The sequence below is a fragment of the Pseudomonas vranovensis DSM 16006 genome (assembly GCF_000425805.1).
In the GTDB taxonomy this organism is placed as follows: Bacteria; Pseudomonadota; Gammaproteobacteria; order Pseudomonadales; family Pseudomonadaceae; genus Aquipseudomonas; species Aquipseudomonas vranovensis.
Genome location: NZ_KE384456.1, coordinates 201,423 through 257,346 on the forward strand (window position 1 = coordinate 201,423; position 55,924 = coordinate 257,346).

General features: G+C 63.3%; 52 protein-coding genes and 1 pseudogene (1 of these 53 running past the window's edge). 13 read left to right on the forward strand and 40 right to left on the reverse strand.

What is annotated here, in order from left to right; all coding sequences use genetic code 11:
• Positions 1–218 (reverse strand): annotated as a pseudogene (locus H621_RS29050) (hypothetical protein); the annotation flags it as partial.
• A 295-nt stretch (positions 219–513) separates the two neighbouring features.
• Here H621_RS29050 and H621_RS0123420 point away from each other — a divergent pair.
• A complete protein-coding gene (locus H621_RS0123420; RefSeq protein WP_028945707.1) occupies positions 514–2,574 on the forward strand; it encodes an AsmA family protein in 2,061 nt (686 codons plus the stop codon).
• A 37-nt stretch (positions 2,575–2,611) separates the two neighbouring features.
• On the opposite strand, the gene H621_RS0123425 is transcribed toward H621_RS0123420, so the two are convergent.
• Together H621_RS0123425 and osmE are read right to left on the reverse strand one after the other, a co-directional pair.
• Complete coding sequence (locus H621_RS0123425) at positions 2,612–3,142, reverse strand: ferritin-like domain-containing protein (RefSeq protein WP_028945708.1); 531 nt, start codon at positions 3,140–3,142, stop codon at positions 2,612–2,614.
• A gap of 36 nt (positions 3,143–3,178) precedes the next feature.
• Positions 3,179–3,538: an osmotically-inducible lipoprotein OsmE gene (gene osmE, locus H621_RS0123430; RefSeq protein ID WP_028945709.1), complete on the reverse strand. Its 360-nt coding sequence runs from the start codon at positions 3,536–3,538 to the stop codon at positions 3,179–3,181.
• A 124-nt stretch (positions 3,539–3,662) separates the two neighbouring features.
• Between osmE and H621_RS0123435 the strand changes: the two genes are divergently transcribed.
• The gene (locus H621_RS0123435) at positions 3,663–4,553 is read left to right on the forward strand and encodes a lipase family alpha/beta hydrolase (RefSeq protein ID WP_028945710.1); all 891 of its coding nucleotides are present in this window, start codon (positions 3,663–3,665) and stop codon (positions 4,551–4,553) included.
• Here the strand turns inward: H621_RS0123435 and H621_RS0123440 are convergent.
• Positions 4,534–5,430, reverse strand: coding sequence for a DMT family transporter (locus tag H621_RS0123440; protein WP_028945711.1), 897 nt, complete (start codon positions 5,428–5,430; stop codon positions 4,534–4,536). The genes H621_RS0123435 and H621_RS0123440 overlap by 20 nt on opposite strands.
• A 98-nt stretch (positions 5,431–5,528) precedes the next feature.
• Between H621_RS0123440 and H621_RS0123445 the strand changes: the two genes are divergently transcribed.
• From H621_RS0123445 to H621_RS0123455, 3 genes are all read left to right on the forward strand, one after another.
• On the forward strand, positions 5,529–6,320 hold the full coding sequence (locus H621_RS0123445) for an AraC family transcriptional regulator (protein ID WP_028945712.1): 792 nt from the start codon (positions 5,529–5,531) through the stop codon (positions 6,318–6,320).
• A 61-nt stretch (positions 6,321–6,381) separates the two neighbouring features.
• Complete coding sequence (locus H621_RS0123450; RefSeq protein WP_028945713.1) at positions 6,382–6,663, forward strand: PsiF family protein; 282 nt, start codon at positions 6,382–6,384, stop codon at positions 6,661–6,663.
• A gap of 114 nt (positions 6,664–6,777) precedes the next feature.
• Positions 6,778–7,785 (forward strand): AI-2E family transporter, encoded by a 1,008-nt coding sequence (locus H621_RS0123455; protein WP_028945714.1) that lies wholly within the window; start codon positions 6,778–6,780, stop codon positions 7,783–7,785.
• Between the two features lie 43 nt (positions 7,786–7,828).
• Here the strand turns inward: H621_RS0123455 and H621_RS0123460 are convergent, their stop codons facing one another.
• The gene (locus H621_RS0123460; RefSeq protein ID WP_028945715.1) at positions 7,829–9,094 is read right to left on the reverse strand and encodes an Hsp70 family protein; all 1,266 of its coding nucleotides are present in this window, start codon (positions 9,092–9,094) and stop codon (positions 7,829–7,831) included.
• Between the two features lie 162 nt (positions 9,095–9,256).
• Here H621_RS0123460 and cbpA point away from each other — a divergent pair, with 162 nt between their 5' ends.
• Together cbpA and H621_RS0123470 are read left to right on the forward strand one after the other, a co-directional pair.
• On the forward strand, positions 9,257–10,210 hold the full coding sequence (gene cbpA, locus H621_RS0123465; protein ID WP_028945716.1) for a curved DNA-binding protein: 954 nt from the start codon (positions 9,257–9,259) through the stop codon (positions 10,208–10,210).
• Between the two features lie 2 nt (positions 10,211–10,212).
• Positions 10,213–10,518, forward strand: a complete 306-nt coding sequence (locus tag H621_RS0123470; protein ID WP_028945717.1) for a chaperone modulator CbpM — start codon at positions 10,213–10,215, stop codon at positions 10,516–10,518.
• Positions 10,519–10,624: 106 nt separating this feature from the next.
• On the opposite strand, the gene H621_RS0123475 is transcribed toward H621_RS0123470, so the two are convergent.
• The 21 genes from H621_RS0123475 to H621_RS0123580 all read right to left on the reverse strand — a co-directional run bounded on the left by H621_RS0123475 (position 10,625) and on the right by H621_RS0123580 (position 32,070).
• Complete coding sequence (locus tag H621_RS0123475; protein WP_028945718.1) at positions 10,625–11,146, reverse strand: GNAT family N-acetyltransferase; 522 nt, start codon at positions 11,144–11,146, stop codon at positions 10,625–10,627.
• A gap of 6 nt (positions 11,147–11,152) precedes the next feature.
• Positions 11,153–11,680, reverse strand: coding sequence for a GNAT family N-acetyltransferase (locus H621_RS0123480; protein WP_028945719.1), 528 nt, complete (start codon positions 11,678–11,680; stop codon positions 11,153–11,155).
• Between the two features lie 36 nt (positions 11,681–11,716).
• The gene (gene urtE, locus H621_RS0123485; RefSeq protein WP_028945720.1) at positions 11,717–12,415 is read right to left on the reverse strand and encodes an urea ABC transporter ATP-binding subunit UrtE; all 699 of its coding nucleotides are present in this window, start codon (positions 12,413–12,415) and stop codon (positions 11,717–11,719) included.
• 49 nt (positions 12,416–12,464) lie between these two features.
• Entirely contained in the window at positions 12,465–13,325 is an 861-nt protein-coding gene (urtD, locus tag H621_RS0123490) for an urea ABC transporter ATP-binding protein UrtD (RefSeq protein ID WP_371919758.1), read from the reverse strand.
• Complete coding sequence (gene urtC, locus H621_RS0123495) at positions 13,322–14,401, reverse strand: urea ABC transporter permease subunit UrtC (RefSeq protein ID WP_028945722.1); 1,080 nt, start codon at positions 14,399–14,401, stop codon at positions 13,322–13,324. The genes urtD and urtC overlap by 4 nt, the downstream gene beginning before the upstream one ends.
• Positions 14,401–15,900, reverse strand: coding sequence for an urea ABC transporter permease subunit UrtB (urtB, locus tag H621_RS0123500; protein WP_028945723.1), 1,500 nt, complete (start codon positions 15,898–15,900; stop codon positions 14,401–14,403). The genes urtC and urtB overlap by 1 nt, the downstream gene beginning before the upstream one ends.
• A 91-nt stretch (positions 15,901–15,991) precedes the next feature.
• Entirely contained in the window at positions 15,992–17,257 is a 1,266-nt protein-coding gene (gene urtA / locus H621_RS0123505) for an urea ABC transporter substrate-binding protein (protein WP_028945724.1), read from the reverse strand.
• 855 nt (positions 17,258–18,112) lie between these two features.
• Entirely contained in the window at positions 18,113–19,516 is a 1,404-nt protein-coding gene (gene cycA, locus H621_RS0123515; RefSeq protein ID WP_028945726.1) for a D-serine/D-alanine/glycine transporter, read from the reverse strand.
• Positions 19,517–19,626: 110 nt separating this feature from the next.
• Complete coding sequence (locus tag H621_RS0123520; protein WP_028945727.1) at positions 19,627–20,637, reverse strand: FecCD family ABC transporter permease; 1,011 nt, start codon at positions 20,635–20,637, stop codon at positions 19,627–19,629.
• Positions 20,634–21,581, reverse strand: a complete 948-nt coding sequence (locus H621_RS0123525; protein ID WP_028945728.1) for an ABC transporter substrate-binding protein — start codon at positions 21,579–21,581, stop codon at positions 20,634–20,636. The genes H621_RS0123520 and H621_RS0123525 overlap by 4 nt, the downstream gene beginning before the upstream one ends.
• On the reverse strand, positions 21,578–22,366 hold the full coding sequence (locus H621_RS0123530; RefSeq protein ID WP_028945729.1) for an ABC transporter ATP-binding protein: 789 nt from the start codon (positions 22,364–22,366) through the stop codon (positions 21,578–21,580). The genes H621_RS0123525 and H621_RS0123530 overlap by 4 nt, the downstream gene beginning before the upstream one ends.
• 143 nt (positions 22,367–22,509) lie before the next feature.
• Entirely contained in the window at positions 22,510–23,883 is a 1,374-nt protein-coding gene (locus H621_RS0123535; RefSeq protein WP_028945730.1) for a PepSY-associated TM helix domain-containing protein, read from the reverse strand.
• Positions 23,884–23,944: 61 nt separating this feature from the next.
• Positions 23,945–26,011, reverse strand: a complete 2,067-nt coding sequence (locus tag H621_RS0123540; RefSeq protein ID WP_028945731.1) for a TonB-dependent copper receptor — start codon at positions 26,009–26,011, stop codon at positions 23,945–23,947.
• Positions 26,012–26,090: 79 nt separating this feature from the next.
• Positions 26,091–26,519: a DUF2946 domain-containing protein gene (locus H621_RS0123545; protein ID WP_028945732.1), complete on the reverse strand. Its 429-nt coding sequence runs from the start codon at positions 26,517–26,519 to the stop codon at positions 26,091–26,093.
• Positions 26,520–26,538: 19 nt separating this feature from the next.
• Positions 26,539–27,009 (reverse strand): copper chaperone PCu(A)C, encoded by a 471-nt coding sequence (locus H621_RS0123550; RefSeq protein WP_028945733.1) that lies wholly within the window; start codon positions 27,007–27,009, stop codon positions 26,539–26,541.
• A gap of 47 nt (positions 27,010–27,056) precedes the next feature.
• A complete protein-coding gene (locus tag H621_RS0123555) occupies positions 27,057–27,449 on the reverse strand; it encodes a DUF2946 domain-containing protein (RefSeq protein WP_028945734.1) in 393 nt (130 codons plus the stop codon).
• A 101-nt stretch (positions 27,450–27,550) separates the two neighbouring features.
• A complete protein-coding gene (locus H621_RS0123560) occupies positions 27,551–28,408 on the reverse strand; it encodes an SPFH domain-containing protein (protein ID WP_028945735.1) in 858 nt (285 codons plus the stop codon).
• A 20-nt stretch (positions 28,409–28,428) separates the two neighbouring features.
• Entirely contained in the window at positions 28,429–28,863 is a 435-nt protein-coding gene (locus H621_RS0123565) for an NfeD family protein (RefSeq protein ID WP_028945736.1), read from the reverse strand.
• Between the two features lie 162 nt (positions 28,864–29,025).
• On the reverse strand, positions 29,026–29,772 hold the full coding sequence (locus tag H621_RS0123570; protein WP_028945737.1) for a cobalt-precorrin-6A reductase: 747 nt from the start codon (positions 29,770–29,772) through the stop codon (positions 29,026–29,028).
• A complete protein-coding gene (locus H621_RS0123575) occupies positions 29,769–30,866 on the reverse strand; it encodes a cobalt-precorrin-5B (C(1))-methyltransferase (RefSeq protein WP_028945738.1) in 1,098 nt (365 codons plus the stop codon). Before H621_RS0123575 ends, H621_RS0123570 begins: the two co-directional genes overlap by 4 nt.
• Positions 30,859–32,070 carry a bifunctional cobalt-precorrin-7 (C(5))-methyltransferase/cobalt-precorrin-6B (C(15))-methyltransferase gene (locus H621_RS0123580; RefSeq protein ID WP_028945739.1) on the reverse strand — a complete coding sequence of 404 codons (1,212 nt, stop codon included), beginning with the start codon at positions 32,068–32,070 and terminating at the stop codon, positions 30,859–30,861. Before H621_RS0123580 ends, H621_RS0123575 begins: the two co-directional genes overlap by 8 nt.
• 116 nt (positions 32,071–32,186) lie before the next feature.
• Here H621_RS0123580 and cobG point away from each other — a divergent pair, with 116 nt between their 5' ends.
• From cobG to H621_RS0123610, 6 genes are all read left to right on the forward strand, one after another.
• Positions 32,187–33,521 (forward strand): precorrin-3B synthase, encoded by a 1,335-nt coding sequence (gene cobG, locus H621_RS0123585; protein WP_084168031.1) that lies wholly within the window; start codon positions 32,187–32,189, stop codon positions 33,519–33,521.
• Entirely contained in the window at positions 33,514–34,140 is a 627-nt protein-coding gene (locus H621_RS0123590; protein WP_028945741.1) for a precorrin-8X methylmutase, read from the forward strand. The genes cobG and H621_RS0123590 overlap by 8 nt, the downstream gene beginning before the upstream one ends.
• Positions 34,140–34,871: a precorrin-2 C(20)-methyltransferase gene (locus tag H621_RS0123595; protein WP_028945742.1), complete on the forward strand. Its 732-nt coding sequence runs from the start codon at positions 34,140–34,142 to the stop codon at positions 34,869–34,871. Before H621_RS0123590 ends, H621_RS0123595 begins: the two co-directional genes overlap by 1 nt.
• Entirely contained in the window at positions 34,871–36,571 is a 1,701-nt protein-coding gene (gene cobJ / locus H621_RS0123600; RefSeq protein ID WP_028945743.1) for a precorrin-3B C(17)-methyltransferase, read from the forward strand. The genes H621_RS0123595 and cobJ overlap by 1 nt, the downstream gene beginning before the upstream one ends.
• 103 nt (positions 36,572–36,674) lie before the next feature.
• The gene (locus tag H621_RS0123605; protein ID WP_028945744.1) at positions 36,675–37,364 is read left to right on the forward strand and encodes a hypothetical protein; all 690 of its coding nucleotides are present in this window, start codon (positions 36,675–36,677) and stop codon (positions 37,362–37,364) included.
• Between the two features lie 85 nt (positions 37,365–37,449).
• Entirely contained in the window at positions 37,450–38,073 is a 624-nt protein-coding gene (locus tag H621_RS0123610; RefSeq protein ID WP_028945745.1) for a hypothetical protein, read from the forward strand.
• Here H621_RS0123610 and H621_RS0123615 read toward each other — a convergent pair.
• From H621_RS0123615 to H621_RS0123680, 14 genes are all read right to left on the reverse strand, one after another.
• Positions 38,070–38,666, reverse strand: coding sequence for a MarC family protein (locus H621_RS0123615; RefSeq protein WP_028945746.1), 597 nt, complete (start codon positions 38,664–38,666; stop codon positions 38,070–38,072). The genes H621_RS0123610 and H621_RS0123615 overlap by 4 nt on opposite strands.
• Before the next feature lie 57 nt (positions 38,667–38,723).
• A complete protein-coding gene (locus tag H621_RS0123620) occupies positions 38,724–41,495 on the reverse strand; it encodes a hybrid sensor histidine kinase/response regulator (RefSeq protein ID WP_028945747.1) in 2,772 nt (923 codons plus the stop codon).
• A 135-nt stretch (positions 41,496–41,630) separates the two neighbouring features.
• Positions 41,631–42,926 (reverse strand): phosphoribosylamine--glycine ligase, encoded by a 1,296-nt coding sequence (gene purD, locus H621_RS0123625; protein WP_028945748.1) that lies wholly within the window; start codon positions 42,924–42,926, stop codon positions 41,631–41,633.
• Between the two features lie 128 nt (positions 42,927–43,054).
• Positions 43,055–44,662 carry a bifunctional phosphoribosylaminoimidazolecarboxamide formyltransferase/IMP cyclohydrolase gene (gene purH / locus H621_RS0123630; protein WP_028945749.1) on the reverse strand — a complete coding sequence of 536 codons (1,608 nt, stop codon included), beginning with the start codon at positions 44,660–44,662 and terminating at the stop codon, positions 43,055–43,057.
• Positions 44,663–44,744: 82 nt separating this feature from the next.
• Positions 44,745–45,065: a DNA-binding transcriptional regulator Fis gene (fis, locus tag H621_RS0123635; RefSeq protein WP_003186237.1), complete on the reverse strand. Its 321-nt coding sequence runs from the start codon at positions 45,063–45,065 to the stop codon at positions 44,745–44,747.
• The gene (gene dusB, locus H621_RS0123640) at positions 45,062–46,075 is read right to left on the reverse strand and encodes a tRNA dihydrouridine synthase DusB (RefSeq protein ID WP_028945750.1); all 1,014 of its coding nucleotides are present in this window, start codon (positions 46,073–46,075) and stop codon (positions 45,062–45,064) included. Before dusB ends, fis begins: the two co-directional genes overlap by 4 nt.
• Positions 46,076–46,231: 156 nt before the next feature.
• Entirely contained in the window at positions 46,232–47,497 is a 1,266-nt protein-coding gene (locus tag H621_RS0123645) for a DUF3426 domain-containing protein (protein WP_028945751.1), read from the reverse strand.
• A gap of 40 nt (positions 47,498–47,537) precedes the next feature.
• On the reverse strand, positions 47,538–48,416 hold the full coding sequence (gene prmA, locus H621_RS0123650) for a 50S ribosomal protein L11 methyltransferase (protein ID WP_028945752.1): 879 nt from the start codon (positions 48,414–48,416) through the stop codon (positions 47,538–47,540).
• Between the two features lie 192 nt (positions 48,417–48,608).
• A complete protein-coding gene (accC, locus tag H621_RS0123655; RefSeq protein ID WP_028945753.1) occupies positions 48,609–49,964 on the reverse strand; it encodes an acetyl-CoA carboxylase biotin carboxylase subunit in 1,356 nt (451 codons plus the stop codon).
• Positions 49,965–49,981: 17 nt separating this feature from the next.
• Positions 49,982–50,440: an acetyl-CoA carboxylase biotin carboxyl carrier protein gene (gene accB, locus H621_RS0123660; protein WP_028945754.1), complete on the reverse strand. Its 459-nt coding sequence runs from the start codon at positions 50,438–50,440 to the stop codon at positions 49,982–49,984.
• Positions 50,441–50,538: 98 nt separating this feature from the next.
• Positions 50,539–50,991 carry a type II 3-dehydroquinate dehydratase gene (aroQ, locus tag H621_RS0123665; protein WP_028945755.1) on the reverse strand — a complete coding sequence of 151 codons (453 nt, stop codon included), beginning with the start codon at positions 50,989–50,991 and terminating at the stop codon, positions 50,539–50,541.
• A gap of 173 nt (positions 50,992–51,164) precedes the next feature.
• Complete coding sequence (locus H621_RS0123670; RefSeq protein ID WP_028945756.1) at positions 51,165–52,943, reverse strand: protein-disulfide reductase DsbD; 1,779 nt, start codon at positions 52,941–52,943, stop codon at positions 51,165–51,167.
• A gap of 186 nt (positions 52,944–53,129) precedes the next feature.
• On the reverse strand, positions 53,130–55,091 hold the full coding sequence (locus H621_RS0123675) for a methyl-accepting chemotaxis protein (RefSeq protein WP_028945757.1): 1,962 nt from the start codon (positions 55,089–55,091) through the stop codon (positions 53,130–53,132).
• 111 nt (positions 55,092–55,202) lie between these two features.
• On the reverse strand, positions 55,203–55,924 hold the 3' portion of the coding sequence (locus H621_RS0123680; RefSeq protein WP_028945758.1) for a response regulator. The gene runs 892 nt beyond the window's last position; the window shows 722 of its 1,614 coding nt (coding positions 893–1,614); the start codon falls outside the window, past its right edge; it ends in the stop codon at positions 55,203–55,205.

Below are 55,924 nucleotides of genomic sequence, written 5' to 3' on the forward strand. Positions count from 1 at the left end.
CGGTTGCGTTCCAGCAGGCGGTCAGAACCACCTTCGGCTACGCGGTTGCGTTCCAGCAGGCGATCCGAGCCACCTTCGGCCAGAGGGTTCAGGGGCTGTGAAATCTCCGTGGAGCTGGAGCGCGACTCAGCGGTCAGGCTTTGTTCGCTGGCTGGAATGGCGAAGGCATTGGCGGCCAGGATGGACAGGGACAGGCTCAGCAGTAATTGGCGTTTCATGGTTCGGTGCTCCTCGGCGGGGCTGGAAAGTGAGTACGGAGCCAATGCTACGCTTGGGAGCGGGAGATAAAAGTTCATAAGGCTAATGGTGACAATCGATGGGATTGATGCTTTGCCGCGAGGGCTCTAGCACAATGGTTGCAGCGGCTATCAGGGAGCATTGTCGGGAGGAAGGAGCCAACAAAACCCCGCTATCATGCATCCGCGGTTAAACCCCTGAGGCTTTCATCAGTCCGATGATTAAGTGCCATCAATACGCCCACTCTTGCCGTGTGGTCGTCAGGAGAATCATGCAATGACGCGCCCCGCCAGAATCCTCACCTGGACCCTCGCCAGCCTGCTGCTGGTTCTGACGCTACTGATCATCCTCATCGCCACCTTCGACTGGAACCGGGTCAAGCCGACCCTCAACGCCAAAGTCTCCGAAGCCCTGCACAGGCCTTTCGCCATCAATGGCAACCTCGCTGTGCAGTGGCGCCGCGAGCCGGAGCAGGGCGGCTGGCGTGCCTGGGTACCGTGGCCGCATTTCATCGCCGAAGACCTCACCCTGGGTAACCCGGACTGGCTCAAGGCGCCGCAGATGGTCGGCCTCAAGCGCGTGGAATTTCGCCTTGCACCCCTGCCGTTGCTGTTCCAGCAGATCGTCATTCCCCGCATCGACCTCAACCAGCCCACCGCCAGCCTCAAGCGTCTGGCCGATGGCCGGGCCAACTGGACATTCGATTTCGGTCCCAAGGATGAGCAGAGCGAGCCGTCGAACTGGACGCTCGACATCGGCGCCATCGGCTTTGACAAAGGCCAGGTCAGCGTCGACGACCAGGCTCTGAAAACCACGCTGGATGTGCAGATCGACCCGCTGGGCAAACCGATCCCCTTCGGAGACATCGTCGGCAAGGCCTCGGCGCAGAAGGCCGGAGGGGCGCAGGACTATGCCTTCGGGCTCAAGGTGAAAGGCCGCTACAAGGGCCAGGCGCTGTCTGGCGACGGCAAGATCGGCGGCCTGCTGGCGCTGCAGGATGCTACCCAGCCGTTTCCCTTGCAGGCCGACGTGAAGATTGCCGATACCCGGATCGCATTGGCCGGCACCCTGACCGACCCGCGCAACCTCGGCGCGCTGGATCTGCGCCTGCGCTTGTCGGGCGCGAGCCTGAGCAACCTGTATCCGCTGACCGGCGTGACCTTGCCGGACTCACCGCCTTACGCCACGGACGGCCACCTGGTGGCCAAGCTGCATAAGCCGGGTGGTGCGCTGTTTCGCTACGAAGGCTTCAACGGCAAGATCGGCAACAGCGATATTCATGGCGACCTGACCTTCGTTTCCACTCAGCCGCGCCCCAAGCTCAGCGGTAACCTGGTGTCCAATCAGTTGCTGTTCAAGGACCTTGCGCCACTGATTGGCGCCGACTCCAATGCCGAACAGAAGGCCCGGGGCGGCGCCAGTAAACAACCCGCCGGCAAGGTGCTGCCGGTGGAGGAGTTTCGCACCGAGCGCTGGCGCACCATGGATGCCGACGTGACCTTCAGCGGCAAGCGCATCGTTCACAGCGAGGCGTTGCCGTTCAACGACCTTTCCGCCCACTTCGTCCTCGACGACGGTGTGCTGCGCCTGGAACCGCTGCGCTTTGGTGTAGCAGGCGGCAAGCTCGATGCCCAGATCCGCCTGGATGGTCGCACGGTGCCGTTGCAAGGCCGTGCCCAGCTCAGTGCGCGGGGGTTCAAGCTCAAGCAGTTGTTTCCGACATTCGAGCCGATGAAAACCAGTTTCGGCCAGCTCAATGGCGATGCGGACCTAAGTGGTCGTGGCAACTCGGTGGCCGCCTTGCTGGCAACGGCCAACGGCGACCTGAAGATGCTGATCAACGATGGCGCGATCAGCCGCGGACTGATGGAAATCGCCGGGCTCAATGTGGGTAACTACGTGGTGGGCCAGCTGTTTGGCGACAAGGAAGTGAAGATCAACTGCGCCGCTGCCGACTTCGGCATCAAGGACGGGTTGGCGACGACCCGGTTGTTCGTGTTCGATACCGAGAACGCGATCATCTACATCAATGGCACTGCCAACTTTGCCACCGAGCAACTGGATTTGAAGATCAACCCTGAATCCAAGGGGCTGCGACTGTTCTCGCTGCGTTCACCGCTGTATGTACGTGGCCCCTTCGCCAAGCCAAGCGCCGGTGTGCAAGCCGTGCCGTTGGCGTTGCGTGGGGCGGGGATGGTGGCGCTGGGGGTAGTGATCGGCCCGGCGGCGGGCTTGCTGGCGCTGGTGGCGCCGGGTGGGGATGTGCCTAATCAATGCACGCCGTTGTTGGAGCAGATGAAATCAGGCAAGGCGCCGCGCACGGTCAAGGCGGGTTGAACGCGGGGCAAGGCCAGACTTGCCCCGCGATCCGGTCCTAAAGCCCCTTCAACAGGTCCGCCATATCATCGGCGTGCTCTTCTTCCTGTGCCAGGATGTCTTCGAAGATGCGCCGGGTGGTCGGGTCGCTCTCACCGATGTACTGGATGATCTCGCGGTAGCTGTCGATGGCGATCCGCTCGGCCACCAGGTCTTCGAGCACCATGTCCTTGAGGTTCTTGCCGGCCACGTACTGGGCATGGGAGTTCTTGCTCAGGTTGTCCGGATTGAGGTCCGGTTCGCCACCCAACTGCACGATGCGCTCGGCCAGTTTGTCGGCATGCTCTAGCTCCTGGGTGGCATGTTCGAGAAACTCCTCGGCCGCAACGCTGGCCTTGATACCGCTGGCCATGTAGTAGTGGCGCTTGTAGCGCAGGGCGCACACCCACTCGGTGGCCAACGACTCATTGAGCAGGCGCAGGATAGTCTCCCGGTCGGCGTTGTAGCCTTCGGTCACGGCGCCTTGCTCCACATGCTGGCGGGCACGTGCGCGCAGGGTTTTCACATCGGTCAGTTCAACGGTGCTCATTGTCATCTCCAGGCTGCTAACGGGATGTCTTCGGGGCTAGACGCCGGCCTTGGCCTTGGCTTTCTCGACGGCAGCGTCGTCTTCCTGGCGTTGCTCACAGGTCTTGAAGCCCTTGTCGTCGACATGGCCGGTGGCGTCGAAGCGCACGTAGTAGGGCTGCTGGTGACCGTCGCGGTTGAGGATGTAGTTGTTGCAGGTACCACCATGAGGCAGGTCGATGGCCGTGGACGGGTTGCCGCCGATGGCGATGACTCGCTGCATGGTCATGCCGTTCTCTACTTGCTTGACCAGCGGTTCGTCGCGATAGGTGACGTAATCCACCGGGTTCTCTGGACGGCTGCCGCAGGCGGCCAGGGCGGTGGTGGCCAGGAGGATTGCCAGGGTCTGCTTGTACATGGTCCAGCTCCTTGCTGAGGGTCTACAGGGTTGGAACCGCAGCGCGCGCCGGGAGTTCGATTGCGATTGCAATCGAAGTGCCTGTAGGGTTGGCCGACTGTCCACGGAACGGGGGAATGCAGCCATGGCGCAAGCGCTTGCCACACGTTATCCACTGGTGCTGGTGCCGGGCATGCTCGGCTTTGTCCGCCTGCTGCTCTATCCCTACTGGTTCGGCATCGTGTCGGCCCTGCGCCGGGGCGGGGCCCAGGTGTTTGCCATTCAGGTATCGCCGATCAACTCCACCGAGGTGCGTGGCGAGCAGTTGCTGCGGATCATCGAAGACCTCCGCGCCCACCACGGCATCGACAAGGTCAACCTGCTCGGCCACAGCCAGGGCGCCCTGACGGCCCGTTATGCCGCTGCCCGGCGTCCGGAATGGGTGGCCTCGGTGACGTCCGTCGCCGGCCCCAACCACGGCTCGGAACTGGCCGATTACCTGCACGAGAAATACCCCGCCGACTCTGCCCGCGGACGCGTGCTCAAGGCGGTTTTGCATGGCCTGGGGGTGTTGATGGGGTGGTTGGAAACCGGCTGGCGGGGGCCGAAACTGCCCATCGATGTACACGCCTCGCACCATTCGCTGACCCGTGCCGGTGTTGCCCTGTTCAATCAGGCTTATCCACAGGGCCTGCCTACCACCTGGGGCGGGGAAGGGCCGGCCGAGGTCAATGGCGTACGCTACTACTCTTGGTCGGGCACCTTGCAGCCGGGGCTGACCGACACCGGCCTGAACCGCCTGGACGGCAGCAACCGCTTTTGCCGCTTGTTTGCCCGCACCTTCGTCCATGAGGTCGGGCAGTGCGACGGCATGGTCGGGCGCTACAGCTCGCACTTGGGCCAGGTGATTGGTGATGACTACCCGCTCGACCACCTGGATATCGTCAATCAGTCACTCGGCGCGGTCGGCAAGGGCGCTGATCCAGTGCGCCTGTTCACCGAGCACGCCGAGCGACTCAAGGCTGCGGGGCTGTAGCGTGGGCAGGACGCACCGGGGTTTTCCAGCGTTCGGCAAGGATCACCCCGGCCAGCGTCAGCAGGCCGCCGAACAGGTGATACAGGGCCAGTTGCTCATCGAGTGCAACCGCAGCGATCACCGCGGTAACCGCAGGCAGCAAGTTGAAGAACAGCGTGGTGCGGCTGGGGCCCAGGCGGCTGACGGCCTGCATCCACACCAGCGGCGCGACCATCGAGGCGAGCACGCAGGCGTACAGCACCAGGCCGATGTTGCCCGTGCCAAGGCCGGTCTTGTCCGAGAACAGAAACAGTGGAAACAGCACGATGATCGCCACCAGTACCTGCAGGTAAAGCAGCAGCAAGGGCGGCAGGCGCAGTTGCCATTTCTTCAGCAAGGTGCTGTATAGCGCATAGGCCAGGGTGGCAATCAGCATCAGCGCATCGCCGCCATTGAGGCCGTGTTGCACCAGCACGCCCAGGTCACCCGCCGATACCACCACCAGCACGCCGACCAACGAGACCAGCGCGCCGATCAGCGCACCGTAGGTCAGGCGCTGGCCCAGGCTGATGATGGCCATGGCCAGCGACATCAACGGCATCAGCGAGAGGATGATGCCCATGTTGGTGGCGCTGGTGATCGCCGCCGCGAAGTACGCCAGGCTTTGATACACCGCCATGCCCAGCACGCCGAGAATGAAGATCTTGCCGAGGTTGGGGCGGATCTGGGCCCAGTTTCGCAGCATCGGCCGCAGCAGGAACGGGGTGAACAGCAGCCCGGCCAGCAGCCAGCGATAGAAGCCGATCTCGGCGGGAAAGATCGCGCCGGCCGACATCTTGGTGACCACGGTATTGCCGGCCCAGATCAGAATGGCCAGCAGGGGAAACGCATAATTCATGAAGCAGGAACTCTTGAGGGTACAGGGAGCTATTATCCGCCTGTCTGTCTTGTTGCTTATACTTGCATCCAGACAACCGGCCCATCGATCCAGACACCATGGCACGTAAATACGTCAACATCCCGCAATTCGACGCCTTGCCGGCGCCGGTGTACTTCCGCTACGACGAGTTCGGCGCCGATACCCACAGCGCCGCGCACCGGCACGGCTGGGGCCAGCTCAACTATGCGGCCCACGGCATCATGCACCTGGAGATCGGTGGGCAGCGCTTCGTCTCGCCGCCCCACTACGCGGTGTGGGTGCCACCCGACACCGAGCACAGTTGCTACAACCCCCAGGCCATTGTTTACCGTTCGGTGTATCTGGACCGCGCCTTGTGCCAAACGCTCCCGGCGCAGCCCTGCACCCTGGTGATCAGTGAAATCCTCAAGGCAATCCTGGGCGACTTTGCCCGGCGCGACGTGAAAGTCCCGGTAGACGAGGCCGACCGGCGGCTGGCCCAGGTATTGGTAGACCAGCTGCGCCTCGCCCCGACTCAGACGTGTTTCTTGCCCTATGCCCGCAGCGCCGGCCTGCACGCCGTACTGCAGGCCCTGCACGACGAACCTGGGGACAATCGGCCGCTGGCCGACTGGGCAGCTTCGGTGCATGTCAGTGAACGGACCCTGGCCCGCCAGTTCGCGCGCGAATTGGGCATGAGCTTTGGCGAGTGGCGCCTGCGCCTGCGGTTTTTGCGTGCTATCGAGGGGCTGGAGCAGAACCTGCCGATCCAGCAGATCGCCTTCGAGCTGGGCTACAGCAGCCCATCGGCTTTTATCGCCATGTTCCAGCGTCATGCCCACTGCACGCCCGAGCAATATCGGCGCCAGGCCCGGGCCGGGGGGGTGTAAGGATTGTTGTCTACACTCAGGGCGATGCTGCGCGACGGGCGCTGCGACAAGGAGAGACACTATGAAGTGGGTGCGTGTACCGCTGCTGTTGCTGGGCGTATTGATGTGTTCACAGGGCTTCGCCGCCACCGCTCAACAGGAAAAAATGAAAACCTGCAACGCTGACGCCACCGCCAAGGCCCTCAAGGGCGATGAGCGCCAGGCCTTCATGAGCGGGTGCCTCAAGGCCAAGCCCGCCACCCAGCAGGAAAAAATGAAAACCTGTAATGCCGATGCCACCACCAAGGCGCTCAAGGGCGACGAACGCAAGGCGTTCATGAGCGACTGCCTGAAGAAAAAATGAGCCGCTGGGCCTGACCCGGGTCAGCCGCTGCCAACGCAGCGGCCGCGGCACTATGCCTGCCCGGCGAAGGCTGGCAGACTGCGCCTTTTCCTGCAGTTGCCCCCTTGAGGTTGTATGACCTTCACTCCGCGCCAGATCAAACTGGCCAGTTGGATCATTGTGTTCGCCGGCCTGTTGCTGGCGCTGCCGCTCAAGCTGTTGCCGAGCCTGTTGGCAGGCTTGCTGGTGTTCGAGCTGGTCAACATGCTTACCCCCAAGCTGCAGCACCTGATTGCCGGGGAGCGGGCGCGCTGGCTGGCGGTGGCCCTGCTCGGTACGCTGGTGGTCAGCACGCTGACCTTGCTGTTTGCCGGTGCCATCAGTTTCCTGTTGCACGAGGCCGAGAACCCCGGCGCCTCGCTGGACAAGTTCATGCTTCTGGTGGATCAGGCCCGCGGCCAGCTGCCGCCCTTCGTCGACGCCTACCTGCCGGCCAGCGCTGCCGAGTTCAAGGTGGCCATCGGCGAATGGCTCAAGACCCACCTGGGCGAGCTGCAACTGGTGGGCAAGGGCGCGGCGCACATGTTCGTCACCCTGCTGATCGGCATGATCCTGGGGGCCATCGTTGCCCTGCAGCGCATCCCCGACATTTCCCGGCGCAAGCCGTTGGCGGCAGCGCTGTTCAACCGCCTGGCGCTGTTGGTGCAGGCATTTCGCAACATCGTCTTCGCCCAGATCAAGATTTCGCTGCTCAATACCTTTTTCACCGGGATTTTCCTGGCGGTGGTACTGCCGATGTTCGGCGTCCACCTGCCGCTGACCAAGACCCTGATCGTGCTGACCTTCCTGCTGGGGTTGTTGCCGGTCATTGGCAATTTGATGTCCAACACCCTGATCACCATCGTCGGCCTGTCACTGTCGATCTGGGTGGCCATGGCGGCGCTGGGCTATTTGATTGTTATCCACAAGGTCGAGTACTTCCTCAACGCGCGGATTGTCGGCGGGCAGATCAGTGCCAAGTCGTGGGAACTGCTGTTGGCAATGTTGGTGTGCGAGGCGGCATTTGGCTTGCCGGGGGTGGTGGCAGGGCCGATCTACTATGCGTACCTGAAGAGTGAGCTGAGGCAGGCTGAGCTGGTTTGACAGCATCGCGGGGCAACGTCTCGACTTGCCCCGCGATCGGTGTTCAGCCGTACCGCTTGCGCGCTTCGATCGCCAACCCGCTACCAATACTGCCAAAGATGTTGCCCTCGACGTGCCGGGCCTTGGGCAGCATCGCCGCCACGCTCTGGCGCAACGCCGGAATACCGCTCGAACCACCGGTGAAGAACACCGTATCCACCTGCTCGACACCCACCCCGGCCTTGGCCAGCAGTTCGCTGACGCTGCCGCGCACACGTTCGAGCAGGCTGTCGATGGAGGCCTCGAACAACGCCCGGGTCAATTCCACGCTCAGGCCCGGCTCGACGCGCTTGAGGTCGACCAGGCGGCTGTCGGTGTGGGTGAGCTCGATCTTGGTCTCTTCCACTTCCATCGCCAACCAGTGCCCGGCGCGCTGTTCGATCAGCTTGAACAGGCGGTCGATGCCATTGGTGTCTTCGATGTCGTAGCGCATGCTGCCCAGGGCCAGCTGGGACTTTTGCGAGTACACCGAGTTGATGGTATGCCAGGTCGCCAGGTTCATGTGGTGGCTGGTCGGCATGAAGGCGCCGCTTTTCATCCGGCTGCCATAGCCGAACATCGGCATGACGCCCTGCAGGCTCAGTTGTTTGTCGAAGTCGGTACCGCCGATGTGTACACCACCGGTGGCGAGGATGTCTTCATGGCGGTCGTCGAGCATGTGCCGCTCAGGTGCCAGGCGCACCAGGGAGAAGTCCGAGGTACCCCCGCCGATGTCGACGATCAGCACCAGTTCCTCGCCCTGGATGTTCGACTCGTAGTCGAAGGCCGCGGCAATCGGCTCGTACTGGAAGGAGACTTCCTTGAAACCGATCTTCTTCGCCACCTCTGCCAGCGTGTCTTCGGCTTCCTGGTCGGCGGCCTGGTCGTCATCGACAAAGTGTACCGGACGGCCCAGCACCACTTCATCGAACGCGCGGCCGGCGTTGGCTTCGGCGCGCTTTTTCAGCTCGCCGATAAACATGCCCAACAGGTCCTTGAACGGCAGGGCGGTGCCCAGCACGCTGGTGTCGTGCTTGATCAGCTTGGAGCCCAGCAGGCTCTTGAGCGAGCGCATCAGCCGGCCTTCGTAGCCTTCGAGGTATTCGTGCAGGGCGAGGCGGCCGTACACCGGGCGGCGCTCCTCGATGTTGAAGAACACCACCGACGGCAGGGTGATCTTGCCGTCTTCCAGGGCGATCAACGACTCGATGCCGGGGCGATGCCAGCCGACGGTGGAGTTGGAGGTGCCGAAGTCGATGCCGCAGGCACGGGCCGGGGATGCGTCACTCATGGGATGTACTGTCCGGGGGAAAAACGGCCGCGCAGTTTATGCCAGTTGTCAGCAGAATCAAGACCGAATATCTGCTTTGCATCAAACCCAGGGACGCCTTGTAAAGGCTATGCTTGACCCCCATCTACAGCAGCATCAAATTTACTCATGGTGGTTCCTTAGATGGACTTCAAAGACTACTACAAGATACTTGGCGTAGAGCCCACGGCGGACGACAAGGCGATCAAGACCGCCTACCGCAAGCTTGCGCGCAAGTATCACCCCGACGTCAGCAAAGAGCGTGACGCCGAAGAAAAATTCAAGGAGGCCAACGAGGCCTACGAGGCCTTGAGCAGCCCGGAAAAACGCGCCGAATACGACGAACTGCGTAAATATGGCCAGCATGGCCGGCCGTTCCAGGGCCCGCCTGGCTGGGAAAGTCGCAGCAGCGGCGGGTTTGAGGGCGGTGATTTTTCCGATTTCTTCAGCTCGATCTTTGGCGCTCGCAGTGGTAATGGCAACGGCAATCCCTTTGGCCGCGGCCAGCAACGCAGCACCGGTCGGCGAGGGCAGGATGTGGAAATGGAACTGGCGATTTTCCTCGAGGAAACCCTGTCCACCGAGTCGAAACAGATCAGCTTCCAGGTGCCGCAGTACAACGGCAGCGGCCAGCGCACCGGCTTCACCACCAAGACCCTGAACGTGAAGATTCCAGCCGGCGTCAGCGATGGCGAGAAGATCCGCCTCAAGGGCCAGGGCGCACCGGGGATTGGCGGCGGCGCCAACGGTGACCTGTTCCTGACCATTCGCATGGCACCGCACCCGCTGTTCGATGTCGAAGGTCATGATCTGATCATCACCGTGCCCCTGGCGCCATGGGAAGCTGCCCTGGGTACCAAGGTGGCGGTGCCGACCCTGACCGGCAAGATCAACCTGACCATTCGCCCAGACAGCCAGAGCGGTCAACGCCTGCGGGTCAAGGGCATGGGCCTGGCCAACAAGCAGGGCCAGCGCGGTGACCTGTATGCGCAGCTGAAGGTGGTGATGCCGAGCCACAACGACGATGCGACGCGCGAGTTGTGGAGCAAGCTGGCAGAGAAGGCGGCGTTCAATCCGAGGACACAATGGAGTAGCTGATCATGAGCAGTACCCTGGTCGTTCAACTGGACATGCAGACCCTGTGCCGGGAAGCCGATCTACCGGCGGCCTACGTGATCGAAATCGTCGAACATGGCATTGTCGAACCTTCTGGGCGAACGCCGGAAGAGTGGCTGTTTGACGATCAGGCCGCGGTGCTGGCCAAGCGCGCCGCCAAGCTGCAGCGTGACCTTGAGCTGGAGTGGGAAGGGGTGGCGCTGGCGCTGGAACTGCTGGAGGAAGTGCAGCAGTTGCGTAGCGAGAACTCAATGCTCAAGCAGCGCTTGGGCAGGTTCTTGCAGGGGTAAAGCCGATCGTTCGTAGCTGCTGCCGCAGGCTGCGATCGACTGCGTAGCAGTCGCCATATTGGTGTGTACGACCGTTTTGCGGCCGATCGCAGCCTGGCGGCAGCGGCTACAGCAATTTGAAATACAGGGCCGTCGCCCGATACATCCCGTCCGGCCCACAGGCATACTGCGGAATCTCGCCTGCCTTGCTATACCCCAGCGTCCGATAGAAGCCCTCTGCGCCTGACCCTGCCTCGGTATCCAGGTACAACAGCCCCCGCTGTTGCTGGCGTGCCGCAGCCTCCAGTGCCTGCATCAACTGCTGCCCCAGCCCGTGCTGGCGCACTTCGCTATGCACCAGCAGCTTCTGCACTTCAGCCCGGTTCAAACCATTGGGCTTCTGGCACAACCCCAGCTGCACACTGCCCAGTACTTGCTTGTCCTTGCTCACTACCCACAGCATCAGCTCACCGCTGGCCACGCGCTGCTTGACCTCGTCGAAGTAGCTGTTGGCCTGCTGTGTATCGATACCTTCCATGAAACCGACCGAGGCGCCGTGGCGCACGGCATCGATCAACAACGCCACCAGGCCGTCACGGTAGTGGGCAAAGCTTTCGTGAGTCACGCGGTTGAGTTGCGCAGCATTCATCGGGCATCACTCCGTCGAGCGTGGGGGCATACCGGGGTTGAGGATCAGTTGCATGAAGGTCAGGTCAAGCCAGCGGCCGAACTTCACGCCAACCTGGGGCATTTGCCCGTTGAGCGTGAAGCCCAGGCGTTCATGCAGGCGGATCGAGGCGGTGTTGCCGCTTTCGATGGCGGCGACCATCACATGCTTGTGGCAGGCTCGGGCACGCTCGATCAGGGCCTGCATCAGCATAGGTCCCAGGCCGTTGCCGCGTTGGTCGCTGCGGATGTACACCGAGTGCTCGATGGTATGACGAAAGCCTTCAAACGGCCGCCAGTCACCGAAAGAGGCGTAGCCCAGCACGTCGCCGCTATCGTCCACCGCCACCAGGATCGGGTAGCGCTGGGCCTCGCGGGCATCGAACCAGGCCTGGCGGTTGGCCAGGTCCACGGGTTGTTCATTCCAGATCGCCGTGGTGTTGAGCACGGCGTCGTTGTAAATGTCGCGAATGCCCGGCAGGTCGGCAGTTACGGCATCACGCAGCAGGTAGGTCATGGCAGCTTCTCGAACAGGTAGGCAGTGGCGCTCAGGTTAAATGGTTACCAGACCGCGCACACCTTCGGCCTCCATGTTTTCACCGCGTCCGGCCTGAACGATCTCGCCCCGGGACATCACCAGGTACTGGTCGGCAAGTTCGGCGGCAAAGTCGTAGAACTGCTCCACCAGCAGGATGGCCATATCGCCGCGGGCGGCCAGCGTGGTGATCACGGCGCCGATTTCCTTGATCACGGATGGCTGGATGCCCTCGGTCGGTTCATCGAGGATCAGCAGGCGTGGCTGGCTTGCCAGCGCGCGGCCGATGGCCAGTTGCTGTTGCTGGCCGCCGGAAAGATCACCGCCGCGGCGGTGCTTCATTTGCAGCAGCACCGGGAAGAGCTCGTAGATGAACGGCGGCACGCTTTTGGCCTGGCTGGCGCTGAAGCGGGAGAGGCCCATCAACAGGTTTTCCTCGACACTCAGGCGCGGGAAGATTTCCCGGCCCTGGGGCACGTAGGCAATACCGGCCTGTACCCGTTGATGCGGCTTGAATGCGGTGATCGGCTGGCCCTCCCAGAGTACGCTGCCTTCGCGGGTAGGCAGCAGGCCCATCAGGCAGCGCAGCAGGGTGGTCTTGCCGACGCCGTTGCGGCCGAGCAGGCAGGTGACTTCACCGACCTTGGCCTCGAAGGAGAGGCCACGCAGGATATGGCTGCCGCCGTAGTATTGGTGCAGGGAGTCGATTTTCAGCATGGTTTTTATCCTTGGTTGGCAATCGCGGGGCAAGTCGAGACGTCAAAAGTCACCGTCCGAGATAAACCTCGATCACCCGGTCGTCGGCCTGCACCTGCTCAAGCGATCCCTCGGCCAGCACACTGCCCTGGTGCAACACAGTGACGTGGTCGGCGATGCTGCCGACAAAGCCCATGTCATGCTCCACCACCATCAGCGAGTGCTTGCCCGCCAGCCCCTTGAACAACTCGGCGGTAAACTCGGTCTCGGCGTCGGTCATACCGGCCACCGGCTCGTCGAGCAGCAACAGTTGCGGGTCCTGCATCAACAGCATGCCGATCTCCAGGAACTGCTTCTGGCCGTGGGACAGCAACCCGGCCGGGCGCTGGGCCGAGGTTGTCAGGCGAATGGTGTGCAGGACTTCGTCGATGCGGTCGCGCTGTTCGCCGTTCAGGCGCGCTACCAGGCTGGCCAGCACCGACTTGTCGGCCTTCTGTGCCAGCTCCAGGTTCTCGTAAACACTCAATGCCTCGAACACCGTGGGCTTCTGGAATTTTCGCCCGATGCCGGCCTGGGCGATCTGCACCTCGCTCATGCGGGTCAGGTCCAGGGTGTCGCCGAACCAGGCCTTGCCTGTGATGGGGCGGGCCTTGCCGGTGATCACGTCCATCAGGGTGGTCTTGCCGGCACCATTGGGGCCGATGATGCAGCGCAACTCGCCGACGCCGATGTACAGGTTCAGGGCATTCAGGGCCTTGAAACCGTCGAAGCTGACGCTGATGTCCTCAAGGGTCAGCACGGTGCCGTGGCGCACATCCAGCCCCTGGCCGCGGGCCTGGCCCAGGCCGATGGCGTCGCGGCCGCTGCCGCCATCAAGGATCGGTTCGAGCATGAATTCCGGGTGTACCGGTGGCAGTGGTATGGCGCTCATTGTTCACCCCTTTTCTTCAACAGACCGACCACGCCCTTGGGCAGGTACAGGGTCACCAGAATGAACAGCGCTCCCAGGCAGAACAGCCAGTATTCGGGAAAGGCTACGGTGAACCAGCTCTTCATGCCGTTGACCAGGCCTGCGCCGAGCAGCGGGCCGATCAGTGTGCCGCGTCCACCCAGGGCTACCCACACGGCGGCTTCGATGGAGTTGGTCGGCGACATTTCACTGGGGTTGATGATGCCCACCTGCGGCACATACAGCGCCCCGGCCAGGCCGCAGAGCACGGCGCTCAGTACCCACACGAACAGCTTGAAGCCGCGTGGGTCGTAGCCACAGAACATCAGGCGGCTCTCGGCATCGCGCAGGGCAGTCAGCACTCGGCCGAACTTGCTGCGGGCCAGGCGCCAGCCCAGGTACAGGCTGGCCAGCAACAATGCCACGGTAAGCAGGAACAACACCGCCCGGGTGCTTTGTGCGGTGATTTCGAAGCCCAGGATGCTGCGAAAGTTGGTAAAGCCGTTGTTGCCGCCGAAGCCGGTTTCGTTGCGAAAGAACAGCAACATGCCAGCGAAGGTCAGGGCCTGGGTCATGATCGAGAAGTACACGCCCTTGATGCGTGAACGAAAGGCGAAAAAGCCGAACACCAGCGCCAGCAGTCCCGGCGCCAGCACCACCAGGCACAGGGCCCAGGCAAAGTGCTGGGTGCCGGCCCAGTACCAGGGCAGTTCGGTCCACGACAGGAAGGTCATGAAGGCGGGCAAGCCATCGCCGGCGGCTTCGCGCATCAGGTACATGCCCATGGCATAACCGCCCAGCGCAAAGAACAGGCCATGGCCCAGCGACAGCAGCCCGGCATAGCCCCAGACCAGGTCCAGTGCCAGGGCAACAATGGCATAGCAAAGGATCTTGCCGACCAGGGTCAGGGTATAGGCCGAGACCTGCAGGCCGTGGCCGTCGGGCAACAGCGACAGCAGCGGCAGGGCCAGCAGCACCAGCAGGGCAGCGGCGCCGACGGCCAGCGTCCAGCGCGGGCCGACCTTCTGGGTGGCGGTAACAAGCAGAGGCTGGTTCATCAGTCGATTACCCGTCCCTTGAGCGCAAAGAGGCCTTGCGGGCGCTTCTGGATGAACAGAATGATCAGCGCAAGGATGAGGATCTTGCCGAGTACCGCACCGATCTGCGGCTCCAGCAGTTTGTTGGCGATGCCCAGGCCGAAGGCTGCCCAGAGGCTCCCGGCGAGTTGGCCGACACCGCCGAGCACCACCACCAGGAACGAGTCGATGATGTAGCTCTGGCCGAGGTCCGGGCCGACGTTGCCGATCTGGCTCAGGGCAACCCCGCCCAGGCCTGCGATGCCCGAGCCCAGGCCAAAGGCGAGCATGTCCACGCGCCCGGTGGGTACGCCGCAGCAGGCGGCCATGTTGCGGTTCTGGGTGACGGCGCGCACGTTCAGGCCCAGGCGGGTGCGGTTGAGCAGCAGCCAGGTGAGCAGCACCACGAACAGGGCAAAGCCGATGATCACGATCCGGCTATAGGGCAGCACCAGGTTGGGCAGCACCTGGATGCCGCCGGAGAGCCAGGCCGGGTTGGCCACTTCCACGTTCTGGGCACCGAACAGCAGGCGGATGGCCTGGATCAGGATCAGGCTGATGCCCCAGGTGGCCAGCAGGGTTTCCAGCGGACGGCCGTACAGGTGGCGGATCACCGTGCGCTCCAGCAGCATGCCGACCCCGGCGCTGACCGCGAACGCTGCCGGCAGGGCTACCAGCGGATAGAACTCGAGGGCGCCAGGTGCGTAACGCTGCATGAGGATCTGCACCCCATAGGTGGCATAGGCACCGAGCATCAGCATCTCGCCGTGGGCCATGTTGATGACCCCCAGCAGACCGAAAGTGATTGCCAGGCCCAGGGCCGCGAGCAGCAGGATAGAACCCAGCGACAGGCCGCTGAAAGCCTGGCCAAGCAGCTCGCCCATCAGCAGCTTGCGCTTGACCTGGGCCAGGCTGGTCTCGGCGGCGGTACGCACGTTGGCATTCGCTTCTACGCCCGGTTCGAGCAGCGCCTCAAGGCGTGTGCGGGCCATGGGGTCGCCGGTTTCACCGAGCAGCCGCACCGCTGCCAGGCGTACTGCAGGATCCTCGGCAACCAGCTGCAGGTTGGCCAGGGCCAGGCCAAGTGCTGCGTGTACGGCAGCGTCCGGCTCGGAGGCGTAGCGCCGGTCGAGGAAGGCAACCTGCGCCGGTTGTGCGCTTTTCTGCAGTTGCTGGGCCGCGGCCAGGCGCACCTGGGCGTCATTGCCGAGCAGTTGATGGCTGGCCAGAGCGTTGTCGACCAGCCCGCGCAGGCGGTTGTTCAAGCGCAGCTTGCGGGTGTCGCCGGGGGCGATGCGACCTTGCTGCAGGGCGGTCAGCAGTTCAAGTCGAGCCGGGTCGGGTTGCGCCGCCCAGGCCTGGAGCAGGCGGGCCTGCTCGTTGGCCTTGGCGGCAATGAAGTAGTCGGCGTCGCTTGCCTGGGCGGCCAGGGGCAGCAGCAGGAGCAGGCCGAGGAGGAGGCGGTGGAGGGCCTTGGGCATAGCGCAGTTCCGTCGCGATTGATTGATGGGGCCTCTTCGCGGGGCAAGCCCGCGCCTACACCGGTAGGAGTGAGCTTGCCCCGCGAAGACCTCAGTTACCCTTCACCGCATAGTCCGGCCGCTTGTCGTTGCCGGGTATGAACGGGCTCCACGGCTGGGCGCGCAACGGCTGCTCGGTTTCCCAGACCACGTTGAACTGCCCGTCGTCCTGGATCTCGCCGATCATCACCGGCTTGTGCAGGTGGTGGTTGGCCTTGTCCATGGTCAGGGTGTAGCCCGACGGGGCCTTGAAACTTTGCCCGGCCAGGGCTTCACGGACCTTGTCGACATCGGTGGACTTGGCTTTTTCCACCGCCTGGGCCCACAGGTGGATGCCCACGTAGGTGGCTTCCATCGGGTCGTTGGTCACCGCCTTGTCGGCGCCCGGCAGGTTCTTGGCCTTGGCGTAGGCTTTCCAGTCGGCCACGAACTGGGAGTTGACCGGGTTCTCCACCGATTCGAAGTAGTTCCACGCTGCCAGGTGTCCTACCAGTGGCTTGGTGTCGATGCCGCGCAGTTCTTCTTCGCCTACCGAGAAGGCCACCACCGGTACGTCGGTGGCCTTCAGGCCCTGGTTGGCCAGCTCTTTGTAGAAGGGCACGTTGGAGTCGCCGTTGACGGTAGAGATCACCGCAGTCTTGCCGCCGGCAGAGAACTTCTTGATGTTGGCGACAATGGTCTGGTAATCACTGTGGCCGAAGGGGGTGTAGACCTCTTCGATGTCCTTGTCGGCCACGCCCTTGCTGTGCAGGAAGGCGCGCAGGATCTTGTTGGTGGTGCGCGGGTAGACGTAGTCGGTGCCGAGCAGGAAGTAACGCTTGGCCGCGCCGCCTTCTTCACTCATCAGGTACTCCACAGCCGGAATGGCCTGCTGGTTCGGCGCGGCGCCGGTGTAGAAAACGTTGGGCGACATTTCCTCACCCTCGTACTGCACCGGGTAGAACAACAGGCCGTTGAGCTCTTCGAACACCGGCAACACCGATTTGCGCGACACCGAAGTCCAGCAGCCGAACACCACAGCAACCTTGTCCTGGGTCAGGAGCTGGCGGCCCTTCTCGGCGAACAGCGGCCAGTTGGAGGCCGGGTCGACCACCACCGGTTCCAGCAGCTTGCCGTTGACCCCGCCCTTGGCATTGATCTGTTCGATGGTCATCAGGGCCATGTCCTTGAGCGACGTCTCAGAGATCGCCATGGTCCCGGACAGCGAATGCAGGATGCCGACCTTGATGGTCTCGGCGGCCTGGAGGGTCCAGCTCAGGCCCATCGCGGCGATGGACGCACTGAGGGTAAAGGCCTTGATCAGACTGCGACGCTTCATAGTGCTCTCTCCGTTGAGTTCGAATGTGCGGGTAAGGCAGATGGCGACTTCGGGAGAGAGCTTTAGCAAAGGCTGTGCCGAGTCAGTGAAAGGCTCTGGCACGGGCTTTCGGGCGGAACAAGAGGGAAGGTTGCACCGGCCTGGGGCCAGGGTTGGCAGGCGGTGCAGCCGGTTGCGCCGTACTGGTGCGCAACCGTTTGGGGGGCAGTGAACTTTTTGGCACCCCCGGCTACTTGAGTACCTTGCCGCACGCAGTAGTTTCTGCGGTGCGGGATTGGCGTCCCGATTACAGAAGAGAAGAAAGCACTAGCGTATACAGCGCTGTGCTCTGCATGGCTGCACCTGTTATGGGCGGAGCCGTGTGTGGGAGCCTTCGGGCTCACCGGTTCTTTTCTGTCCGGCACGCCAACCCGCACGGCTCCGTCCACCCATTCTGGCGTATGGGCTCGGAGAAATATTTCAGAAGAGTTGCAAGGAATAGCACCCTGCTCAAGAAGATCGTCCCTGATCCGCCGTCGACGCTGATGGACGTCCATAACCCCCGTCCCGTAACGGCCAGCACGCATTTTGGTACCTGCCATGAGGCCCATGCCGCCCTGTTCTCGTGCACGGTGGTGTCAATTGCGCGGATGCGTTGGTGTGCGCCGTGGCGGCATTGAAGGCGGCCTACGAGACCAACGCCCTGGCGCTGGACAAAGCGCAGGAACCGCTGCGCAGTTTGCCGACCGCCACAGAAAATTCGCTAGAGAAAGGGTTGGCGATGGCTGACGCTGTACTCGTCGGGATGGAACGAGGCTAAACCTCAGGTAAAAGGGCCGCAGAGGCGGCCCTTTTTGTAGGCGGGGACTTTGTGCTTCAAGGTCGCGGGTGCTGCTTGTTACGCACGAACAGCCAGGTTACCGCCAGCAGCAGAAACCACAGCGGCGTGACGATCAGTGCCTGGCGGGTATCGCTCTCAAGGCTGAGCAGCACCAGGATGAAGGCGAAGAACACCAGGCATACCACCGACATGAAACGCCCGCCGGGCATCTTGTACTTCGACGCCTGGTGCAGTGCTGCGCGGCGCTTGCGGTAGCTCAGGTACGACAGCAGGATGAGGGTCCAGACGAACATGAACAGGATCGCCGACACCGTGGTCACCAGGGTGAAGGCTTCGATCAGGTCGGGGACCACATACATCAGCGCTGCGCCGAGCAGTAGGCAGGTGCAGGAAAAGTACAAGCCATTGGCCGGCACCTTGCGGCTTGAGAGGTGTTCGAAGCTGCGTGGTGCATCACCTTGCTGGGCCAGGCCGAAGAGCATGCGGCTGGTGGAGAACACGCCGCTGTTGGCCGAGGAGGCGGCCGAGGTCAGTACCACGAAGTTGATGATGCTCGCCGCTGCCGGCAGGCCGGCGAGCACGAACAGTTCTACAAACGGGCTCTTGCCCGGCACCACGTCACGCCACGGCGTCACCACCATGATGGTGATCAGGGCCAGCACATAGAAAATGATGATCCGCACCGGGATCGAGTTGATCGCCCGCGGCAGAGTGCGCTCGGGGTTCTTGGCTTCGGCGGCGGTGGTGCCCACCAGTTCGATTCCGACAAAGGCGAACACGGCAATCTGGAAGCCGGCGAAAAAGCCCATCAGGCCATGGGGGAACATGCCCCCGTCGTTCCACAGGTTGGCCAGGTCCGCCGTACGGCCCGACGGCGACTGGAAGCCGACCAGTACCATGTACAGGCCGGTACCGACCAGGGCGAGGATGGCGACGATCTTGATCATCGCGAACCAAAACTCGATCTCGCCGAACATTTTCACGGTAATCAGGTTCAGTGACAGCAGCAGGCCGACACAGGCCAGCGCCGGCGCCCACTGGGGCAGGTCAGGGAACCAGAACTGTGAATAGGCCGATATCGCGATCACATCGGCGATGCCGGTGATGATCCAGCAGAACCAGTAGGTCCAGCCGGTGAAGTAACCCGCCCACGGGCCGAGCAGGTCGGCGGAAAAATCGATGAACGACTTGTACTCGAGGTTCGACAGCAGCAGCTCGCCCATGGCGCGCATGACGAAGAACAGCATGAAGCCGATGATCATGTAGACGAAGATGATCGATGGACCGGCCAGGCTGATGGTTTTGCCCGAGCCCATGAACAGCCCGGTACCGATGGCGCCGCCGATGGCGATCAGCTGGATATGGCGGTTGGACAGGCTGCGCTGCAGGTGTTCGTGTTCGTCGGGCGAGGTGTGTTGCGGGGACAGGTTCGCGGTCATAGGCTGGAGCATTCCGTTCAATACAATTTCTTGTGCGCGCTAGGCTAACACGCGCATTCCGGGCACAACCGCGACAATACGTCTCAAGACCAATGACGGCTTGACGGTGTTTATCGCTTGCGCATCAGGCCGATAAAAAACAGACCGCCAATGGCGGCTGTGGCGATGCCGATAGGCAGGTCTTCGGGTGAAATCAGGGTGCGGGCGGCCACGTCTACCCAGATCAGGAACAGGCTGCCCAGCAGCAGGCACACCGGCAGCAACCGGGTATGTTCGGCACCGACCAGGCGCCGGGCAATGTGCGGCACCATCAGGCCGACGAAGCCGATCGAGCCACTGATGGCCACCAGCACCCCGGTCAGCAACGAGCAGATCAGGAACGCCGCGAGCCTTACGGAGCGGGCATTGAGGCCCAGGGTCACGGCGGTCTGTTCGCCGGCCATCAGCGCATTGAGCGCACGGGCCATGCCCAGCAACAGGGTCAGCCCCAGCAGCACGCTGATGGCCGGGATCGGCAGCAGCTCCCAGCGTGCCAGGCCCAGGCCGCCGAGCATCCAGAACATCACCGCCGAGCTTGCCCGGTGATCGCCCATGAACAACAGCAGGTTGGCTGCTGCCATCATTACAAAGGCCACCGCCACGCCGCACAGCAACAAGCGGTCGCTGTCCAGCCGGCCATGACGGCTGGCGATGGCCAGCACCAGCAGCATGCTGCACAGGGCACCCATGAACGCGGCCAGGGGCAAGGTCAGCACGCCGAGCAGTTCACCGATATGCAGCACCACCAGCACCGCGCCCAGGGTGGCACCCGAGGTGACGCCGAGCAGGTGCGGGTCGGCCAGCGGGTTGCGGGTGACGGCCTGCAGCACCGCCCCGATCATCGCAAGGCCGCCGCCGACCAGGGCGGCAAGCAGCATACGCGGCACCCGGATCAACCAGACGATATGTTCCTGGCCGGTGGTCCAGGCGGGCGTTTCGGGAGCGATACCGAACAGCTTGAACAGCAGCACCCGCCACACCACCTCGACCGGCACCGGTGCAGCACCAAAACCCAGCGACACCACGCAAGAGACCAGCAGCAGGCCGACCAGGGCGATCAACAGCAGGCGATAGCGGTTCATGCGCCGTGCAAGCCTGTGGCAATGGCCTCGATGGCTTCGACGTTCTCAAGGCTCGGCGTGGCCGCCACGTAGGGGATCACCACAAAACGCTTGTCACGGATTGCCGACACCGACTGCAAGGCCGGATGTTGTTCGAGGAAGGCCTGCTTCTGCGCGGCACTGACTTCGCCGTAGTCGACGATGACAATCACCTCGGGGTTGCGTTCCACCACGCTCTCCCAGTTCACCCGGGTCCAGCTGGCCTCGATATCGTCGAGCACGTTGCGCCCGCCTGCCGCCTCGATCAGGGCCTGGGGCATGCCCAGGCGGCCGGACGTCATGGCGCGGTCTTCACCGCTGTCATAGAGGAATACCCGAGGGCGCTGCGCGGGCACGCGCTGTTGCACGACGGCGACCCGTTGTTGCATCTGGTCGATCAATTGCTCGGCGCGATCCTGCACATCGAAGATCCGGCCCAGGTTGCGCAGATCGGTGTAGGTGTCGTCCAGGCTTGCGGCCGGGCGCTTCATCACGAAGGCGCAGGACTCGGTCAATTCATACACGGCAATGCCCAATGGAGCGAGGCTTTGCGGTGTCAGGTCGCCACCCACGCGCATGCCGTAGTCCCAGCCGGCAAAGAAGAAATCGACGTTGGCGTTGAGCAGGGTTTCCACCGACGGGTACTTGCTGGCCAGCTCCGGCAGGCCGTCGAGCTCCTTGCGCAGTTCGGGGGTGACGGCCTTCCAGCCGCTCACGCCGCTGTAGCCGACCATACGTGAACGCAGGCCCAGGGCGAGCATCATCTGGGTCATGTTGATGTCGTGGCTGAGGGCGTGCTCGGGTGGCTTGTTGAACGTCACTTGGCGGTTGCAGCTTTGCACGTTCACGGGGTACTGGGTGGCCTGGGCAATGGCGCCGGCGCTGGCGAGCAGGCCCAGGACGAGTAGCAGGGTGGCTCGAATCATCGCTGGGTTATCCAGGTTAGACGTGGGTGGTCGGCCAGGGGGTGGCGGTCGATAAGGGCGTGTACGCCGAAAACATCGTGCAGCAGAGCGCTGGTCAGCACCTCGTCGGGCGTGCCGCTGGCGACGATATGTCCGTGGTCGAGCACATACAGGCGATCACAGAAGGCGGCGGCCAGGTTCAGGTCATGGATGCTCGCCAGGGTTCCGATGCCCAGCCGGCGCACCTGCGCCAGCAATTCCAGTTGATAGCGTGGGTCGAGGTGGTTGGTCGGCTCGTCGAGGATCAGCACCCGGGGCTGCTGGACCAAGGCCCGAGCGAGGATCACCCGCTGCTTTTCGCCACCCGAGAGGCTGGCGAACTCATGGTCATCGAAGCCCACCAGGCCCACGGTCTGCAAGGCGTTCCTGACCTGCTGGCGGTCGTCTTGCGTGTCGCCATCGAACAAGCCCTTGTGCGGGGTGCGGCCCATGGCGACCACCTCCTCGACATTCAGGCCGAAGGCATCGGGAAACTCCTGCAGCACCACGGCGATGCGCTGGGCACACCAGCGGGGTGACTGGCGCCACAGGTCATGCTCGTCGAGTTTCACCTGGCCGCGTTCGGGCTTGTTGAAGCGGTAGGCGCAGCGCAGCAGGCTGGTCTTGCCGCTGCCGTTGGGGCCGATCAGCCCGACGAATTCGCCGGGCTTGACCTGCAGGTCGACCGCGCGCAGTTGGAACTGATGATGACAATGGCCGTGGCCCAGGGGCGACCAGTGCAGGTCGCTGATACTCAGGGTGCTCATGTCAGTCCTGTTGAAAACGGGCCGCCATGTTAGCGGATTTGCACCACACCCGCAGACCCTGCTCATACCGTAGCCGCTGCCGCAGGCGGCGATGGGACCGGCAGGGCCCCGGCAATCAGGGGCTCTTGCGCCTGCGGTAGCGGCTACAGCCCCACTTGTGTCTTGGGTTTGACGCGTGCCATGCCCACCCGGTCCGCCAGCCATACCAGCAGCATCGAGGCACCCACCAGCGGGAAGACGACGCCCAAGATCAGCATGATCACCGTCGCGGCTTTCCAGCGTGGCAGGTCGTGACGCAACGGCGGTACGCCCAGGCCGCCCTCGGGCCGGCGCTTCCACCACATCACCAGGCCACTCACCGAACCGAGCAGGATCATCAGGCACACCAGCAAAATGATCAGCTGGTTCAACGGGCCGAACATCTTGCCTTCATGCAGCATCACGCCCAGTTCGGTGGCGCGGGCGACGATGTTGTAGTCCTGCCAGCGCACATCCACCAGGACCTTGCCAGTGTACTGGTCGACATGCAGGGTGGCATCGTTGCGCGGGTCGTCGGCAAACACGGCGATGGTGTACACGCCTTCGGCGCTGGTTGGCAGGGTAATGCTGTAGCCAGGGGCGACCTTGCGGGTGCTGGCCAGCTCCTGGACCTGCTGCAGGCTGGTCTGCGGTGCAGCCGGTGCGCTCGACGCCATGCTGTGGCCGGCGTGTTCGGCGTGGGCACCCGACTGTGGCATCGGCGTATTTTCCATGGCCCAGGGCACGGTCTGGCGGGTGGCCGTGTTGAGCTCGCGGGCCTGTTGATCGGAGGTGGGCACGTCGTTCCACATGGCTGCCGGGAAACGGTTCCACACATCGGCGTACTGCTTGCCCCAGAACCCGGTCCAGGTCATACCGCTGAGCAGCATCAACAGCAGCAGGGCCGAACCCCAGAACCCGGTGACGGCATGCAGGTCGCGCCACAGCAGACGCCCACGGGCATTCAGGCGCGGCCAGAGTACGCCGCCCGTGCGCTGGCCACGTGGCCACCAGAGGTACAGGCCCGACACGACCAGCACCACGCCCCAGCCTGCCGCCAGTTCAACCAGACGGTCGCCGAGTGTGCCGACCATCAACTCGCCATGCAGGGCCCGGGCGACGGCCTGCAGGTTGTTTTTCGCGTCCTGCTCGCCCAGCACGTTGCCGTTGTAGGGGTTGATGAATACGTTGAGCTCGCGGCCGGCGTCCTGTACCACGAACTGGGCGCTGCGGTCGCTGGCAGCGGCGGGCAGGTATTGGCTGACCTGGCCCTTGGGATACGCCTGATGAACCTGCTGCAGGAGGCTGTCGGCGGTCTGAGTGTGATGGCCGGCTTCGACCACCATCAACTGGCGATAGAGCAAAGGATCGAGCTGGGGCTTGAACAGGTAGATGATCCCGGTGATTGCCAGCAGGATCATGAAGGGCGCAACGAACAGCCCGGCATAGAAGTGCCAGCGCCAGGCCAGGTTGTAGAAAGAAGGGGTCGGTTTGCTCATGGAGCGCTCCCGTATAGTGCCTGGGGTGAGGCGCGATCGAGGATCGCGCCCTGGTCGGGGATCAGAAACTAAGGTCGACCTTGGTCCAGAGCGTCCGCCCCGGCTCGTTGATCGCCTGCGGGTCACTGGCGGGGTAGCCGAAGCCTGCGTTACCCGCCAGGTTCAGGTGTTCGGCATAGGCCTTGTCGAACAGGTTGTCGACCCCCGCACTGAGCTTCAGGTGCTTGCTGAGCTTGTAGCTGCCGTTCAACGAGAACACCCCGAAGCCCGCACTCTTTTCATAGTCCTTGCCCACCACATTGCCGTAGTCCTCGGCAATGCGGTTCTGTGCCGCCACCACCCGCCACAGGGCACCGGCACTCCAGTCGTCGCGGCTGTAGGTAAGGCCCAGACGGCTCTCGAGGGGAGGCATCTGTGGAAGCGCCTTGCCATCACTGCTGTTCTTGCCCCAAGCGTAGGCCAGGGTAGCGTCGGCTTTCCAGTTGGAGGTCAACTTATAGGTCGCACCCAACTCGCCGCCCATGATCCGCGCATCGATGTTCTCGGCGCGGGAACTGGCCATGCCCATCATCCCCGAGCGGTAGTCGAACAGGATGTAGTCGCGGATCTGCCCGACATAGCCCGAGGCCCAGGCCTGCAGGTCTTCGGTCTGGTACTGGATGCCGACGTCGAGCTGGGTGGTTTTCTCCGGCTTGATGCTGTCGAAAGCATTGACCGAACCTGCCGGGCCCGACTTGGGCGAAAACAGCTCCCAATAGTCGGGGAAGCGCTGGGCATGGCCCAGGCCGACATAGGTGGTGGCAGGCAGGTCGAGCAGGTCGTGCTCGTAGCGGACAAAGCCGCTGGGCAGGGTGTCGGCACGGGTATCGCCGTTGGTAGCGCTGGTGGCGCGGTAGTCCTTGGCCGAGGCACGGTCCAGGCGGGCGCCGGTGATTACCCGGTCCTGGTCGGCGGCGAACCAGGTCAGCTCGCCAAAGGCACCGTAGTTGTGGAAGTCGGCGTCCTTGGTCCACGGCATGCCCTTGTGTGCATCGATACCCATGCCGCCACGCTGGCGGTGCTCGTTGGTCTGCGCGTCGACGCCAGCGATCAGTTGCAGGTCGCTCCAGCGCCAGGTGCCCTTGAGCCGGCCACCCAGGGTACGCCGGTCGACGTTGCTGACCATTGGCATGCCCATCATCCCCGACCCCGAGGGCGTACGCAGGCTGTAATTGTCCATCACGTGGTCGGCGTAGTTGTAGTAGACCTGGGCTTCGAGCTTGTCGAACACATCGCCGATGTCGGACTTCTCGAACCGCAGGCCCAGGCTCTCGCGCTTGAACTGTGAACCGTCCATGCCGCGCCCGGCATAACGGGCTTCGCCATCACCCTTGCCGGCAGTGAGCTCCACCAGGGTGTCGGCATCCGGGGTCCAGCCCAGGGCCACATCACCGTTCCATTTGTCCCAGCGTGACGGCACGGTATCGCCATTGCCGTCTTCGTAGTCGTCGGAGTGCGACTGATTGCCCACAAAGCGCACGTAGCCCAGGCGGTTGCCGGCGGCGCTGTCCAGGACCTTGTCGAAGCGGCCGTTGGAACCGGCCAGCAGGCTGGCGTTTACGCGGCTGCCCAGTTCGCCGAATTTCTCTGGCTCGCGGTCGAAGAGGATGGTGCCTGCCGAGGCGCCCGGGCCCCAGACTACGCTTTGCGGACCTTTGATCACCGTCAGGCGGTCGTAGGTCTCGGGCGAGATGTACGACGTGGGGGCGTCCATGCGATTGGGACAGGCACCGAGCATCACGCCGCCGTTGGTGAGGATGTTCAGGCGCGAGCCGAACATGCCGCGCAGCACCGGGTCGCCATTGGTGCCGCCGGCGCGGATGGCCGAGAAGCCGGGGATGGTCTTGAGGTAGTCGGCACCGTCGCTGGCCGGCACCGGTTGGCGCGGGTCCTTGGGATTGGTGACGATGGTCAGTGGCGAGCTTGGGGCGACGGCGGTGATCACCGTCGGGCTCAGTTCGTTGTGCGCATGGGCATGCTCATCGCCCTGGGGCGTCGCGGCCAGGGCCAACGGAGCGAGCAGGGTGCCGCAGATCACGGCGATGGTGCCTTGCAGGGACAGATTAAAAGCAGCAGTGCAGCTGGACATAATGATTCCAACATCGATCAGTCATGGGGGCGCGCACGGTCAACGGCCAAGTGCCGGACCTGTGAGCGCAACAGTGGCTTCAGACGACGATGAAGGCAGGTGGCGCGCGGCTGCGGGCGCCGGGGAACACGGTTTGCCGGGCATGCCCCTGACGTGGCTGGACGACCAGGGTGCTGCTGGCGGGTGTGGCTTCGGTGTTGAGCAGGCTCAGGGCCTGGGGCAGGGCGGGGCAATGGAAGAACAGGCTGCAGTAGCCGCACTTCTCCCAGATCACATGCAGCGAAGCGTCGCTGCCAGGGTGATCGCCGGCGTGGCAATCGGCAGCGCTGTCCATGGGCATGCTCATGTTCATGCCTTGCGGCATGGCACGGTGATCCATCGGCATCGACTGGGAAACCAGTGGGCCGATAAAGATCATCAACATGGCGAACAGGCTCAGCCAGCTGCCACGCGCCCTCTTGGTGTCAGGGCGGGCGGTGCGGGCGAAGCGGCTGCGGGCGAAGCTCATGGCGAGCAGCGTTCAGCGATCAATGCGTGTGGGCGGTGCCTTCCGGGGGTTGCTTCTGCACGGCGACTTCGACGGTGACATCACCTGCGTTCTTGAAATGCAGGGTCAGCGGGAAGCGCTTGCCGTCACTCAACAGGCTGCGATCCTTGGGCTGCATCAGCATCACGTGATAGGCGCCGGGAGCAAACACCAGGTCCTTGCCGGCGGGTACCTCGACATTCTGCACTTGCTGCATTTTCATCAGCCCGTCCTTGTGCACATGTTCGTGCAACTGGGCGTCGTCGCTGATCGGGCTATCGACACCCAGCAGCGTGTCGGCGGTTGCGCCGTTGTTGTGGACGACGAAATAGGCCGCGACGTTGGGGGCGTTGGGCGGCAGCTCCTGCGACCACGGGTGGGCGATATGCAGGTCGCCCTTGGTGTATTCGTGGGCGTTGGCAAAGGTCGCCGGCAGCATCAGCGCAGCCAGCAGCAGGGCGTTCTTGAACATGGTGATTCTCCAGTCGATTCAGGTTCGCAGCAGGTAGCGTAGTGAAATCAGACCAGAGGGGAGGCGCGGGGATTGAGCGATGGCCAGAGTTGGCGCGGGGTGGGCTGGAATGTTGCGAGCAGCGGTTCGCGGGCAGCGGGCACCGCCAGCGGATGGTTCAGTTGCAGTGCGTGCCCCGGTAGCGCCAGCAGCGGCGCCGCGCCGGAACAGCACCAGCAATGTTGCATGCTGGCCTTGGCATCGCCTTGCTCGCCAAGGTCGAGCTTGCCCAGGGCCATGACTTCAGGCGTGAGCTTGCTGCCGACACTCGAACAGAAAGCCCCCCACAGCAGTTGTTCGGCCGGGCCCCTTGGGGCGGCGGACGCCAACGGCATGGCCAGCAGATTGAACAGCACTGCAAAGCAGGCAATCCAGGCAATGGCGGGCCGATGTGCGGGCATGGAGGGATCCGGTCAGGAATCAAGTGGTGGCTATTGTAACGCCCAGTATAGGAAAAATTGCCGGGGGTGCGGTGAAGTGCCGCACTCCCGGCAGCCAGTGCTCAGACGGGCTTGTTGCGCCCCATCAGGCCACGCACGGTTTCCTGCAGGTCGGCAGGCAGTACAACGACCTTGGCGTTGTTGCTGCGGGCCAGGTTTTCCATGGCGCCGATATAGCGCTCACCCAACAGGTACATGGCCGGGGTGATCTCGGTGCCCACCGCGTCCCTGACCAGGGTGATCGAACGGGCCGAGGCCTCGGCGAGGTTGATCTGCGCTTCGGCGTCGAGCTTTGCCGCCTGCTGGCGGGCTTCGGCTTCGAGGATCGCGGCCTGCTTGGCGCCCTCGGCGCGGGTGACGTCGGCTTTACGTTCACGCTCGGCGGCGGCCTGGCGTTCCATGGCGGCCTGCATGTTTTCCGAGGGCTTGATGTCCTGGATTTCAACCGAGCGTACGGTCACGCCCCAGTCTTCGGTCTGCTCGGACATGGCCTCGCGCAGGCGGGCCTTTATCTGTTCGCGGCTGGACAGTGCTTCGTCCAGGTCCATGGCACCGACGATGGCGCGCAGGGAAGTCATGGTCAGGCTGGTCACGGCAAAAGAGAAATCCTGCACGCCGTAGGCCGCTTTCTGCGGGTCGACAACCTTGGCGAAGCACAGGGCATTGGCGACGATCACCGCGTTGTCACGGGTGATGATTTCCTGCTGCTGCACGTCGAGGATGATGTCTTTGGTCGGCAGACGGTAGGCAACCACGTCGACGTAAGGGATGACGATGTTCAGGCCAGGCTTGAGGGTGCTGTGGTAGCGGCCCAGACGCTCGACGATCCACTCCTCGCCCTGAGGCACGATGCGTACCCCCTTGAACAGGGTGACGAACAGGAACGCGGCGAGCGTGGCGACGACGATGAGGCTGGTCATGGTTCAAGGTTTCCTTTTGATCAGGCCCGGGTAACACGGGCGGTATTGCCTTCGATGGCGGTGATGCGTACGCGCTCGCCGGGAAGAATCTCGGTATCGGCGACGCAGATCCACTCCTCATTGCCGAGGATCGGCTTCTGGAAGCGCACACGACCCTTGTGGAACTCGGAGACCGTGGCAGTGAGCAGGCCGACTTCGCCAATCACGCTGGCGGCCGTCCAGCGGTTATCCGGTTTTTTGCGGAACACCTTGAACCACAGGGCGGTGGTAATGGATGAGAAGATCACCCAGAGCAGGACCTGCATGTCGAGTTGCAGGCTGGGTGCGAGGTAAGCGATGAGCGACACCAGCACGGCGCCAATGCCGAACCAGAGGATGAAGAACGTCGGCAGCATGAGTTCGAGCACGACCAGCGCGAAGCCGAACACCAGCCAGATCCACCATTGCATTTCCATATGGGCGAATTCTTTTGCGGGAGAAAGGGTGCAGTGTAGGGCAGAGAGATGGCGATGGGCTATTGGGGAAGATCTGTGAAAGTTGTAAGGACTATCCCTCAGGAAAACTTGGACGCGGTGAAAGCCGCGTCCAAGCTTAAATGTGTAAACCATGTCTGCGGTTTACTGTGTAAAGGATGTCTCCGGTTCTACCCCCGCGATCAACGCCGCCAATAATTGTCCAGGACTGAAGAACTGTCTGTCGACTTCCGGCAAAACCGGCCGCTTCAGAATCAGCACCGGCACGCCTCGTTCACGGGCAACCTCCAGCTTGGGCTCCGTAGCCCCACTGCCACTGTTCTTGCTGATCAGCACATCGATCTGCCTGCGCTCGAACAGCTCGCGCTCGCCCTCCAGGTAGAACGGCCCGCGCGCACCGATTACTTCGCATCGCTCATTGCCACGGCAGGCTTCCAGGGCGCGCAAGGTCCAGAACTGTTCGGGCGGGATTTCATCCAGGTGCTGCAATGGCTCGCGGCCCAGCGTAAACAGCGGTCGCTTGAACGGCTTCAGGGCCTGGATCAGCGCTGCCCAGTCCGCCACTTCGCGCCAATCATCACCCGGCTGTGGCTGCCAGGCAGGACGGCGCAGGGCCCAGCAGGGAATCGCGGCCAGCTGAGCAGCCTGGGCGGCATTGCGGCTGATCTGCGCCGCGTAGGGGTGGGTGGCGTCGATCAACAGGTCGATGGACTCGCTGCGCAGGTAAGCCGCCAGACCCTCGGCACCGCCAAAGCCACCGACTCGCACCTGGCAGTTCAGGTCGCTCGGCACCCGGCCGATACCAGCCAGGCTATAGACGTGTTCAGGGCCCAGAGTGCGGGCAATGGCCAGGGCCTCGGTGACGCCGCCCAGCAGCAGGATATGTTTCATGCAAACGCTCCCGCATGGCCGACGATGCCGCCTTGCCGGTCGATGGCAAACACCTCCACCTGTACCTGCGCCGGCACCACGCTACGGGCAAAGGCCAGGGCGTGGGCGCACACGGCATCACCCAGGGCAATGCCGGCGGCACTGGCCAGGGCCAGGGCTTGCTGGCTGGTGTTGGCCTGGCGGATGGCGTCTTGCAGGTCGCTGTCGGCGCCGATGGCCGCAGCCCATTCAGCCAGTTGCGGCAGGTCGATGCTGGAGTGACGGCTATGCAGGTCCATATGCCCGGCGGCCAGCTTGCTGATTTTGCCAAAGCCGCCACACAGGCTGAGCTTATCCACAGGCACCTTGCGCAGGTGCTTGAGCACGGCGCCGACAAAGTCGCCCATTTCGATCAGGGCGATTTCCGGCAGGTTGTACACCCGGCGCATGGTGTCTTCGCTAGCGTTGCCGGTACAGGCGGCGATGTGTAGGTAGCCATTGGTCCTGGCAACGTCGATGCCCTGGTGGATGGACGCAATGTAGGCCGAACAGGAGAAGGGCCGGACGATACCGCTGGTGCCGAGGATCGACAGGCCGCCGAGGATACCCAGGCGCGGGTTCATGGTTTTCAGCGCCAGGTTCTCGCCGTCCTCCACGTTCACCGTGACTTCGAAGCCGCCACCGTAGCCGCACTCCGCGGCCAGCTGTTGCAGGTGTTCGGTCATCATTCGCCGCGGCACCGGATTGATCGCCGGTTCGCCCACCGGCAGTACCAGGCCGGGACGGGTCACGGTGCCGACACCATTGCCCGCCACAAAGCGCACACCGGGCTCGGCTTGCAGGCGTACGCGGCTATAGAGCAGGGCGCCGTGGGTGACGTCCGGGTCGTCGCCGGCATCCTTGAGGGTACCGGCCTCGGCCCCATCGTCATGCATGCGGCAGAACTCCAGGCGCATCTGCACCTGCTTGCCCTTGGGCAGGGTGATCTGCACCGCGTCGTCGTGCATGCCCGTCAGCAGCAGTCGCGCCGCCGCAAGGCTGGTGGCGGTGGCGCAGCTGCCGGTGGTCAGGCCGCTGCGCAGAGGGGCGGGTTGTTCCTGGGTCTCGTCACGCATCGAGGGGCTTGACCGCTTCTAGCAAGGTGATCGGCAGGGCCTGGCGCCAGGTGTCGAATTCACCCAGGGGTTGGGCCTGGGCAATGTGGATGCGGGTCAGCTCGCCGCCATGCTGCTCGCGCCAGTTGACCAGCGCCAGCTCGCTTTGCAGGGTCACGGCATTGGCCACCAGCCGCCCGCCAGGGCGCAGTTGTGCCCAGCAGTGTTGCAGCACGCCTTCGCGGGTCACGCCGCCGCCGATGAAGACGGCATCCGGTTGCTCCAGCCCTTCGAGCGCCTGCGGGGCACGGCCGCGAATCAGTTGCAGGCCGGGCACGCCCAAGGCGTCGCGGTTGTGTTCGATCAACTGCTGGCGGCCGTTATCGGACTCGATGGCCAGCGCCCGGCAACTGGGGTGGGCGCGCATCCACTCGATGCCGATCGAGCCGCTGCCGGCGCCGACATCCCACAGCAGTTCGCCCGGCTGGGGGGCCAGGCGGGCGAGGGTGATGGCACGCACGTCGCGCTTGGTGATCTGGCCATCGTGCCGGAAGGCGTTGTCTGGCAGGCCGGCCAAGGGCGACAGGCGCAGCGCATCGGGCGCGGCACGGCACTCGATGGCGACCAGGTTCAAGGCGGCAATGTCGTGGTGTTGCCACTGCTGGGCGGTTCCTTCAAGACTGCGTTCGGCGCTGCCACCCAGGTGCTCGAAGACGCGCATGCGGCTCGGCCCGAAACCACGTTCGCACAGCAGTGCGGCGATGGCGGCAGGACTACTGCCGTCGTTGCTCAGCACCAGCAGGCGCACGCCGCTGTACAGATGGGCATTGAGGGCGCCGAGCGGGCGGGCCACCGCCGACAGCGTCGTCACCTCCTGCAGGGGCCAGCCCAGGCGGGCGGCGGCAAGGGCACAGGAGGACGGCATCGGCAGCACGTTCATTTCATCGGCATTGAGCTGGCGGGCAAGGCTGGCTCCCACGCCATAGAACATCGGGTCACCGCTGGCCAGTACGCACACCGGTTCGCCGCGCAGGGCCAGCAGTGGCGCCAATGAGAAGGGGCTGGGCCACAGCAGGCGCTCGCCACTGATGCAGTGAGGCAGCAGATCCAGCTGGCGCTGGCCGCCAAACACTTTCACTGCACCCAACAGCACGCGCCGGGCGTTCTTGCCCAGGCCACTGAAACCGTCTTCACCGATGCCTACTACTGTCAGCCAGGGCGACATGCATTTTCCTCAATACCAGCAATCCGACCGGCAGGCTTTTCATGCCTTCGGACAAAGCAGGCATAATACCGCGCCTTCTACACTGAAGTGCCTTTTCACGATTGTCGGGTGACCCTTTGAACGAGCCTTTCCCGGCCCGCCAGCCCCATGTTGCGCTCCGCCCCTCGGCTTGCCCGGGGTTGTTGCGTATCGTCCAGGCACTGGACGGCGGCATCTGCCGGATCAAGCTGGCCGGCGGCGCGCTGACAGCCGATCAGGCCGATGCGGTGGCCACGGCAGCCGAGCGCTACGCCAGCGGCGTCATCGAAGCAACCAACCGCGGCAACTTGCAGATTCGCGGCATCAAGGCTGATCGGGCCGGGATGATCGAGCTGCTGTTGGCAGCGGGCCTGGGCCCGCGCGATGCCGCTGGTGACGATGTACGCAACCTGATGCTCAGCCCCGGCGCCGGGCTGGACCGGCACATGCTGTTGGATGCCCGGCCGTTGGCTGACCGGGTGCTGCAGGCGCTGGAAACGACACCGCGCTTTCATCAGCTGTCGGCCAAGTTCGCCTTGCAACTGGACGCCGGGGAAGCCCTGGCGATGCTCGAGCATCCCCATGACTTGTGGCTGTCGGCCCTGATGCTGGATGACGAACCCTGGTTCGCGTTCGGCCTGGCAGGCAGCCCTGGCCTGGGTTCGCCGCTCGGTGCAGTGCCGGCGGCACAAGGGTTCGACTTGGTGATTGCAGTACTCAATCGCTTTCTTGACCTGGCCGGGCCTGACCAGTCACGCATGCGCCATCTGCTTGGCGACGTCGGTCCGCAGGCTTTCATTGACGGGCTGGGCCTGCCGGTGCGCCGTGATGCTGCGGTACTGCAATGGTGTCGTCCGCTGACCCCGTGCAGCCACCTGGGCATTTATCCACAGCGCCAGAGCGGCCTCGGTGCGTTCGGTGCTGCGCCGCCCCTCGGTCGGTTGACCTCGACAATGCTGCGTGGCGTGGCCCAGCTGGCCAGGGAACAGGGCGATGGCAACTTGCGCATGACCCCCTGGCAAAGCCTGTTGTTGCCCAACATTGCACAGCCGCAGCTGACAAGCGTGGCTGCCAGCTGCGCCCGGCTGGGCTTGCTGTGTTCCGCTGCCGAGCCGCTGGCGCGCATGGCCGCCTGTACCGGTTCGGCGGGTTGCGCCAAGGGCCTGGCCGACACCAAGGGCGATGCCGTTCACCTGGCCACCTTGCTGGCCTCGGGCGCCTCGGCCAGTGTTCACCTGAGCGGTTGTTCCCGTTCCTGCGCCGTGGCCCACGTTGCCCCGGCGACTCTGCTGGCCCGAGCCCCGGGCCGTTATGACCTTTATTTGCGCGACGCGCGCCAGGCGGGTTTCGGTGCCCTGCGCGCGTGCGACCTCACACTAGAAGAAGCGGGCGCACTGCTCGATGTCCGCTCACGGAGCACCCTTGATGATTGATTACATCCGCGATGGTCAGGAGATCTATCGCAATTCCTTCGCGATCATTCGTGAGGAAGCGCGGCTCGATCGTATTCCTGCCGACCTTGAGAAACTCGCGGTTCGGGTGATTCATGCCTGCGGCATGGTCGATGCCATCGACGGCCTGCAGTTCTCGGAAGGCGCAGGCACGGCCGGTCGCCAGGCACTGGCCAACGGCGCGCCGATCCTCTGCGATGCACGCATGGTGGCCGAAGGCATCACCCGTGCTCGCCTGCCTGCCAATAACCAAGTGATCTGCACCCTGCGCGACGAGCAGGTGCCGGAGCTGGCCCGTGAACTGGGCAACACCCGCTCGGCGGTGGCGCTGGAGCTGTGGCGCCCGTACCTGGAGGGCAGCGTGGTGGTCATCGGTAATGCGCCAACGGCGTTGTTCTACCTGCTGGAGATGATCGATGCTGGCGCACCCAAGCCTGCGTTGATCCTCGGCTTCCCGGTGGGCTTTGTGGGTGCGGCCGAATCCAAGGCGATGCTCGCGGCCGATAGCCGCGGCGTGCCGTTCGTGATCATGCAGGGTCGTCTGGGCGGCAGCGCCATGGCGGCCGCTGCGGTCAATGCCCTGGCCACGGAGGTCGAATGATGCAGGCTCGTGGACGTTTGCTTGGCCTGGGCGTCGGCCCTGGCGATCCGGAACTGATCACGGTCAAGGCCTTGCGCCTGCTGCGTGAGTCGCCGGTGGTTGCCTATTTCGTGGCCAAGGGTAAGCGCGGCAATGCCTTCGGTATCATCGAAGGCCACCTGCAGGAGGCGCAGACTTTGCTGCCGCTGGTGTATCCGGTGACTACCGAAGCGTTGCCGGCACCGCTCTCCTATGAACAAGTGATCAGCGACTTCTACGACGAGGCCAGCCTCGAGGTCGCCGCGCACCTGGATGCCGGTCGCGATGTCGCGGTGATCTGCGAAGGTGACCCGTTCTTCTATGGCTCCTACATGTACCTGCATGATCGCCTGGCCGAGCGTTACGAGGCCCTGGTGATTCCGGGTGTCTGCTCGATGCTCGGCGGCGCCTCGGTACTGGGCGCGCCACTGGTCTATCGCAACCAGAGCCTGTCGGTACTCTCGGGCGTGTTGCCCGCTGATGAACTCAAGCGGCGCCTGGCCGATGCCGATGCGGCAGTGATCATGAAGCTTGGGCGCAACTTTCCCAAGGTGCGCCAGGTGCTGGGCGAACTGGGGCTTGCCGAGCGTGCGCTGTATGTCGAGCGCGCGACCATGGCCAACCAGAAGATCGTCGCCCTGGATGATGTCGATCCGCAGTCCTCGCCGTACTTCTCGCTGATCATCGTTCCCGGTGAAAGGTGGCAAGGTTGATGACCCGTAAAGCACCGGCCATTGTCATCCTTGGCAAAGGCAGCCTGGCCACTGCCCGCAAGATCCAGCAGCTGTATCCCGACGCGTTGGTCCATGGCCTGGCAGGTCGGGTCGAAGACGTCGACTGCAGCTACCGGGAGTTTGGCGCGACCCTGCGTCAGCTCTATCAGCAAGACACGCCGATCATTGCCCTGTGTGCGGCCGGGATCGTCATCCGCACGCTTGCCAGCGAGTTGCTGGAGAAGGGCGTCGAGCCGCCGGTGCTGGCGGTGGCCGAAGACGGCAGCGCCGTGGTGCCACTGTTGGGTGGCCTGGGCGGGGTCAATGTCATGGCGCGGGAAATTGCTGCAGGCCTTGGGGTGGCAGCGGCCATCACCACCAGCGGCGAATTGCGATTCGGCACCTGCCTGCTCAATCCACCCAGCGGCTATGCCCTGGCGGACCTGGAACTGGGCAAGCGTTTTGTCAGCGACCTGCTGGCCGGTGAAACGGTGCGCATCGACGGCGAGGCGCCCTGGCTGGCCCAGGCACAGCTGCCGCAGAGCGAGCAGGCGCAGTTGGCCATCCATGTTGGCTGTGACGCACGCGCGGTCTCTGACAATGAACTGGTGATCTATCCGCGTTGTGTCATGGTGGCGATCACTGCAGTTTCGGCGCAGTTGGCAACGACAGTGCGTGAGGCGCTGGCCAGCGCGCAGATCGCCGAGCCGGCCCTGGCGTGTTTGCTGGCGAGCGAATCGCTGATGGCGGACCCTGCGTTGCACGCTGCAGCGGCCGAGCTGGGCGTTGCGTTGCGGTTTGCCGTGGATGCCAAGAGCGCCAGCGCACTGGCGGCACAGGCAATGCCACAGTTGTTACCGCCGCAAGCACTCACCGAAAACCTGGCCATCGTGGTCTCCAGCCAACCGATCGATCCCGTGCAGATAGGCCGTGCCCGCGGTCGACTTGCCGTGATCGGCCTGGGGCCTGGTGCGGCCGAGTTCATGGTACCGGCCGTCAAGGCCGAGCTCGCCCGGGCAAACGATATTCTTGGCTACGAAACCTACGTGCGCATGGCCGGACCGTTCCGCGCGGACCAGGTCATGCACTGCACCGACAACCGCGAAGAGATGCAGCGCGCCCGCCATGCCTTCGAGCTGGCTGCCCAAGGGCGTTCAGTGGTGGTGGTGTCGTCTGGCGATCCTGGCGTATTCGCCATGGCCGCTGCCGTGCTTGAGGCCTTGCACGAGTCGACCAACCCGCGCTGGCATGCCGTCGACCTGCAGATGCTGCCCGGTGTTTCCGCATCGCTGGCCACCGCTGCCCAGGCCGGTGCGCCGCTGGGGCATGACTTCTGTGTGTTGTCGCTGTCGGACAACCTCAAGCCCTGGTCGATCATCGAGAAGCGCCTGGACCTCGCCTGCCAGGCGGACCTGGCGCTGGCTTTCTACAACCCGATCTCGCGTTCGCGACCCTGGCAGTTGGGGCGGGCCCTGGAAATCGTTCGCCAGCACCGTACCGCTCAAACGCCTGTCGTGCTTGGCCGCGATATTGGCAGGCCAGGGCAGACGCTCAGGGTGGTCACGCTCGGCGACTTGCATCCTGAAATGGTCGATATGCGCACGATGGTGCTGGTGGGTTCGTCCACCACCTGTCAATTTGCGCGGGCACATGCCGAGCCTTGGGTCTACACCCCTCGGTGGTACCCGGTACAGGACTGAACCTGGCGGGGAAAGCTTTCGATCCTGACTCAGGCACGCCTCTCGAATAGTGTGAAGCCCCCGTCGATGACGTGCGGGCTTTTTCACGAGAAGGATATTCGAGATGACAGCAACCCCTGAAATTATGAGCAACAATACAGCGGCTATCGTCGATCAATCGCTGATGGCGTTTGGCGCGGGCATGTCGTTGCAAAGCCGTACCGACGTAAAAAACGCCTATCACTTCGCTTCGCTGGTAGCGAGCAAACGCTTTGATCAGGAAGGGCAGGGCGAGGAGTGGTTCAAGGCGTTTCTCAAGGTCATGCACGATTGCGGCTGGGTGACTGCACGTCGTTGCTATGAACAGGTGAGTGAAGGCTCGCAGTCCCTCAAGGTCGGTGCCATCGCTGCCAAGGCGGTGAGCAGTATCGGCACTGCATTTCTAGGCGGGCCGGTGGGCGCTGCCCTGAACAAACTGGCCGAAAGTGCGCTTGAAAAGCTTGGCATGGTCAATGAAGCCCAGCAACTGCTCAAGCGCAACCTCACAAACAAGGCCAATGCCTCGGTCGGCCTGGCCTCCTGCATCGAAACCCAAAGTGGCGAAGTGGTCCTGGTCATGAGCGCGGTGCAAGTCGCCGCCGCGACTCACGACCTGGACCTGGCTGTATTCGAATGGAACAGCAGTGCCTTGACGTCCTATACAGGCTCCGCGGCGTTGTCGTTCAACAAGTCCCTGTACGACCATGTCCGCCCCACTATCGAGCTCAAGTTGGGCGAGCGGGCCATCAATAACGTACTCGACTACGACATCTGAAATTACGGGATGGCGCGTTCCTCGCGTCATCTCGTGGTTCTTGAGCACGTCATGTTGGCAGTGGATACGGCGCCAGGAGGCTCCCATGAACAAGCCACAGGCAGCAGTCATCGGCGCGGGGCTGATGTCTTTTTCGTCGGGACTGACACCGGGCCAGCAAGCATCCGTGAAACTGGCGGCCTTGATCGCTGAACGAGACACCCGTGATGCCCTGGATAACCATCTGATCCAGGATTGGTACAGCTACTACAAGCGCAAGCTGATGTTCTACGGGTGGGATGCATTACCGGCCAGTGAGGTGCATTGGCCAGGTCAGGAGAGGCCGGATATTGTTGATAGCGCCCTGCGCACGATATCGGCAACCGCTGGCAGTGAATACGCGACGACAATGGGGCTGGCAATGGCTCGGCTCAAGCTCGCCCCTGCAGCGCTGGCGCATTTCGAGCAGCGAACGAAAGACACCGGGGTTTTCCAGTTGCTGCCCTGTTTGCCTGCTCGCAACGGTTGCATCGACATGGTGCTTTACCATGAGACGTTGGCGCGAGTGGATGTCACTGCCGGCTTTTTATATCGTCAGCGGCGCCAGCTGACCGTCAAGGCTGAACTGGTACGCTTCAATACGCGCCTGTTCGATCAAAAGTTTCGTCAGCGGGTCGAGGCCAATCTGCAGGCGGTAGCCCTGCGCGAAATTCACCAGCTGGTGCTCTAGGGCACCAGATAGCCCTTGATCCCGGTAAGGATGATTTGCGCAGCCAGGGCGCAGACGAACAATCCCATCAACCGGCTGACGATCTGCAGGCCCTGGTCGCCAAGAATCCGCTCGATTCGGTGGGAGAGGTACAGCACCAGCCCGACGGTGAAGCTGGCCAGGGTGATACTGACAATGGCCAGCAACTTGTCGTCCCAATGCGGCTGGCCGACCCCCATCACCAGCAGGGCACCGATGGTGCCGGGGCCGACGGTCAGGGGAATGGTCAGGGGCACGATGGTGACGTCCTGCTGGACGTTGTCGGTCTGCACGGCCGACTTGCCCTGGGCCATGCCCAGCGCTGAGATGAACAGCACGCTGCCGGCACCGATGCGAAAGGCATCGGAGGTGATGCCGAACACGCCGAAGATGACCCGGCCAAACAGGTACAGCAGCACGCTGGAGATCAGTACGGCGATGGCCACTTTCCACGCCAGGTGCTTGCGCTCCTTGCTGGAGTAGCCGCGGGTCAGGCTGATGAAGCAGGAAAGCACGAAGAACGGGCTGTAGAGCACGAGCATTTTCAGGTAGACGCTGAATAACTCATGGAGCATGGTCGGGGCTCGCGACGGCAGGGGAACGTGAAGGAAGTGTATCAGGCGTGCGCGGGTTTACGGGGTGGACACCTGGGTGGACTCGGCCTCGCGACGGGCAACCCAGTGTTCGATCAACTCACGCAGTTGTGACAACTCGACGGGCTTGGCCATGTGGCCGTCCATGCCGGCAAGGCGCGCGCGCTCCTTGTGCTCGGCCAGGATATGCGCGGTCAGGGCGACGACCGGGGTACGCTTGCGGTGGTTGGCAACTTCCCAGATGCGCAGCTGTTGGGTGGCCGAGAAACCATCGAGCACTGGCATTTCACAGTCCATCAGTACCAGGTCGTAGTGGTGGGTCTTCATCGCCTGCAGGGCTTCTTCACCATTGCTTGCGGTATCCGGTTCCAGGCTGAGCTTGCCGAGCATGCCGCGAATGACCTTGGTCGAGATGCTGTTGTCTTCGGCTACCAGGATGCGGAAGTCGCTCGGCAGGTTCAGCGGTGTCGCCAGGCTTACCGGTGCCGGCATGACGGGCTGGCCCTTGCTGCGCTGCGCCAGCTCTTCGGCGAGGGTGGTCTTGAGGGTATAGCCGGCCACGGGCTTGGCCAGGATTCGCTTAACCCCGGCATTGCGCGCGATGACTTTGCTCGGTGCGTTGCTGATGCCGGTGAGCATGACCAGCAGAATGTCATGGTTGAGGCTTGGGTCTTCCTTGATCTTGGCCGCCAGTTGCATGCCGGTCATGCCCGGCATGTTCTGGTCGAGCAGGACCGCATCGAAATAGTCGCGCAGATGTGCCTTGGTGCGCAGCAGGGCCAGTGCCTCCTTGCCCGAAGGCACGGCACTGACGTTCATGCCCCAGGCACTGCATTGCTGTACCAGCACTTTGCGGCATGTGTCATTGTCATCCACCACCAGCACACGGGCGCCGCGCAGCGGGCCATCGAGGTCGGCCGGGGGTTGTTCCAGGCGTTGCGGGTCGAGGGGCAGGGTGAGCCACAGGGTGTTGCCCATGCCATGGCTGGTCTTGATGCCGAACTCGCCTTGCATCAGGCTGATCAGTTGCTTGGCGATCACCAGGCCCAGGTGACCGCCCAGCTTGTTGCTGGAGAGGAAGTGCTTGCTGTGCAGCTCGGCCTGCAGCAGGGCTTCGCGCTCACCCGGGGAAATGGCTTCGCCACTGTCCTGCACGGCGATGCGCAGGCGCGGCGCGCTGCCACGCTGGTCGACCGCCACCACCAGCAGTATTTCTCCCTGCTCGGTGTTTTTCAGGGCGTTTTCCAGCAGGCTCAGCAGTGCCTGGCGCAGGCGTGTGGGGTCGCCACTGATTACCCGCGGCACCTGAGGCTGGGTGAAGCTGATCAGCTCGATGTTCTGCTGCTCGGCCTTGGCGCGGAAAATACTCAGGCAGTCCTCGATCAGGGCATTGAGGTCGAACTGCACATCGTCCAGCTCGATTTGCCCGGACTCGAGCTTTGAAATGTCGAGAATCTCGTTGATCAGCGTCAGCAGTTCATTGCCGGCACTGTGGATCGTCTGAACATAGTCGCGCTGCTTGACCGACAGCGGTGTGCCGAGCAGCAATTCGGTCATGCCCAGCACGCCGTTCATGGGGGTGCGGATTTCGTGGCTGATCTTCGCCAGGAACTCGGCCTTGGCGTTGATCTCGGCATTGCTGGCCGCCAGTTCGCGGCTGGCACTGAAACGTTCCTCACTGATGCGGCGCAGGCGCTCGCTGACGGCAAGGTTGAGCAGCAGGCCGCTGAAGCTGGCCATGCCCAGCAGAATGAACAGCAGCCATTGGGTTGGCGTGCGAGTCAGCCCGAGCAGGGCGGGCAGCACCACCAGGCAACCGATATTGAACGCCAGCATTGACAAGGCAAACAGACGCGCCGGTTCATAGCCCTTGTACCAGTGGTAGCTGGCCGTCAGCAGCATGGTGAGGCTACCAACGGCGAACAGGACGTAGGTCATCAGGTTGAGCGGCAAGGTATCGACGAACAGCAGCAGCAAGCCGCTGAGCCCGACCACGATCATTTCTACCTGTAGCACGCGCGCCAGGCGTGGCTGGCCGCAGGGGCGGAAAAACCGCAGGGTGAAGGTCAGGCCGGCAAGGCTGGCGAGCAAGGCGGTCAGGTAGGCGGCAGGCGTCTGTGCCGAATGCCACATGCTCCACCATGGGCCGCTGAGATTGAGCAGGATCAGCGCACTGAGCAGCATCAGCCCGTGATAGGCCGCCAGGCTCAGGCTGGTGGAGGAACGCGAATAAGCGAAGCGGATCAGGTTGTGCAGCATCAGCATCAGCAGGCAGCCGAACAGCAGGCCGAACAACAATGCCTGGCGCTGGTCGGCGGCTACGTTGACGGCCGGCTCGAGGCTGATGGCCGGGCGTAGTTGATGCTCGGAGACCAGCCGCAGGTAGATATCCAGGGTGTGGGCACTGTTGGGCAGGGCCAGGATGTGATCACTGCTGCGCACGCTGGGAAAGCCGTTTTCCGAGGGGCGGCCGTTGTGCATTTGTTTGATCAACTGGTCGCCATCGAGGGCGTACAGGTCAAGACGGGAGAGGTCGGGCGCGAAGATCCGCAGCAGTTGTTCGTGCTGCCCGGGTTCCAGGCGGTAATGCAACCACAGCGCCTGGTCTGGCGTTGCGGCATTGAGTTGGTCCAGTTCGAGGGGGCTGAACTGGTTGCGGTAGCGTTCGGAACGTACGTCGCTAAGCTGCAGGCTGGCTTGTTCGTCGAGCAAAACTGCCCACCCACTGCCGTGGTCCGCCGAAACCGGGAACAGGCAGAGCAGGGTCAGCAGGCTGACGGTGAGGCCTATGGCGATCCTGAGCCAACGCACGACGAGATCCCTTCTTAGCAAAAGTGCCGAATGTTAACTATGCGCGGCGCGCCAAGGCGAAGGCAAGGCCCAGACGGGCCCTGTCGACGAGCCGGAGGCAGCGCGCCGATGGCGTCGCTGCTTGCGGGCGCTTTATTACTCTTGATGCTCGCCACGTTCACGGGCAATGGCGCGGTAGCCGATGTCCGTACGGTAGAAACTGCCTTCCCAGTTGATTTCGGCAGCCAGGCGATAGGCTTGCTGCTGAGCGGCCTCGACGGTTTCACCCAGGGCAGTGGCGCACAGCACCCGACCACCGGTGGCAACCACGTGGCCGTCCTTGAGGGCGGTACCGGCATGGAACACCTTGCCGGTCAGCTTGGCCGCAGCGTCCAGGCCGTTGATGGCCGCGCCCTTGCTGTAGTCGCCAGGGTAGCCGCCTGCCGCCAGGACCACGCCCAGGCTTGGTTGCGGGTTCCACTGGGCTTCGACTTTATCCAGGGCCTTGGCGAAGGCGGCCTCGATCAGCAGGACCAGGCTCGACTCCAGGCGCAGCATGACTGGCTGGGTTTCCGGGTCGCCGAAGCGGCAGTTGAATTCGATCACTTTCGGGTTGCCGGCTTTGTCGATCATCAGGCCTGCGTACAGGAAACCGGTGTAGACGTTGCCTTCTTCGGCCATGCCGCGCACGGTCGGCCAGATCACCTGGTCCATGACACGCTGGTGTACCTCGGCAGTCACCACAGGCGCCGGGGAGTAGGCGCCCATGCCGCCGGTGTTGGGGCCGGTATCGCCGTCGCCGACGCGCTTGTGGTCCTGGCTGGTGGCCATGGGCAGCACGTTCTGACCGTCGACCATGACGATGAAGCTGGCTTCTTCGCCGTCGAGGAACTCTTCGATGACCACGCGCGAACCGGCTTCACCAAAGGCATTGCCAGCGAGCATGTCGCGGACGGCATCTTCGGCTTCACCCAGGGTCATGGCAACGATCACGCCCTTGCCCGCGGCCAGGCCGTCGGCCTTGATCACGATGGGAGCACCTTTTTCGCGCAGGTAAGCCAGGGCCGGCTCGATCTCGGTGAAATTCTGGTAGTCGGCCGTCGGGATCTTGTGGCGAGCCAGGAAGTCCTTGGTGAACGCCTTGGAGCCTTCCAGCTGGGCAGCGCCCTTGGTCGGACCAAAGCAGTCCAGGCCGCGACTGCGGAACAGGTCGACAACACCGGCGACCAGCGGGCCTTCAGGGCCGACGATGGTCAGGGCAACGTTCTGTTCGGCGAAGTCGGCCAGTTGCTCCAGGGCAGTGACGTCGATCTCGACGTTCTCGCACTTGGCTTCGGTGGCGGTACCGGCGTTGCCCGGGGCTACGAAGACTTTCTCGACCCGCGGGTCCTGAGCGACTTTCCAGGCCAGGGCGTGTTCACGACCGCCGCTACCGATAATCAAAACTTTCATGTCAAAACCTCGATGACGCTAATTCGGAGGGCGCGGCTCTTTGTGGGAGCGGGCTTGGCCCGCGATGCGCTGCAATGGATAAAGCGCGATCGCGGGGCAAGCCCGCTTCTACATCAAGCCTGCGCGTATCAGTGGCGGAAGTGGCGCATGCCGGTGAAGACCATGGCGATGCCGGCCTCGTCGGCTGCGGCAATCACTTCGGCGTCACGCATCGAGCCGCCTGGCTGGATGACGGCAGTGATACCCACTTTAGCTGCATTGTCGATACCGTCACGGAACGGGAAGAATGCGTCCGATGCCATGACCGCACCCTGTACCTGCAGGCCCGCATGCTCGGCCTTGATTGCAGCAATGCGAGCAGAGTTCACGCGGCTCATCTGGCCGGCGCCGACACCGATGGTCTGGCGGTTCTTGGCGTAGACGATGGCGTTGGACTTGACGTACTTGGCCACTTTCCAGGCGAAGATCAGGTCGTGGATCTCTTGCTCGGTCGGAGCACGCTGGGTGACCACTTTCAGGTCGCCTTCGGTGATCATGCCAATGTCGCGGCTCTGTACCAGCAGGCCGCCGGTGACGCGCTTGTAGTCCCAGGCAGCGGCACGTTCGGCCGACCACTGGCCGCAGGCCAGCAGGCGCACGTTGGCCTTGGCGGCAACCACGGCGCGGGCTTCTTCGCTGACGCTAGGGGCGATGATCACTTCGACGAACTGGCGCTCGACAATGGCCTTGGCGGTTTCGGCATCCAGCTCGCGGTTGAAGGCGATGATGCCGCCGAAGGCCGACTCGGTGTCGGTGGCGTAGGCCAGTTCGTAAGCCTGGCGGATACCGCCTTCGGCATCCGGGCTTACCGCCACGCCGCACGGGTTGGCGTGCTTGACGATGACGCAGGCCGGCTTGACGAAGCTCTTCACGCATTCCAGCGCAGCGTCGGTGTCGGCCACGTTGTTGTACGACAGTTCCTTGCCCTGCAGTTGGACTGCAGTGGCGATGCCGGCTTCGGCAGGCTTGGACTCGACATAGAACGCCGCGCTCTGGTGCGGGTTCTCGCCGTAGCGCATTTCCTGGGCCTTGACGAACTGGCTGTTGAAGGTGCGCGGGAACTCGCTGCGGCCGGAAGTCGAGAGGGTTTCAGCGGCTTGGTTCACGGTGCCCATGTAGTTGGCGATCATGCCGTCGTAGGCGGCGGTGTGCTCGAACGCCTTGAGCATCAGGTCAAAGCGCTGGGCGTAGGTCAGGCCACCGGCCTTGAGGCTTTCCAGCACTTGGCCGTAGTCGCTGGCGTTGACCACGATAGCGACGTCTTTGTGGTTCTTGGCGGCCGAGCGGACCATGGTCGGGCCACCGATGTCGATGTTCTCGATGGCGGTCGGCAGGTCACAGCCTGGCTTGGAGATGGTCGCTTCGAAGGGGTACAGGTTGACGGCAACCAGGTCGATCGGCTTGATGCCGTGCTCGGCCATGATGGCGTCATCAGTGCCACGGCGGCCGAGGATGCCACCGTGGATCTTCGGGTGCAGGGTTTTGACCCGGCCATCCATCATTTCGGCGAAGCCGGTGTAATCGGCAACTTCCACCGCGGCAACGCCATTGTCCTGGAGCAACTTGAAGGTGCCGCCGGTGGACAGGATCTCGACGCCGAGCTGTTGCAGCTCACGGGCGAATTCAAGGATCCCGGTCTTGTCGGAGACGCTGATCAAGGCGCGGCGGATCGGCAGGCGGGTAGTCTGGTCGGTCATTTCAGATTCCATAACGCGGTGGAGTCAGCAAAAAAGGCGACCTCATCGAATGGGAGCCGCCTTTTCTGGTTTGGATGCTGGCTTACAACAAATCGTACTGCTTGAGTTTCTTGCGCAAGGTGCCGCGGTTGAGCCCGAGCAGCTCGCTGGCCTTGGTCTGGTTGCCCTTGACGTAATTCATCACGCTTTCGAGCAACGGCGCCTCGACTTCCGAGAGCACCAGGTTGTACACGTCCGTGACGGCCGCGCCCTCCAGATGGGCGAAATAGTTGTGCAGCGCCTTTTCCACACTGCCGCGAAGGGTCTGACCTTCTTCGCTCGGTGTATTCAGGTGCTGTTTCAAGTTGACGTTGTCGCTCACGGGCGTTGTTCCACTCACTAAAGTCTCGGTCATCATCGTCATGCGGCCACCCCTTGTCCGTCCTCTGTCTCAAGGCTCTGTTCACGTTCGCGGAAAAAACCACGAACGTTGGCGCACTGCGCTTGCGTATCTTCCAAACGATTGAACTGGGCGCGAAACTCCCTGGCGCCCGGAAGCGTTGCCAAGTACCAGCCGACATGCTTGCGGGCAATGCGTACACCCATCACATCGCCATAGAAGGCGTGCAGGGCGGCCAGGTGCTCAAGCAGAATGCGTTCCACTTCTTCCAGCTGTGGCACCGGCAATTGCTCGCCGGTGCGCAGGTAATGCTCGATCTCGCGAAAGATCCAGGGCCGCCCCTGGGCAGCCCGGCCAACCAGCAAGCCGTCGGCTCCAGTCGCCTGGAGTACGGCCCGGGCCTTTTCTGGCGATGTGATATCGCCGTTGGCAAAAACCGGAATCGACACCGCCTGCTTGATCGCAGCGATGGTGTCGTACTCGGCTTCGCCGGTGTACAGGTCGGCGCGGGTTCGTCCATGGACCGCCAGCGCCTGGATGCCCGCCTGTTCGGCAATCTTCGCCACCGTCAGGCCGTTCTTGTTCGCCCGGTCCCAACCCGTGCGGATCTTCAGCGTGACCGGTACGTCCACGGCGGCAACCACCGCGTGGAGGATCTCGCTGACCAAGGCTTCATCTTTCAATAAAGCAGAGCCTGCAGCCTTGTTGCAGACTTTTTTTGCCGGGCAGCCCATGTTGATGTCGATGATCTGGGCGCCCGCCTCGACATTGGCCCGGGCCGCCGCTGCGAGCATCTGCGCGTCACCACCGGCGATCTGTACCGAGCGTGGCTCGGGATCACCTTCGTGAATCATGCGCAGGCGCGACTTGCGGCTGTTCCACAGGCTCATGTCGCTGCTGACCATCTCCGACACCACCAGGCCTGCACCCATTCGTCGGCAGAGCTGACGGAATGGCTGGTCCGTGACCCCGGCCATTGGCGCGAGGATCAGGTTGTTCTGCAGTGTGTATGGGCCGATGCGTACCGCCGACATAGGAGTTCCCTGTTGTGGGGCCGGATCATTAGAGTTCGAAAAAGGGTTGGCATGATACCCGCTCTCGGTGACCGGATAAAGATGGATTTGGATAAAATCTGAACAGCTGCGGCGTTATGCCCGCCAGTTTGGTGGGACGGGCATGCGTGCTCGGGACTATTCGGGGGAGCGGAAGCTGAGGCTGTAGTTAACGGCCTTGGGGCCCGGGTCGAGGATGTCCAGGGCGATGTGGATCGGCACCTGGCTGGGCATTTCACCCTTGCCGGCCAGTTCGCCGCTCAGGTATTCGGCGGGTTTGAAGCGCCGGCTGGCGATCAGTTGGCCGTTGAGGTCGGCAAAGCGCAATTCCAGCAGCGGGAACGGCTGGGTGAACGGTGCCCGGTTGTAGATGATCGCATCGACGATCAGGGCGCCGTTGAAGTCCGGATGGCTGCGGACCACCAGGTTGCTGCTTTTGATGCGGTCGATGTCGACCCGGGACGGGACCTTGCAGCCCACTTGCGGGCACAGCTGCTGGAACCACGGGCGGTACTGGTCCTGGCGGGCGAGTTCGTCGAAGTGGTACCAGATGTACTGGCCGGCCAGGGCCGCGGCGGCCAGCAGCACCAGCAATATCCACAGCAGACGCTTGCCCCAGTGGGCCTTGGGTTTCTGCCAGTCCAGTTGCAGTGGGTCGTCGACCAGATCGAGCAGGGGCTCTTTGCGTGCGGGGCGGCTGGAGGTCGGGCCCAGTCCGGGTTCACGGCGGTCGTCGTCCGCTTGCGGGGCGTCGAAGTCGTCTTCGGGCTCCTTGGCCGACAGGCGCTCCCCTGGTGGCTCATCGAGCTCGACGGCTGCTGGGCGCGTGGCTTGCGCGGGTTCATCGAGGTCTGCGTCCAGCGACTGCAGAGACAGCGAAGGCTCGGTGCGTTCGCCTGGGGCGGGGGCAAGATCCAGCGGCTCTTGCTCGATCAATGGCGGCAAAGGCTCATCCAGCACCTCGCCAGGGGCTTCGCGCTCGTTGGCAGGGGTGCTGAACAGGCTGTCAGGCCAATGCTGGTCGTCGGTTTCCGGTTCGTCGCGGTGAGCGCTGAGGCTGTCCTCGCGGGCGGCACCCGCCTTGAACTCGGTGGTCGGCTGGATTTCGCGCTGCTCGAGCCGAGCCAATTCCTGATCCAGGTCGAGCTGGTCGAGATCAAGCTCGGCAGCGCTCCACTCGCGTTGGCTGGCAGGCGCCGGTTGTACGGGAACCGGGGGTTCAACGACCGCAGGCTGGCTGACCGGATTTTGCGCCGCACTTTGTTCCAACAGCTGCTTGGCGGCGTTGAATACCTGGAGACAAGCGCCGCAACGCACCACGCCGCGGGCCACGCTCAACTGATTGTGGTTGACGCGAAAGCTGGTCTGGCAATGCGGGCACTGGGTGACGAAACTGTCGGTCATGCGGCGGTCCGGGTTGTGCAGAAAGTTATTCTAGGCCCACTTAACGGCGGCGACCACTGATGCGTACCCAGCCGTCACGGACGGTGATCGGGTCCAGGTCGAAGTCCTTGGCATAGGCTGCGGCCACTTCTTCGCCCTGTTCGGCGAGGATGCCCGACAGTGCCAGCAAGCCGCCCGGGCGAACCAGGGTGGACAGTTGCGGGGCGAGGGCTACCAGCGGACCGGCCAGAATGTTGGCCACCAGCACATCGGCCTGCATCGCCGGCATGTGTTCGGGCAGGTACAGGGCAAAGTGCTCGTCGGCGATGCCGTTGCGTCCGGCGTTGTCGCGGGAGGCTTCCAGCGCTTGCACGTCGATGTCGGTGCCGACCGCTTCGCGGGCGCCGAGCAGCAGGGCAGCGATTGCCAGGATGCCCGAGCCGCAACCGAAGTCGAGCACCTGGGCGCCGTTCAGGTCCTGGCCGTCCAGCCATTCCAGGCACAGGGCGGTGGTGGGGTGGGTGCCGGTACCAAAGGCCAGGCCCGGGTCGAGCAGCAGGTTGACTGCCTCAGGCTCGGGCGCGGCGTGCCAGCTCGGCACGATCCACAGGCGCTGGCCAAAACGCATTGGCTGGAAGTTGTCCATCCAACTGCGTTCCCAGTCCTGGTCTTCGATGACTTCGGCCTGGTGTTCCGGCAGCTCGGCGCCGGTCAGCAGTTGCAGGTGGGCGAACACGGCGGCGGCATCGGTATCGGCCTCGAACAGCGCCAGCAGGTGCGTGTGCGACCACAGCGGGGTGGTATTGAGGTCCGGTTCGAAAATCGGTTGGTCTTCGGCGTCCATGAAGGTGACCGAAACCGCGCCTACTTCGAGCAGGGCATCTTCATAGGTTTCGGCTTGATCCGGGCTGATGGCCAGACGTACTTGCAGCCAAGGCATGGTGGGCACCTTTGGGAAAATCTACAGGGGCAGCCCAGGGCTGCGAGAAGCCCGCCAGTTTACTTGAGTGCGAGGGGTTTGTGGGAATGGTTCGTGGGGGGCTTTGGGGATGCATCTCGGGTGTAGCCCGCTCCTGCGGGGAGCAAAAAAAGACCCCGGCATTGGCCGGGGTCTTTTTGCATCACTGTGGAATCACTCCTGGTTGGCCAGTTTGTGTTCCAGATAGTGAATGTTGACGCCACCTTTGCAGAAACCTTCATCACGCACCAGGTCACGGTGCAGCGGGATGTTGGTCTTGATACCGTCGACGACGATTTCGTCCAGGGCATTGCGCATGCGCGCCATGGCTTCGTCACGGTCCTTGCCGTAGGTGATCAGCTTGCCGATCAGCGAGTCGTAGTTCGGTGGAACCGCGTAACCGCTGTACAGGTGCGAGTCGACGCGAACGCCGTTGCCACCCGGGGCGTGGAAGTGCTTGACCGTGCCTGGGCTCGGAATGAACTTCTTCGGGTCTTCGGCGTTGATCCGGCACTCCAGCGAGTGACCGCGGATCACGACGTCATCCTGGGTGAGCGACAACTTGTTGCCAGCGGCGATGCTGAGCATCTCCTTGACGATGTCGATACCGGTGACCATCTCCGAAACAGGGTGCTCCACCTGAACACGGGTGTTCATTTCGATGAAGTAGAAGCGACCGTTTTCGTAGAGGAACTCGAAGGTGCCAGCGCCACGGTAGCCGATCTCGATGCAGGCATCGACACAGCGCTTGAAGACTTCCTGGCGGGCTTTTTCATCGATGCCCGGGGCCGGCGCTTCTTCCAGTACCTTCTGGTGGCGGCGCTGCAGCGAGCAGTCGCGGTCACCCAGGTGGATGGCGTTGCCCTGGCCGTCGGACAGTACCTGGACTTCCACATGGCGTGGGTTGGTCAGGAACTTCTCGAGGTAGACCATCGGGTTGCCGAACGCAGCACCGGCTTCGGTACGGGTCAGCTTGGCCGAGGAGATCAGGTCTTCTTCCTTGTGCACAACGCGCATACCGCGACCACCACCGCCACCGGCGGCCTTGATGATCACCGGGTAGCCGACTTCGCGAGCAATCGCCAGGGCGGTTTCTTCGTCTTCAGGCAGCGGGCCGTCAGAACCCGGTACGGTCGGTACGCCGGTCTTGATCATCGCGTCCTTGGCCGAAACCTTGTCGCCCATCAGGCGAATGGTGTCGGCTTTCGGGCCGATGAAGGCAAAGCCGGAGTTCTCCACCTGCTCGGCGAAGTCGGCGTTTTCAGCGAGGAAGCCGTAGCCTGGGTGAATGGCGGTAGCGCCGGTCACTTCGGCAGCGGCAATGATCGCCGGGATGTGCAGGTAGGAATCCTTGGACGAAGCAGGACCAATGCAGACCGACTCGTCTGCCAGGCCCAGGTGCATCAGTTCGCGGTCTGCCGTGGAGTGCACGGCGACGGTCTTGATGCCCAGCTCTTTGCAGGCACGCAGGATCCGCAGGGCAATTTCCCCGCGGTTGGCGATCAGGACTTTTTCCAGCTTCGCAGACATCGTTGGCTCTCCGCGGTTCAAACGATGGTGAACAGCGGCTGGTCGAACTCAACCGGCTGGCCGTCTTCTACCAGGATGGATTCGATCACACCGCTGGCTTCAGCTTCGATGTGGTTCATCATCTTCATGGCTTCGACGATGCACAGGGTGTCGCCTTTCTTCACGGTCTGGCCGACTTCAACGAAGGCTGGGGAGGAGGGCGAGGCCTTGCGGTAGAAGGTGCCGACCATTGGCGAGCGGGCAACGGTGCCGTTCAGTTTCGGTGCGGCGGCTTCGGCAGCAGGTGCGGCTGCAGCGGCGGCAGGCGCCGGGGCTGCGACAGGAGCGGCGACTGGAGCCGGAGCGTAGTACTGCTGGGCTGGGGTCTTGCTGTGACGGCTGATCCGTACGGATTCCTCGCCTTCCTTGATCTCCAGCTCGTCGATGCCAGATTCTTCCAGCAGTTCGATCAGTTTCTTGACTTTACGGATATCCATTAATCATCAACTCCCAAGGTTCGGTCAGGGGCGTAAATATAAAAACGTGTTTTCTAACGTTTCTTGTGAGCCCCGGCCTGCTGGCCAGGTGCTCGGTATCAGGGTTTGGCGTTGGCAGCCAGGTGTTCCAGGGCAGACTCCAGGGCCAGGCGGTAGCCGCTGGCACCCAGGCCGCAAATCACCCCTACGGCGACATCGGAAAAGTAGGAGTGATGGCGAAACGGCTCACGCTTGTGCACGTTCGACAGGTGCACTTCGATGAATGGGATGCTCACTGCCAGCAATGCGTCACGTAATGCGACGGATGTGTGTGTGAAAGCGGCCGGATTGATCAGGATGAAGTCGACGCCTTCGCTGCGCGCGGCATGGATGCGATCGATCAATTCGTACTCGGCGTTGCTTTGCAGGTACTGCAGGTGATGGCCGGCGGCGCGAGCGCGCTGTTCCAGGTCCTGGTTGATCTGGGCCAGAGTGACGGCGCCATAGACGCCCGGTTCGCGGGTACCGAGCAGGTTCAGGTTGGGGCCGTGCAGCACCAGTAGCGTTGCCATCTGTGGTTCCTTTTATCGTTAGGCACAAACGTTGCGCGGCGACTATGCCGTAAACCGGCGGGCAGTGTCCAGTTGCCGACAATAGCCAGCACGATGACCGAGATTCACGCCAAATATGTGACTAATTTATTAATTTCGGTCATCGATAATGACTTTTTGGCGGGCAGAAGAAGTTATAGACCCAGATCGGCGCGAATGCGCGTCAGATGCTCGGCAAATTCGCCGGCGTTTGTCTCGCCAACCACCCTGGCGCTGGCTTTTTCGCTGCCGTTCGCGGCAAAGAACAAGAGCGCAGGCGGACCAAACAGTTGATAGCGGTCGAGCAGGGCGCGCTGTTCGGCATTGCTTTGGGTGATGTCGAAACGCAGCAGCTTGTAGCCAACCAGCTGGCTTTTGACCGCAGGCGCAGCCAGCACTTCGTGCTCAATGACCTTGCAACTGATGCACCAGTCGGCATACCAGTCCAGCACCACAGGTTGCCCGGCGGCCTTGGCCTGGGCCAGGGCGCTGTCGAGGGCGGCCGGGGTGGTGATGGTTTGCCAGTCGCTTTGTGTCGCGCTCACGGGCTGGGCGCCAGAGGTTGGCGGCGGCAGGGGACGCAGCGCGTCGCTCTGGCCGCTCAGTGCGCCGTACCAGCAGGCCAGGGCATAGACCAGCAGGGCCAGGCCAAGCAGTTGCGCCAGGCGTTGCAGCGGAGTTTTCACCGTGAACTCCAGGGTGCCGAGGAACAACGCCACGCCGGCGCTCAACAATCCGACCAACAGCAGGGTCACCGGCCCTGGTAGTACCCGGCTGAGCAGGCCGATGGCCAGGCCCAGCAACAAAACGCCAATGGCATTCTTGACGGTGACCAGCCAGGGGCCGCTTTTTGGCAGCCAGGCCGCGCCGCCGGTGGCGACCAGCAACAGCGGGGCACCCATGCCCAGGCCCAGGGCAAACAGCTTCAAGGCCCCGCCCACGGCATCACCGCTGGCGCTGATATACAGCAGTGCGCCGGCCAAGGGTGCAGATACGCAAGGCGAGACCAGAAGGCTGGAGAACACCCCCAGGATCGCTGCGCCAATCAGCGAGCCGCCCTTGGTCCGGCCCACCAGCCGCTCCAGGCGCTGGCTGATGGCGTGGGGCAGTTTCAGCTCGAACAGGCCGAACATGGCCAGGGCGAAAACCACGAAAAACAATGAGAACGGTACCAGTACCCAGGCGGATTGCAGCCGCGCCTGCAGGTTCATGCCTGCACCAAACAGGCCCATCAGCGCACCCAGCAGAGCGAAACAGGCGGCCATCGGCAGGACATAGGCCAGCGACAGGGCAAAACCACGTAGCCCACCGACCTGGCCACGCAGCACCACACCGGAGAGGATCGGCAGCATCGGCAGAACGCAAGGGGTAAAAGTCAGGCCGACACCTGCGAGGAAGAACAGCAGCAGTTGTTTCCAGGTCCACCCCTGTGGGGCTGCAGGTGTATTGGCATCCGCCGCCGCAGCGCTGCCGTCGATGCTCAGGCGTACCGTTTCTGGCGGGTAGCACAGGCCTTTGTCGGCGCAGCCCTGATAACCCACGACCAGGGTAAACGCTCGGGGGTCGTTGGCTGGACGGGGGATATCGATATCGACAATGCCGTGATAGACCTCGACGTCGCCGAAGAACTCATCATGCTTGGCTTCGCCCGGCGGAATCTGCGCAGCGCCCAGGGCAATGTCGGCAGGTTCGGCGCGGAACTGGAAGCGGTGGCGATACAGGTAATAGCCGTCGGTAGCGACGAAGCGCAGCTTGAGGGTCTGGGCGTCGCTTTGTACCAGGCTCAGCTTGAAGGCTTCGTGTACGGGCAGGAAGTCTGCACTGTTGTTCAGTGAAGGCGCGCCCAGGGTGGCGCTGGGACGGTTGTCGAGCAGGCCGGCGCCGGCGGCGGGCAAGGCCAGAAGCAGGAACAGAAGGCAAAGCAGGCGGCGCATGGCGGTCTCGCAGTACAGATGTGGCTGCATGATAGCGGACTTTATGGCCATCGCGGGGCTGACGGGCATAACTGCCGTAGCCGCTGCCGCGAGGCTGCGATCGACTGCAAAGCAGTCGCCATGCCCCCTCCACGAGGGCTATGCGCCGATCGCCGCCGGGCGGCAGCGTCTACGGAGCGATGGGCTTCAAAGCCGAAACGCCCGTACTGCGGTGTTCAGCGCGCCTCCCAGCCTGAGTAACTGCTCGCCCTGTTCGCGGCCTTCGCCAATGCGCTGGAGGTTGTCTTCCCCCAGGTCATGAATCCGCTCGCTGTGATCGCGAATCTCGCTCACCGCACCACTCTGCTGGGCCGTCACATCGGCAATGCGCACGGCGGTGGCCGAGATGGTCTGAATCGCCGCAACGATCTCATCCAGCGCGCCGTCGGCGGCCTGTGCCTTGTCGGCGGTGGCTTCGGCATGTTCAAGCTGGGCGCGCATGCCTTCCACCGATTCGCGGGCGGCCTGCTGCAGGCGCCCGATCAGGGTCTGGATCTCGCCGGTGGCACCGGTAGTGCGCTGGGCCAGGGAACGCACCTCTTCGGCGACCACGGCGAACCCGCGGCCCATTTCGCCAGCGCGGGCCGCTTCGATCGCGGCGTTGAGGGCCAGCAGGTTGGTCTGTTCGGCAATCGAGCGGATCACCGTGAGCACGCCTCCGATGGTGGCTGACTCTTCGGCCAGTTGCTCAATCATCTGGGCATTGCCCTGGACTTCATCGACCAGTGTGCGTAGGCCGGTCAGGCTCTGGCCGATCACCGCCTGCCCCTGTTCCACGGCGCGACCGGCGTCGCGGCTGGCATCGGCGGCCTGGCTGGCATCGCCGGCCACCTGCTGGATTGTGGCCTCCAGCTCACCCAGGGCATCGCGGATCTGTGCGGTGTCGCCTGCCTGGCGTTCGGCGCCGTCGTGCAGGGCGCTGCTCATGCCAGCCAGGGCATGGCTGCTGCCTGCCACCTGTTCGGCATTGTTGCGGATGGTCCCCACCAGCTCCACCAGATAGCGTCGCAGACGATTGAGCGAATCCTGGATGTCGTGCATTTCGCGGTTGCTCTTGCCCAGCGAGATGGCTTCGGCGAAATCGCCCTCGGCCCAGCGCGACAAGGCCGGTGCCAGGTTGGTCAGCACCCGGGCGAGGCGGCGTTGCAAGGTGTCGATTAGCAGGGCGATCAGCAGGATCAGACCGATCATCAGGCCCTGGAGAATCCGCACCTCGCCCTGGATGGTCGCGTGCTGGCTGCGCACCCCCGGTTCCAGGGCGGCAATGGCCTGTTGCACGGCGTTGATCTGCTGGTGGGTGCTGTCGGCCAGTTCGCTGCGACGCTGGATCTGCTCACGGGTGCGTTGCAACTCGGCGGGATAGCGATTGAGCAGGCTGTTGAGCTCGCGTTTGAGGGCGATCCCGGTGTCTTCTACAGCCTGGCTGGCTTGGGTCTCGAGGCCCATGAGGGCGGCAAAGTCGTCGGCATTGGATTCGCGGGCAGCCGTTACGCCGAGCAGGGGCAGGCCATCGAGTACCTTGGCCTGGTCGACGATCAGTTGCAGTTCGCGCTCCACCTCATCGGCCAGCGCGCTGCGTCCGCTGCTGACCAGTTTGTCGCGGGCCAGGGAAAGCCGTGACAGGTGCAGTGCCGCCTTGAACAGCACAAGGCTATAGCGGTCGGCCTCCGGGTTGCCGCTGGCCTGGGCGTAATTGGCCAGTTGCTCCAGGCTTGCGCCCAGTTCACGCTCGGCCTGCAGCAGCAGTGCCTGTGGGTCGCCGGCCAACTTGCCGGCTGCCAGCAGTTCATTGCCGGCAAAGCGTTGCAGGTTGTCCAGGCTGGGGCGCAGGGGCGCGGCAAGCTCATCAGGCAGTTGTTTGAGGGCCTCCTGCAAAGTCGCCGTCGCCTGCACCGCGGTGGCATGGCGCAATGCGTCGCCGCTGCTGAGGTAGTCGCCGATATTGCGTGCCGCCTGGTTCTGGAACTGCTGCGACAGCGACAGGTAGCGCTCCATCATTTGATAGGGACGCTCCAGCGCACGCTGCGACCACCACAGGGTGGCGCCCAGTGCGATGCAGACGGTTACCAGCAACAAGGTATTGAAATTGGTGAGCAGCTTCAGGCGCATGTGCAGGGTCTACCAACGGCCGAACGGTAAGCGCCTGAAGTTATTGCGTTTTTATGACCGGGTTATGACGAGGGAGGTCGTCCTGTCAAAAAAAGTGGCACTTTGCCTTGATCAGTCGGCGCGCAGCACACAGTTGCGTCCCGCGCCCTTGGCCCGGTACAGCGCGACGTCTGCGGCGGTGGCCATGCTCAAGGCGTCAAGCCCATCCTTGAGTTGCACCACGCCGGCACTGAAGGTGCAGAACAAGTCCCGGGGCTGGGCGGGGTAGTGGATTTCAGCGAAGCGGCGGCGAATTTCATCCAGCACTTTTTGCGCGGCGCCAAGGTCAGTGTTGGGCATGACGATGGCGAACTCTTCTCCACCGTAGCGGCCAATGAAGTCGGTCTTGCGCAGGCGTTGCTTGAGAAACAGGGCCAGGCTCTTGATCACCCGGTCGCCCATGGGGTGGCCGTGGCTGTCGTTGACTTTCTTGAAGTGGTCGATGTCGAGCATGGCAAAGCTCAGCGGCTGTTCTTCGCGCCGTGCGCGAAAGCTGCAGTCCTCGAGCAGTTGCAGGATGTGGGTGTGGTTGTACAGCCCGGTCAGGCTGTCGCGCACCATCCGTGCCTTGAGATTGCGGGCGCGGGCAGCGCGGTTGCGCACGGTGGTGATGAGGTGGCGCGAGCGGATCGGCTTGGTCAGGAAGTCATCGCCGCCTTCGCTCATGGCGTCGAGTTGTTTGTCCAGGTCGTCTTCGGCCGACAGGTAGATGATCGGCACGCTGACGTAGCGATCGTTGTGGCGGATGACCTTGGCAAGCTCAGTGCCAGTACAGTCAGGCATGTACATGTCGA

What these genes read in the sequence shown, in the direction of transcription:
- H621_RS0123420 (WP_028945707.1), top strand. Translation starts at nt 514, where the DNA reads ATGACGCGCCCCGCCAGAATCCTCACCTGGACCCTCGCCAGCCTGCTG.
- H621_RS0123425 (WP_028945708.1), bottom strand. Translation starts at nt 3,142, where the DNA reads ATGAGCACCGTTGAACTGACCGATGTGAAAACCCTGCGCGCACGTGCC.
- osmE (WP_028945709.1), bottom strand. Translation starts at nt 3,538, where the DNA reads ATGTACAAGCAGACCCTGGCAATCCTCCTGGCCACCACCGCCCTGGCC.
- H621_RS0123435 (WP_028945710.1), top strand. Translation starts at nt 3,663, where the DNA reads ATGGCGCAAGCGCTTGCCACACGTTATCCACTGGTGCTGGTGCCGGGC.
- H621_RS0123440 (WP_028945711.1), bottom strand. Translation starts at nt 5,430, where the DNA reads ATGAATTATGCGTTTCCCCTGCTGGCCATTCTGATCTGGGCCGGCAAT.
- H621_RS0123445 (WP_028945712.1), top strand. Translation starts at nt 5,529, where the DNA reads ATGGCACGTAAATACGTCAACATCCCGCAATTCGACGCCTTGCCGGCG.
- H621_RS0123450 (WP_028945713.1), top strand. Translation starts at nt 6,382, where the DNA reads ATGAAGTGGGTGCGTGTACCGCTGCTGTTGCTGGGCGTATTGATGTGT.
- H621_RS0123455 (WP_028945714.1), top strand. Translation starts at nt 6,778, where the DNA reads ATGACCTTCACTCCGCGCCAGATCAAACTGGCCAGTTGGATCATTGTG.
- H621_RS0123460 (WP_028945715.1), bottom strand. Translation starts at nt 9,094, where the DNA reads ATGAGTGACGCATCCCCGGCCCGTGCCTGCGGCATCGACTTCGGCACC.
- cbpA (WP_028945716.1), top strand. Translation starts at nt 9,257, where the DNA reads ATGGACTTCAAAGACTACTACAAGATACTTGGCGTAGAGCCCACGGCG.
- H621_RS0123470 (WP_028945717.1), top strand. Translation starts at nt 10,213, where the DNA reads ATGAGCAGTACCCTGGTCGTTCAACTGGACATGCAGACCCTGTGCCGG.
- H621_RS0123475 (WP_028945718.1), bottom strand. Translation starts at nt 11,146, where the DNA reads ATGAATGCTGCGCAACTCAACCGCGTGACTCACGAAAGCTTTGCCCAC.
- H621_RS0123480 (WP_028945719.1), bottom strand. Translation starts at nt 11,680, where the DNA reads ATGACCTACCTGCTGCGTGATGCCGTAACTGCCGACCTGCCGGGCATT.
- urtE (WP_028945720.1), bottom strand. Translation starts at nt 12,415, where the DNA reads ATGCTGAAAATCGACTCCCTGCACCAATACTACGGCGGCAGCCATATC.
- urtD (WP_371919758.1), bottom strand. Translation starts at nt 13,325, where the DNA reads ATGAGCGCCATACCACTGCCACCGGTACACCCGGAATTCATGCTCGAA.
- urtC (WP_028945722.1), bottom strand. Translation starts at nt 14,401, where the DNA reads ATGAACCAGCCTCTGCTTGTTACCGCCACCCAGAAGGTCGGCCCGCGC.
- urtB (WP_028945723.1), bottom strand. Translation starts at nt 15,900, where the DNA reads ATGCCCAAGGCCCTCCACCGCCTCCTCCTCGGCCTGCTCCTGCTGCTG.
- urtA (WP_028945724.1), bottom strand. Translation starts at nt 17,257, where the DNA reads ATGAAGCGTCGCAGTCTGATCAAGGCCTTTACCCTCAGTGCGTCCATC.
- cycA (WP_028945726.1), bottom strand. Translation starts at nt 19,516, where the DNA reads ATGACCGCGAACCTGTCCCCGCAACACACCTCGCCCGACGAACACGAA.
- H621_RS0123520 (WP_028945727.1), bottom strand. Translation starts at nt 20,637, where the DNA reads ATGAACCGCTATCGCCTGCTGTTGATCGCCCTGGTCGGCCTGCTGCTG.
- H621_RS0123525 (WP_028945728.1), bottom strand. Translation starts at nt 21,581, where the DNA reads ATGATTCGAGCCACCCTGCTACTCGTCCTGGGCCTGCTCGCCAGCGCC.
- H621_RS0123530 (WP_028945729.1), bottom strand. Translation starts at nt 22,366, where the DNA reads ATGAGCACCCTGAGTATCAGCGACCTGCACTGGTCGCCCCTGGGCCAC.
- H621_RS0123535 (WP_028945730.1), bottom strand. Translation starts at nt 23,883, where the DNA reads ATGAGCAAACCGACCCCTTCTTTCTACAACCTGGCCTGGCGCTGGCAC.
- H621_RS0123540 (WP_028945731.1), bottom strand. Translation starts at nt 26,011, where the DNA reads ATGTCCAGCTGCACTGCTGCTTTTAATCTGTCCCTGCAAGGCACCATC.
- H621_RS0123545 (WP_028945732.1), bottom strand. Translation starts at nt 26,519, where the DNA reads ATGAGCTTCGCCCGCAGCCGCTTCGCCCGCACCGCCCGCCCTGACACC.
- H621_RS0123550 (WP_028945733.1), bottom strand. Translation starts at nt 27,009, where the DNA reads ATGTTCAAGAACGCCCTGCTGCTGGCTGCGCTGATGCTGCCGGCGACC.
- H621_RS0123555 (WP_028945734.1), bottom strand. Translation starts at nt 27,449, where the DNA reads ATGCCCGCACATCGGCCCGCCATTGCCTGGATTGCCTGCTTTGCAGTG.
- H621_RS0123560 (WP_028945735.1), bottom strand. Translation starts at nt 28,408, where the DNA reads ATGACCAGCCTCATCGTCGTCGCCACGCTCGCCGCGTTCCTGTTCGTC.
- H621_RS0123565 (WP_028945736.1), bottom strand. Translation starts at nt 28,863, where the DNA reads ATGGAAATGCAATGGTGGATCTGGCTGGTGTTCGGCTTCGCGCTGGTC.
- H621_RS0123570 (WP_028945737.1), bottom strand. Translation starts at nt 29,772, where the DNA reads ATGAAACATATCCTGCTGCTGGGCGGCGTCACCGAGGCCCTGGCCATT.
- H621_RS0123575 (WP_028945738.1), bottom strand. Translation starts at nt 30,866, where the DNA reads ATGCGTGACGAGACCCAGGAACAACCCGCCCCTCTGCGCAGCGGCCTG.
- H621_RS0123580 (WP_028945739.1), bottom strand. Translation starts at nt 32,070, where the DNA reads ATGTCGCCCTGGCTGACAGTAGTAGGCATCGGTGAAGACGGTTTCAGT.
- H621_RS0123590 (WP_028945741.1), top strand. Translation starts at nt 33,514, where the DNA reads ATGATTGATTACATCCGCGATGGTCAGGAGATCTATCGCAATTCCTTC.
- H621_RS0123595 (WP_028945742.1), top strand. Translation starts at nt 34,140, where the DNA reads ATGCAGGCTCGTGGACGTTTGCTTGGCCTGGGCGTCGGCCCTGGCGAT.
- cobJ (WP_028945743.1), top strand. Translation starts at nt 34,871, where the DNA reads ATGACCCGTAAAGCACCGGCCATTGTCATCCTTGGCAAAGGCAGCCTG.
- H621_RS0123605 (WP_028945744.1), top strand. Translation starts at nt 36,675, where the DNA reads ATGACAGCAACCCCTGAAATTATGAGCAACAATACAGCGGCTATCGTC.
- H621_RS0123610 (WP_028945745.1), top strand. Translation starts at nt 37,450, where the DNA reads ATGAACAAGCCACAGGCAGCAGTCATCGGCGCGGGGCTGATGTCTTTT.
- H621_RS0123615 (WP_028945746.1), bottom strand. Translation starts at nt 38,666, where the DNA reads ATGCTCCATGAGTTATTCAGCGTCTACCTGAAAATGCTCGTGCTCTAC.
- purD (WP_028945748.1), bottom strand. Translation starts at nt 42,926, where the DNA reads ATGAAAGTTTTGATTATCGGTAGCGGCGGTCGTGAACACGCCCTGGCC.
- purH (WP_028945749.1), bottom strand. Translation starts at nt 44,662, where the DNA reads ATGACCGACCAGACTACCCGCCTGCCGATCCGCCGCGCCTTGATCAGC.
- fis (WP_003186237.1), bottom strand. Translation starts at nt 45,065, where the DNA reads ATGACGATGATGACCGAGACTTTAGTGAGTGGAACAACGCCCGTGAGC.
- dusB (WP_028945750.1), bottom strand. Translation starts at nt 46,075, where the DNA reads ATGTCGGCGGTACGCATCGGCCCATACACACTGCAGAACAACCTGATC.
- H621_RS0123645 (WP_028945751.1), bottom strand. Translation starts at nt 47,497, where the DNA reads ATGACCGACAGTTTCGTCACCCAGTGCCCGCATTGCCAGACCAGCTTT.
- prmA (WP_028945752.1), bottom strand. Translation starts at nt 48,416, where the DNA reads ATGCCTTGGCTGCAAGTACGTCTGGCCATCAGCCCGGATCAAGCCGAA.
- accC (WP_028945753.1), bottom strand. Translation starts at nt 49,964, where the DNA reads ATGTCTGCGAAGCTGGAAAAAGTCCTGATCGCCAACCGCGGGGAAATT.
- accB (WP_028945754.1), bottom strand. Translation starts at nt 50,440, where the DNA reads ATGGATATCCGTAAAGTCAAGAAACTGATCGAACTGCTGGAAGAATCT.
- aroQ (WP_028945755.1), bottom strand. Translation starts at nt 50,991, where the DNA reads ATGGCAACGCTACTGGTGCTGCACGGCCCCAACCTGAACCTGCTCGGT.
- H621_RS0123670 (WP_028945756.1), bottom strand. Translation starts at nt 52,943, where the DNA reads ATGCGCCGCCTGCTTTGCCTTCTGTTCCTGCTTCTGGCCTTGCCCGCC.
- H621_RS0123675 (WP_028945757.1), bottom strand. Translation starts at nt 55,091, where the DNA reads ATGCGCCTGAAGCTGCTCACCAATTTCAATACCTTGTTGCTGGTAACC.